General features: G+C 64.4%; 44 protein-coding genes and 2 pseudogenes (2 of these 46 only partly in view). 30 read left to right on the top strand and 16 right to left on the bottom strand.

Annotated elements, in window-relative coordinates; translation table 11 throughout:
- From NKJ58_RS21550 to NKJ58_RS21495, 12 genes are all read left to right on the top strand, one after another.
- Window positions 1-317, top strand: partial view of a hypothetical protein gene (locus tag NKJ58_RS21550; RefSeq protein ID WP_023709931.1) — the 3' end only. It extends 373 nt beyond the left edge of the window; 317 of the gene's 690 nt are visible here — the last part of the coding sequence; its start codon lies off the left edge, out of view; its stop codon occupies window positions 315-317.
- A complete protein-coding gene (locus NKJ58_RS21545) occupies window positions 314-637 on the top strand; it encodes a hypothetical protein (RefSeq protein ID WP_352853773.1) in 324 nt (107 codons plus the stop codon). Before NKJ58_RS21550 ends, NKJ58_RS21545 begins: the two co-directional genes overlap by 4 nt.
- A gap of 84 nt (window positions 638-721) precedes the next feature.
- On the top strand, window positions 722-1618 hold the full coding sequence (locus tag NKJ58_RS21540) for a class II glutamine amidotransferase (protein ID WP_352812395.1): 897 nt from the start codon (window positions 722-724) through the stop codon (window positions 1616-1618).
- Window positions 1619-1622: 4 nt separating this feature from the next.
- Window positions 1623-2351, top strand: coding sequence for a GltB/FmdC/FwdC-like GXGXG domain-containing protein (locus NKJ58_RS21535; RefSeq protein ID WP_352498397.1), 729 nt, complete (start codon window positions 1623-1625; stop codon window positions 2349-2351).
- 6 nt (window positions 2352-2357) lie between these two features.
- Window positions 2358-3686 (top strand): FMN-binding glutamate synthase family protein, encoded by a 1329-nt coding sequence (locus tag NKJ58_RS21530; RefSeq protein ID WP_352498396.1) that lies wholly within the window; start codon window positions 2358-2360, stop codon window positions 3684-3686.
- Between the two features lie 32 nt (window positions 3687-3718).
- Complete coding sequence (glnT, locus tag NKJ58_RS21525; RefSeq protein WP_023696631.1) at window positions 3719-5026, top strand: type III glutamate--ammonia ligase; 1308 nt, start codon at window positions 3719-3721, stop codon at window positions 5024-5026.
- Between the two features lie 36 nt (window positions 5027-5062).
- Window positions 5063-6316, top strand: coding sequence for a sarcosine oxidase subunit beta family protein (locus tag NKJ58_RS21520; protein ID WP_023732170.1), 1254 nt, complete (start codon window positions 5063-5065; stop codon window positions 6314-6316).
- A gap of 10 nt (window positions 6317-6326) precedes the next feature.
- Window positions 6327-6602 (top strand): sarcosine oxidase subunit delta, encoded by a 276-nt coding sequence (locus tag NKJ58_RS21515; RefSeq protein WP_023732171.1) that lies wholly within the window; start codon window positions 6327-6329, stop codon window positions 6600-6602.
- Between the two features lie 181 nt (window positions 6603-6783).
- Entirely contained in the window at window positions 6784-9777 is a 2994-nt protein-coding gene (locus tag NKJ58_RS21510) for a sarcosine oxidase subunit alpha (protein ID WP_352853770.1), read from the top strand.
- Window positions 9770-10396: a sarcosine oxidase subunit gamma gene (locus NKJ58_RS21505; RefSeq protein WP_023687059.1), complete on the top strand. Its 627-nt coding sequence runs from the start codon at window positions 9770-9772 to the stop codon at window positions 10394-10396. The genes NKJ58_RS21510 and NKJ58_RS21505 overlap by 8 nt, the downstream gene beginning before the upstream one ends.
- Before the next feature lie 255 nt (window positions 10397-10651).
- Window positions 10652-13021 (top strand): trimethylamine N-oxide demethylase, encoded by a 2370-nt coding sequence (locus NKJ58_RS21500; protein ID WP_352853768.1) that lies wholly within the window; start codon window positions 10652-10654, stop codon window positions 13019-13021.
- Between the two features lie 306 nt (window positions 13022-13327).
- Window positions 13328-15037, top strand: a complete 1710-nt coding sequence (locus NKJ58_RS21495) for a trimethylamine N-oxide permease (protein WP_023668560.1) — start codon at window positions 13328-13330, stop codon at window positions 15035-15037.
- 61 nt (window positions 15038-15098) lie between these two features.
- Here NKJ58_RS21495 and NKJ58_RS21490 read toward each other — a convergent pair whose 3' ends face one another.
- The 5 genes from NKJ58_RS21490 to NKJ58_RS21470 form a co-directional block, all read right to left on the bottom strand.
- Complete coding sequence (locus NKJ58_RS21490; protein WP_352500471.1) at window positions 15099-16454, bottom strand: LLM class flavin-dependent oxidoreductase; 1356 nt, start codon at window positions 16452-16454, stop codon at window positions 15099-15101.
- 275 nt (window positions 16455-16729) lie between these two features.
- Complete coding sequence (locus NKJ58_RS21485; RefSeq protein ID WP_352519196.1) at window positions 16730-19867, bottom strand: efflux RND transporter permease subunit; 3138 nt, start codon at window positions 19865-19867, stop codon at window positions 16730-16732.
- A 248-nt stretch (window positions 19868-20115) separates the two neighbouring features.
- A complete protein-coding gene (locus NKJ58_RS21480) occupies window positions 20116-21255 on the bottom strand; it encodes an efflux RND transporter periplasmic adaptor subunit (protein ID WP_023729264.1) in 1140 nt (379 codons plus the stop codon).
- A gap of 58 nt (window positions 21256-21313) precedes the next feature.
- Complete coding sequence (locus tag NKJ58_RS21475) at window positions 21314-21919, bottom strand: TetR/AcrR family transcriptional regulator (protein ID WP_023729263.1); 606 nt, start codon at window positions 21917-21919, stop codon at window positions 21314-21316.
- A gap of 153 nt (window positions 21920-22072) precedes the next feature.
- Window positions 22073-23713 carry an acyl-CoA synthetase gene (locus NKJ58_RS21470; protein ID WP_352519195.1) on the bottom strand — a complete coding sequence of 547 codons (1641 nt, stop codon included), beginning with the start codon at window positions 23711-23713 and terminating at the stop codon, window positions 22073-22075.
- A 190-nt stretch (window positions 23714-23903) separates the two neighbouring features.
- On the opposite strand from NKJ58_RS21470, the gene NKJ58_RS21465 reads away from it, so the two are divergent.
- The 5 genes and pseudogenes from NKJ58_RS21465 to NKJ58_RS21445 form a co-directional block, all read left to right on the top strand.
- Window positions 23904-24875 (top strand): sugar-binding transcriptional regulator, encoded by a 972-nt coding sequence (locus tag NKJ58_RS21465; RefSeq protein ID WP_023709943.1) that lies wholly within the window; start codon window positions 23904-23906, stop codon window positions 24873-24875.
- Between the two features lie 94 nt (window positions 24876-24969).
- Window positions 24970-27024: a bifunctional aldolase/short-chain dehydrogenase gene (locus NKJ58_RS21460; RefSeq protein ID WP_352519194.1), complete on the top strand. Its 2055-nt coding sequence runs from the start codon at window positions 24970-24972 to the stop codon at window positions 27022-27024.
- Between the two features lie 214 nt (window positions 27025-27238).
- Window positions 27239-27585, top strand: a pseudogene (locus tag NKJ58_RS21455) (D-alanine--D-alanine ligase A); the annotation flags it as partial.
- A gap of 88 nt (window positions 27586-27673) precedes the next feature.
- Entirely contained in the window at window positions 27674-27940 is a 267-nt protein-coding gene (locus NKJ58_RS21450) for a ribbon-helix-helix domain-containing protein (RefSeq protein WP_352519193.1), read from the top strand.
- Window positions 27927-28097: pseudogene (locus NKJ58_RS21445) on the top strand (type II toxin-antitoxin system RelE/ParE family toxin); the annotation flags it as partial. The gene NKJ58_RS21450 and the pseudogene NKJ58_RS21445, both read left to right, overlap by 14 nt.
- A 182-nt stretch (window positions 28098-28279) precedes the next feature.
- On the opposite strand, the gene NKJ58_RS21440 reads toward NKJ58_RS21445, so the two are convergent.
- The 3 genes from NKJ58_RS21440 to NKJ58_RS21430 all read right to left on the bottom strand — a co-directional run bounded on the left by NKJ58_RS21440 (window position 28280) and on the right by NKJ58_RS21430 (window position 31960).
- Complete coding sequence (locus NKJ58_RS21440; RefSeq protein WP_023692173.1) at window positions 28280-29332, bottom strand: substrate-binding domain-containing protein; 1053 nt, start codon at window positions 29330-29332, stop codon at window positions 28280-28282.
- A gap of 46 nt (window positions 29333-29378) precedes the next feature.
- The gene (locus NKJ58_RS21435; protein WP_023668572.1) at window positions 29379-30374 is read right to left on the bottom strand and encodes an ABC transporter permease; all 996 of its coding nucleotides are present in this window, start codon (window positions 30372-30374) and stop codon (window positions 29379-29381) included.
- A gap of 74 nt (window positions 30375-30448) precedes the next feature.
- Window positions 30449-31960 (bottom strand): sugar ABC transporter ATP-binding protein, encoded by a 1512-nt coding sequence (locus tag NKJ58_RS21430; RefSeq protein ID WP_023830342.1) that lies wholly within the window; start codon window positions 31958-31960, stop codon window positions 30449-30451.
- A gap of 137 nt (window positions 31961-32097) precedes the next feature.
- Between NKJ58_RS21430 and mtnK the strand changes: the two genes are divergently transcribed.
- From mtnK to fba, 3 genes are all read left to right on the top strand, one after another.
- Window positions 32098-33366, top strand: coding sequence for an S-methyl-5-thioribose kinase (gene mtnK, locus NKJ58_RS21425; RefSeq protein WP_023668574.1), 1269 nt, complete (start codon window positions 32098-32100; stop codon window positions 33364-33366).
- Window positions 33363-34457 carry an S-methyl-5-thioribose-1-phosphate isomerase gene (mtnA, locus tag NKJ58_RS21420; RefSeq protein WP_352853765.1) on the top strand — a complete coding sequence of 365 codons (1095 nt, stop codon included), beginning with the start codon at window positions 33363-33365 and terminating at the stop codon, window positions 34455-34457. Before mtnK ends, mtnA begins: the two co-directional genes overlap by 4 nt.
- A 329-nt stretch (window positions 34458-34786) precedes the next feature.
- Window positions 34787-35851: a class II fructose-bisphosphate aldolase gene (gene fba, locus NKJ58_RS21415; protein ID WP_023687044.1), complete on the top strand. Its 1065-nt coding sequence runs from the start codon at window positions 34787-34789 to the stop codon at window positions 35849-35851.
- A 161-nt stretch (window positions 35852-36012) separates the two neighbouring features.
- Here the strand turns inward: fba and NKJ58_RS21410 are convergent, their stop codons facing one another.
- The 5 genes from NKJ58_RS21410 to NKJ58_RS21390 all read right to left on the bottom strand — a co-directional run bounded on the left by NKJ58_RS21410 (window position 36013) and on the right by NKJ58_RS21390 (window position 40776).
- Window positions 36013-37119 carry an isopenicillin N synthase family dioxygenase gene (locus NKJ58_RS21410; RefSeq protein WP_245263121.1) on the bottom strand — a complete coding sequence of 369 codons (1107 nt, stop codon included), beginning with the start codon at window positions 37117-37119 and terminating at the stop codon, window positions 36013-36015.
- A gap of 137 nt (window positions 37120-37256) precedes the next feature.
- Entirely contained in the window at window positions 37257-37913 is a 657-nt protein-coding gene (locus NKJ58_RS21405; RefSeq protein WP_023668578.1) for a methionine ABC transporter permease, read from the bottom strand.
- Window positions 37894-38982 carry a methionine ABC transporter ATP-binding protein gene (locus NKJ58_RS21400; RefSeq protein WP_023687042.1) on the bottom strand — a complete coding sequence of 363 codons (1089 nt, stop codon included), beginning with the start codon at window positions 38980-38982 and terminating at the stop codon, window positions 37894-37896. The genes NKJ58_RS21405 and NKJ58_RS21400 overlap by 20 nt, the downstream gene beginning before the upstream one ends.
- Before the next feature lie 83 nt (window positions 38983-39065).
- A complete protein-coding gene (locus NKJ58_RS21395) occupies window positions 39066-39920 on the bottom strand; it encodes a MetQ/NlpA family lipoprotein (RefSeq protein WP_352561269.1) in 855 nt (284 codons plus the stop codon).
- A gap of 172 nt (window positions 39921-40092) precedes the next feature.
- Window positions 40093-40776: an SDR family NAD(P)-dependent oxidoreductase gene (locus NKJ58_RS21390; protein WP_023668581.1), complete on the bottom strand. Its 684-nt coding sequence runs from the start codon at window positions 40774-40776 to the stop codon at window positions 40093-40095.
- 213 nt (window positions 40777-40989) lie between these two features.
- On the opposite strand from NKJ58_RS21390, the gene NKJ58_RS21385 reads away from it, so the two are divergent.
- A complete protein-coding gene (locus tag NKJ58_RS21385; protein WP_023751856.1) occupies window positions 40990-42105 on the top strand; it encodes an anhydro-N-acetylmuramic acid kinase in 1116 nt (371 codons plus the stop codon).
- Here NKJ58_RS21385 and NKJ58_RS21380 read toward each other — a convergent pair.
- Complete coding sequence (locus tag NKJ58_RS21380) at window positions 42102-42521, bottom strand: GNAT family N-acetyltransferase (RefSeq protein ID WP_023701529.1); 420 nt, start codon at window positions 42519-42521, stop codon at window positions 42102-42104. The genes NKJ58_RS21385 and NKJ58_RS21380 overlap by 4 nt on opposite strands.
- Before the next feature lie 60 nt (window positions 42522-42581).
- The gene (locus tag NKJ58_RS21375) at window positions 42582-43760 is read right to left on the bottom strand and encodes an MFS transporter (RefSeq protein ID WP_023726345.1); all 1179 of its coding nucleotides are present in this window, start codon (window positions 43758-43760) and stop codon (window positions 42582-42584) included.
- Between the two features lie 48 nt (window positions 43761-43808).
- Between NKJ58_RS21375 and NKJ58_RS21370 the strand changes: the two genes are divergently transcribed.
- The 6 genes from NKJ58_RS21370 to NKJ58_RS21345 all read left to right on the top strand — a co-directional run bounded on the left by NKJ58_RS21370 (window position 43809) and on the right by NKJ58_RS21345 (window position 51874).
- Window positions 43809-44348 (top strand): Lrp/AsnC family transcriptional regulator, encoded by a 540-nt coding sequence (locus NKJ58_RS21370; RefSeq protein ID WP_023687041.1) that lies wholly within the window; start codon window positions 43809-43811, stop codon window positions 44346-44348.
- Window positions 44349-44446: 98 nt separating this feature from the next.
- Entirely contained in the window at window positions 44447-45850 is a 1404-nt protein-coding gene (locus NKJ58_RS21365) for an SWIM zinc finger family protein (RefSeq protein WP_023815195.1), read from the top strand.
- Entirely contained in the window at window positions 45847-47280 is a 1434-nt protein-coding gene (locus tag NKJ58_RS21360) for a DUF5691 domain-containing protein (RefSeq protein WP_023754032.1), read from the top strand. The genes NKJ58_RS21365 and NKJ58_RS21360 overlap by 4 nt, the downstream gene beginning before the upstream one ends.
- A gap of 19 nt (window positions 47281-47299) precedes the next feature.
- On the top strand, window positions 47300-48379 hold the full coding sequence (locus NKJ58_RS21355; RefSeq protein WP_023673899.1) for an ATP-binding protein: 1080 nt from the start codon (window positions 47300-47302) through the stop codon (window positions 48377-48379).
- Window positions 48380-48383: 4 nt separating this feature from the next.
- The gene (locus NKJ58_RS21350) at window positions 48384-50636 is read left to right on the top strand and encodes a DUF5682 family protein (RefSeq protein WP_352519187.1); all 2253 of its coding nucleotides are present in this window, start codon (window positions 48384-48386) and stop codon (window positions 50634-50636) included.
- 2 nt (window positions 50637-50638) lie between these two features.
- Window positions 50639-51874 carry a VWA domain-containing protein gene (locus NKJ58_RS21345; protein WP_023687036.1) on the top strand — a complete coding sequence of 412 codons (1236 nt, stop codon included), beginning with the start codon at window positions 50639-50641 and terminating at the stop codon, window positions 51872-51874.
- On the opposite strand, the gene tssH is transcribed toward NKJ58_RS21345, so the two are convergent.
- Window positions 51875-54649 carry a type VI secretion system ATPase TssH gene (gene tssH, locus NKJ58_RS21340; RefSeq protein ID WP_352519186.1) on the bottom strand — a complete coding sequence of 925 codons (2775 nt, stop codon included), beginning with the start codon at window positions 54647-54649 and terminating at the stop codon, window positions 51875-51877.
- 324 nt (window positions 54650-54973) lie between these two features.
- Between tssH and tssA the strand changes: the two genes are divergently transcribed.
- The 3 genes in view from tssA to tssC are tightly spaced (at most 6 nt apart) and all read left to right on the top strand, a layout consistent with a single transcriptional unit that may run on beyond the window.
- Window positions 54974-56152, top strand: coding sequence for a type VI secretion system protein TssA (gene tssA / locus NKJ58_RS21335; protein WP_352853763.1), 1179 nt, complete (start codon window positions 54974-54976; stop codon window positions 56150-56152).
- 6 nt (window positions 56153-56158) lie between these two features.
- The gene (gene tssB, locus NKJ58_RS21330) at window positions 56159-56695 is read left to right on the top strand and encodes a type VI secretion system contractile sheath small subunit (RefSeq protein WP_023673718.1); all 537 of its coding nucleotides are present in this window, start codon (window positions 56159-56161) and stop codon (window positions 56693-56695) included.
- Between the two features lie 3 nt (window positions 56696-56698).
- Window positions 56699-57671, top strand: partial view of a type VI secretion system contractile sheath large subunit gene (gene tssC / locus NKJ58_RS21325; RefSeq protein ID WP_023682611.1) — the 5' portion only. It continues 533 nt past the right edge of the window; only the first 973 of its 1506 coding nucleotides appear in the window; it begins with the start codon at window positions 56699-56701; its stop codon lies beyond the right edge, outside the window.

Here is a 57671-nt window from a genome sequence, read left to right as displayed (position 1 = left end):
ATACGCTGCCGAAGGCTCCGGGATTTCCGGCTGAAGCCGTGCTGCGAACCGACCTCAGGGCGGCGCGCTTTCCGCAGAACCTGATCGCCAGCCATCTCGACATCTTTGCCGAAGGCCGCGCCAAGGAACTCTTGATCACCCCGAACGGCGTGCGCATCGTCTGGCTGCTGGCCGAGGCCGAACGGGCGCGCTACGGCGTGTTCCGGCAGGCTGCATTCGGCGGCACAAGGCTGGATCCGGCGCTGGTCGAGAGGTTGCTCACCTCAGCCTCGGGGCTGCGCGACGCCATCAACAGACAGGAAAGGCAGGTGGCATGAACGCCCCCCTACCCCCACCGGCAAACCCCTATCTCGTGCTCGGCGCCGCAATCGTCTTGCCGGCCAGCGGCCACGTCATTCTGGGCGTGCCCGTGCGCGGCCTGCAGTTCCTGTTCTTCATGGTGATCCTCGCCTGGGTGACGGCCAAGATCGCGCCGGCCGATGCCAGCTTCGTCGGCCGCCACGCCGGCGGCTTCCTGATCTATGCGCTGTCGATCCTCGACGCCTACAGAATAGCCCGTATCCGCACCGCCACATGGATTCACAGCGCCCGCGACGGCGGCGATAGTGCACAAGGCCGCATCGAGCCGGATACGTAACTACAGGAATATTTTTTTCATATGATTGAATTCGCACGACGCATTCGATACATCATCGTCTAGTGGTAACGCCGGGAGGCTGACATGTGTGGAATCGTCGGACTTTTTCTGAAAGACAAGTCGCTTGAGCCGCAGCTCGGCTCGATGCTGTCGCAGATGCTGATATCGCTCAGCGATCGCGGCCCCGACAGCGCCGGCATTGCCATCTATGGCGCGCCTTCCAGGAATGAAGCCAAGATCACCATCCAGTCCGCGAAGCCCGAGCGCGATTTCCGCGGCCTCGACGCCGAACTCGCGAAGGCCATCGGCGCGCCGGTGAGCATAGCGGTGAAGTCCACCCATGCAGTGTTGAGAACCGCGCCCGACAAGGTCGATGCCGCGCGCGAAGCGCTGCAGTCAATCCGCCCCGACGTGCGCATCATGGGCGCCGGCGAAGCGGTGGAAATCTACAAGGAAGTCGGTCTGCCGAAAGCGGTCGTCGACCGTTTCGACGTCCGCTCGATGACCGGCACGCATGGCATCGGCCATACCCGCATGGCGACGGAATCGGCCGTCACCACTATGGGCGCGCATCCGTTCTCGACCGGCGCCGACCAGTGCCTGGTGCACAATGGCTCGCTGTCCAACCACAATAATGTGCGGCGTGAGCTGGTGCGGGAGGGCATGAAATTCGAGACCGAGAACGACACCGAGGTCGCCGCCGCCTATCTCTCGTCGCAGATGGCGCATGGCAAGAACCTCGGTGAGGCGCTGGAAGGCACGCTGTCCGACCTCGACGGCTTCTTCACCTTCGTCGTCGGCACCAAGAACGGTTTCGGCGTGGTGCGCGATCCGATCGCCTGCAAGCCCGCCGTCATGGCCGAGACCGACCAGTATGTCGCCTTCGGCTCGGAATATCGCGCGCTGACCAAACTGCCCGGCATAGACAATGCGAGGGTCTGGGAACCGGAACCCGCAACCGTCTATTTCTGGGAGCATTGAGCCCATGCCGGCAACCAAACTTTCGAAGGCGGCGCAAGACCAGGCGTCCCGGGTCTTCGATCTCGATGTGTCGTCGCTGCGTGAGCTCAACCAGGCGCTTCACAATCTGACGCCTGGTTCCAACGAGACGGCGTGGGAAGTGCTGCACCCGAAGGGCAGCCATTCGGTTGCCGTCGGCGTCGACCAGCCTGTCAGCATCGATGTGCGCGGCAGCGTCGGCTACTACTGCGCCGGGATGAATGACGGCGCTGCCATCACCGTGCACGGCTCGGCCGGACCTGGCGTCGGCGAAAACATGATGTCGGGCTCGGTCGTCATCAAGGGCGACGCCAGCCAGTATGCCGGCGCCACCGGCAAGGGCGGGCTGCTCGTCATCGAGGGCAACGCCTCGTCGCGCTGCGGCATCTCGATGAAGGGCATCGACATCGTCGTGCACGGCAATATCGGCCACATGTCGGCCTTCATGGCGCAGTCCGGCAATCTGGTGGTGCTGGGCGATGCCGGCGACGCACTTGGCGATTCCATCTACGAAGCGCGGCTGTTCGTGCGCGGCAAGGTCGAAAGCCTGGGCGCCGACTGCATCGCCAAGGAGATGCGGCCCGAGCATATCGAACTGCTGCAGGGACTGCTCGACCGCGCCGGCGTCACCGGCGTCAAGCCGTCGGAATTCAAGCGCTACGGCTCGGCGCGCACGCTCTACAATTTCAATATCGACAACGCCGACGCGTATTGAGGCAGCATGACCTACAAGAACCCGCCGACGACGCCGCGCAAATCCGCGACCTTCGACGACTACACGCTTTCCGAAATCCGCCGCGCCGCGGCGACCGGCATCTATGACATCAGGGGCGCCGGGGCCAAGCGCAAGCTGCCGCATTTCGATGACCTGCTGTTCCTCGGCGCGTCGATTTCGCGCTACCCGCTGGAAGGCTATCGCGAACGTTGCGACACCAGCGTCGTGCTCGGCTCGCGTTACGCCAGGAAGCCGATCGAGCTGAAGATCCCGATCACCGTTGCCGGCATGAGCTTCGGTTCGCTGTCCGGCCCGGCCAAGGAAGCGCTCGGCCGTGGCGCCACACTCTCAGGCACGTCGACCACCACCGGCGACGGCGGCATGACCGAGGAAGAGCGCGGCCATTCCAAGCAACTGGTCTACCAGTACCTGCCGTCGCGCTACGGCATGAACCCCAGGGATTTGCGCCGCGCCGACGCCATCGAAGTGGTCGTCGGCCAAGGCGCCAAGCCCGGCGGTGGCGGCATGCTGCTGGGACAAAAGATTTCCGACCGCGTCGCTGAGATGCGTACGCTGCCGAAGGGCATCGACCAGCGCTCGGCCTCGCGCCATCCCGACTGGACCGGGCCGGACGATCTCGAGATCAAGATCCTCGAACTGCGCGAGATCACCGACTGGGAAAAGCCGATCTACGTCAAGGTCGGCGGCGCCCGCCCCTATTATGACACAGCACTTGCGGTGAAGGCCGGCGCCGATGTCGTCGTGGTCGACGGCATGCAGGGCGGCACGGCGGCCACCCAGGAAGTATTCATCGAAAATGTCGGCCAGCCGACGCTTGCCTGCATCAGGCCGGCAGTGCAGGCGCTGCAGGATCTCGGCATGCACCGCAAGGTGCAGCTGATCGTCTCCGGAGGCATCCGCAACGGCGCCGACGTCGCCAAGGCGCTGGCGCTCGGCGTTGACGCGGTGTCGATCGGCACGGCAGCGTTGGTCGCACTCGGCGACAACGATCCGCGCTGGGAGGCGGAGTACAATGCGCTCGGCACCACCGCCGGCGCCTATGACGACTGGCACGAGGGTCGCGACCCCGCGGGCATCACCACGCAGGACCCGGAACTGATGAAGCGGGTCGATCCGATCGCCGCCGGACGGCGGCTGGCGAACTACCTCAAGGTGATGACGCTGGAGGCGCAGACCATTGCGCGTGCCTGCGGCAAGAACAGCCTGCACAATCTCGAGCCCGAGGATCTCGTAGCCCTCACCATCGAAGCCGCCGCCATGGCAGGCGTGCCGCTGGCCGGCACCAACTGGATACCGGGGAAAAACGGCTTCTAACAAAATCACATCAAAATAAGCGAGGAGCTATAATGGGGAACGATCTCGCCGCATTCGCCAAAGAGAACGGCGTCAAATATTTCATGATTTCCTACACCGACCTGTTCGGCGGCCAGCGCGCCAAGCTGGTGCCGGCGCAGGCGATCGCCGACATGCAGAAGGACGGCGCCGGCTTCGCCGGTTTCGCCACTTGGCTCGACCTGACGCCGGCGCATCCTGATATGCTGGCGGTGCCGGATCCGGATTCGGTGATCCAGCTGCCGTGGAAGCGCGATGTCGCGTGGGTCGCCGCCAACTGCATCATGGACGACAAGGAAGTCGAGCAGGCGCCACGCAACACGCTGCGCCGGCTGATTGCGGAAGCCGCCACTGACGGTATGCATGTCAAGACCGGCGTCGAGGCTGAGTTCTTCCTGATCTCGCCGGACGGCAGCGTCATCTCCGACAAATACGACACGGCTTCAAAACCCTGCTACGACCAGCAAGCAGTGATGCGCCGCTACGATGTCATCGCCGAGATCTGCGACCACATGCTGGCGCTGGGCTGGAGCCCCTACCAGAACGACCATGAGGACGCCAACGGCCAGTTCGAGATGAACTGGGCCTTCGACGATGTGCTGGCGACCGCCGACAAGCACTCGTTCTTCAAGTTCATGGTCAAGTCGGTGGCGGAAAAGCACGGCCTGCGCGCGACCTTCATGCCTAAGCCCTTCCAGGGCCTGACCGGCAATGGCTGCCACGCCCATATTTCGGTGTGGGACAAGGCCGGCAAGGTCAACGTCTTTGCCGACAATGCGATGGAGCTCGGCCTGTCGGCTAAGGGCAAGAATTTCCTTGGCGGCATCATGAAACATGCCTCGGCGCTGGCCGCCATCACCAACCCGACGGTGAACTCCTACAAACGCATCAACGCGCCGCGCACCATTTCGGGCGCCACCTGGGCTCCGAACACGGTGACCTGGACCGGAAACAACCGCACCCACATGGTGCGCGTGCCCGGCCCCGGCCGCTTCGAGCTGCGGTTGCCGGACGGCGCCGCAAACCCTTATCTGCTGCAGGCCGTCATCATTGCCGCCGGTCTCGACGGCATCCGCTCCAAGGCCGATCCCGGCAAGCGCTACGACATCGACATGTACCAGAACGGCCACACGGTGAAAGGCGCGCCGAAGCTGCCGCTCAATCTGCTCGACGCGCTTCGCGAATACGACAAGGACAAATCGCTCAAGGCGGCGCTGGGTGAGGAATTCTCGTCGGCTTATCTAAAGCTGAAGCACCAGGAATGGAATTCCTATGCTTCGCACTTCACGCAATGGGAGCGCGACCACACGCTGGACATATAATCGTCCCAGCTGTGCGAGCGACCTCGGAATGACCTGATGAAATATTCGATCTTCTCGCTCGCCCGTGCTGCCCTTTCCGGCCACAAGAACTGGCAGCGCACCTGGCGCGATGCGCCGCCCAAGGACCACTACGATGTGGTGATCATCGGCGGCGGCGGCCATGGGCTCGCCACCGCCTGGTTCCTCGCCTGCGAGTTCGGCATCAGAAACGTCGCCGTGCTGGAAAAGGGCTGGATCGGCTCCGGCAATGCCGGCCGCAACACCACCATCATCCGTTCCAATTACGGCCTGCCCGGCAATACCGGCTTCTACGAGCTTTCGATGAAGCTTTGGGAGCGGATGGAGCAGGACCTCAACTATAACGCCATGGTCAGCCAGCGCGGCGTCCTCAACCTCTATCATTCCGATGCGCAGCGCGACGCTTATGCGCGGCGCGGCAACACCATGCGCATCAATGGCATAGATGCCGAACTGCTCGACCAGGCGGCGCTGAAGAAGATGCTGCCGTTCCTGAATTTCGACCATGCGCGCTTTCCCGTGCAGGGCGGCCTCCTGCAGCGCCGCGGCGGTACGGCGCGCCACGACGCGGTGGTCTGGGGCTATGCCCATGCGGCGAGCGAACTCGGCGTCGACATTATCCAGAACTGCGAGGTCACCGGCTTTGTCCGGGATGGCAACGGCAAGGTGGCCGGTGTCGAGACCTCGCGCGGCAAGATCGGCGCCGGCAAGGTCGGCATGGCGGTTGCGGGTTCCTCCTCGCGCGTCGCCGCAATGGCTGGCCTGCGCCTCCCGATCGAAAGCCATGTGCTGCAAGCCTTCGTCTCGGAGGCGATCAAGCCGCTCATTCCCGGCGTCATGACCTTCGGCGCCGGCCATTTCTATGTCAGCCAGTCGGACAAGGGCGGGCTGGTCTTCGGCGGCGACATCGACGGCTACAATTCCTATGCCCAGCGCGGCAATCTGCCTGTCATGGAGGATGTCTGCGAGGGCGGCATGGCGCTGATCCCGATGATCGGTCGCGTGCGGCTGTTGCGCCAATGGGGCGGCATCATGGACATGTCGATGGACGGCTCGCCGATCATCGACAAGACGCCGGTCGACGGACTCTATCTCAATGCCGGCTGGTGCTATGGCGGCTTCAAGGCGACGCCGGGGTCGGGCTTGGTCTTTGCCCATCTGCTGGCGCGTGACGAAACGCACAAGGAGGCGGCTCGTTTCCGCCTCGACCGCTTCCGGACTGGCGCCATGATCGACGAAAAGGGCCAGGGCGCCCAACCGAACCTGCACTGAGGCTGGCGAGATGCGTATTGTCTGTCCCTTCTGCGGCGAACGCGAACTCGGCGAGTTCAGCTATCTCGGCGACGCCAAGCCTGTACGGCCGGCGGCGGATGCCGGCGAAGATGCCGTCTACGACTATGTCTATCTGCGCGACAACATCGCCGGCGTGATGGCAGAGAACTGGTATCACGGCGGTGGCTGCCGGGCCTGGCTGAAGGTCACCCGCAACACGCTGACGCACGAGATCTCGGCGGTGGAGCCGGCGGCGGGCGCCGGGGCGAGGCAGGTGGCGAAATGAGCTATCCTGTCGAAATCGTAGCCGTCGCGAAAAGCGCCAGCCCCCTACCTCCCCCTTGTGGGGAGGTCGGACCGCAGGTCCGGGTGGGGGTCGGTGCCGCACCCCCACCCCGCTGCTGCGCAGCGACCCTCCCCACAAGGGGGAGGGTAAGGGGCGGCGCCATCCTTCGCCATGACACCATATGGATCAGAGGCTGGACATCGTGACCTCTCATCGTCTCTCATCCGGCGGTCTCATCGACCGTTCCACCCCCCTCACCTTCCGCTTCGACGGCACGACATTTTCCGGCTTCCAGGGCGACACGCTGGCGTCGGCGCTGGTCGCCAATGGCGTCAAGCTGGTCGGCCGCTCGTTCAAATACCATCGTCCGCGCGGCATTCTGACTGCGGGCTCGGAAGAACCCAACGCGCTGGTCGAACTGCGCACCGGCGCACGGCGCGAGGCCAACACCAAGGCCACGACGGCCGAACTCTATGAAGGCCTCGAAGCGGCCAGCCAGAACCGCTGGCCGTCGCTGCGCCACGATGTGATGTCGGTGAACCAGCTGTTCGCACCGATCTTCGTCGCCGGCTTCTACTACAAAACCTTCATGTGGCCGGCAAAATTCTGGGAAATGGTCTACGAGCCGGCGATCCGACGCGCCGCGGGTCTGGGTCGCGCGGCGGTCACCCCCGATCCGGATCACTACGACAAGGCCTGGGCGCATTGCGATGTGGTGATCGCCGGCTCCGGTCCGGCCGGTCTCGCCGCCGCACTCGCTGCAGGCCGCAGCGGTGCGCGCGTCATCCTGTGCGAAGAAGATTTTGCGCCCGGCGGCCGTCTGTTGTCGGATGGCGGCACGATCGACGGTCTGCCGGCCGCGGAGTGGCTGTCGCGCACACTGGCCGAGCTCAGCTCGATGCCGGATGTCCGCATCATGACCCGCACGACCCTGTTCGGCGTCTATGACGGCGGTACCTATGGCGCGATCGAGCGGGTCAACGATCATCTGCCGGTGCCGCCCGAGCATCAGGTGCGCCAGCGCCTGTGGCGCATCGTGGCCAAGCGCTGCGTCGTCGCCGCCGGCGCGATTGAGCGTCCCATCGTCTTTGCCGGCAATGACACGCCCGGCGTGATGATGGCGTCCGCCATCCGCACCTACGTCACACGTTATGCGGCGACGCCGGCAAAGCGGATCGCGCTGTTCACCAACAATGAGGATGGCTGGCGCACGGTCGAGACGGCACTCGGCGCCGGGCTGCAGATCGCGGCGGTGATCGACGCGCGGCCTGACGTCTCGCCTGCCCATCGTTCTCTCGCTTCCAGGAACGGCTTCACCGTGCTGCATGGTTCGGTCAGCGGCGTCGACGGCGGCAAGGACGGCGTAAGAAAAATAGCGGTGTCGCTGACCGGCGGCGCGCGCGCCGAGGTCGAGGCCGACGGGCTTGCCGTTTCCGGCGGCTGGAATCCGGCGGTCGGGCTCACCTCTTACCATCGCGGCCGGCCGAAATGGCGAGACGACATCGCCGCCTTCGTGCCGGACGGCGCGCCGCCCGGTATGGTCGCCGCAGGTGCGGCTAATGGCGACTTCGGGCTAGGCGCCTGCCTGCGCGCAGGTTTCGAGGCCGGCGCCGCAGCGGCGCGGGACGCGGGACGCAATGGCAATCCGGGCTCTGCAGCTGTTGCCGGCGACGAGTCCTTCTCACTGACCCCGCTCTGGCACGTCGCCGGCAAAGGCAAGGCCTTTGTAGACCAGCAGCATGACGTCACCGCGTCCGACATCGAGCTGGCGCAGCGCGAGGGTTTTGAATCGGTCGAGCATCTGAAGCGCTACACCACGCTCGGCATGGCGACCGACCAGGGCAAGACGTCCAATGTCGCCGGCCTCGCCATCATGGCGGCGGTGTCGGGCAAATCCATTCCCGAGACCGGCACGACCATCTATCGCCCGCCGTACGTGCCGGTCGCCATCGGCGCCTTTGCCGGCCACCATCGCGACGAGACTTTCCATGCGACGCGGCTGACGCCGTCGCATCACTGGGCGGCCGAACAAGGCGCGATCTTTGTCGACACCGGCCTGTGGAAGCGCGCGCAATGGTACCCGCGCGCGGGCGAGAAGGACTGGCTGGAATCGGTCACCCGCGAGGTCAAGGCGGTGCGCTCGGGCGTCGGCTTCTGCGATGTCTCGACGCTGGGCAAGATCGATGTGCACGGCCCCGATGCCGGCGCCTTCCTCGACCGCGTCTACATCAACACCTTCTCAAACCTTGCCGTGGGAAAAGCCCGCTACGGGCTGATGCTGCGCGAGGACGGCCTCGTCTATGATGACGGCACGACCTCGCGGCTGGCCGAGGACCATTATTTCCTCACCACGACCACGGCGAAGGCCGGGCTGGTGATGCAGCATCTCGAATTCTGCCGGCAGGTGCTATTCCCCGAACTCGACGTGCAACTGACCTCGGTCTCCGACCAGTGGGCGCAGTTCTCGATTGCCGGGCCAAGGACGCGAGACCTGTTGAAGGAAATCGTCGACCCTGCCGAGGACCTTTCGAACGAAGGTTTTCCCTTCATGGGCGTGCGCGAAGTCGCTTTGCGCGGCGGCATCAAGGCGCGGCTGTTCCGCATCTCCTTCTCCGGCGAGATGGCGTTCGAGATTTCGGTGCCGGCGCGTTACGGTGAAGCGATGGCACGCAATTTGATGCTGGCGGGAAAACCGTTCGGCGTGACGCCGTATGGCACAGAAGCCCTCGGCGTCATGCGCGTTGAAAAGGGCCATGTCGCCGGACCGGAACTGAGCGGCATGACGACCGCCGCCGATCTCGGCCTCGGCAAGATGATGTCGACCAAGAAGGATTTCATCGGTCGCGTCATGGCCGGCCGCGAGGCGCTGGTGGCGCCGGACCGGCAGGTCGTGGTCGGCATCAAGCCGATCGACAAGGCGCGCCGCCTGCGCTCCGGCGCGCACATCATCCCGAAGGGCCAGACGCCCGGGCCTGATAACGACCAAGGCTACGTCACCTCGGTCTGCTTCTCGCCGACGCTCGACCAGTGGATCGGTCTCGGCCTTGTCGAGCGCGGCCGCGAACGCATCGGCGAGATCGTCCACGCGCATGATCCGCTGCGCGGTGAAGACTATGATGTCGAGCTCTGCAATCCCGTCTTCTACGATCCCGATGGAGGGCGCCAGCGTGGCTGATTTTTCCTGGGATGTTCGTAGCCCGCTCGAGCGGGCACTTGTTGTCGGGCCTTACGGCGCGAACGGCAATGTCGGCGTGTTGCTGACCGAAATCCGCAATTTCGACCTGATCCAGGTGATGGCGCGGCGCGGCAAGGCGGGAGATTTGGCCAACGCTGCGAAGGCAAGCTTCGGTGTTGCGGCTCCTGAGACACCCAAGGCGGTGCAGACTTCGGATGCGACGCTGATCTGGTCGGGACCGGACCAGTTCTTCGTGCTGTTGAAGGGCGGCAAGCATGGGACTGAAGCACTCGCCCAGACGTTCGCGTCTTCCGCTTCGCTATCGGACCAGTCGCATGCGCGAGTGCTGATCAGTATCTCCGGTACCAAGGCGCGGGCGATGCTGGGCAAGCTGTCGTCGATCGATCTGCATCCCGATGCATTTCTGGTTGGGGCGGCTGCCGCGACCTCGATGGATCACACCAGCGTCACGCTCTGGCGCGGGAATGACCGGCCGGATGGGCAGGCGGTGTTCAACGTGCTGATGTTTGCGACATTTGCTGAAAGTCTGTGGCACACGATGCTGGATTCGGCGGCGGAGTATGGTGTCGAGATCGGGCATTCCGAGGATTTGGCGTAGCGCTTGTGCGCTTCTTCCTTCTCCCCTTGTGGGAGAAGGAAGATCGGCGCGTTAGTGTCGAGACGGATGAGGGGTGTTCCAGGGTACGCCAACGTCTCACCGCTGGAACACCCCTCATCCGTCGCCTGCGGCGACACCTTCTCCCACAGAGGGAGAAGGGGGAGCCAGCCTTGCCAAACGCAACTGCGCTGCTATTCTTGCAGCTAAAGTAATTTTACACACAGGCAAACTTGTTTCTCGAACCGCAAGGCTGAGATGAGCCAGTCGCCCTACCCTTCAGTGACAGCCGGGCCGCCCCGGCCAAGCCTCATCCTGCGGCCCGGCCAGATCGCGCTGCCGCCGGGCATGGAGCGGTATGCGGCCCCCGGTAACGGCGCGGTGCTGATCGATATCGAGGCCGGCGATACATTTGCCATCCGCAATGTCGAGGGCGGCCAGGCCTGCGAGCTTTTGGCCTGGGACAAGTCAGGCGCCACCGACCCCGCCATCTTCGGCGAAAAGTCCAATAGCAATGCCGCCGGGATCAAGGCGCTATTGGCCGAGGGCGACGATAGCCTCGCTTCCGTGCGCCGCGGACTCGAGCGCCGCCAGGTGCAGCTTGACCAGGCCAAGGCGGTGCGCGTCTTCGGCGGCGCCACGCCGGCAGGCACCGAGCAGGCCTTCACCGTCGCGCGCGATGGCGGCTTGCTGATTGCAGCGCCTAGCGGGCCGATGCTGGTCGACGGCCACGACACGGCAACGCCGCTCACCGTCATCGTCCGCCGTGCCACGGTGCGCCTGAAATCGAAATCGCAGCTCGCCGATCCGCTCGCCGATCCGGTGCTCGATTTGCGCGTCCATTCGGCAACCGCCGAATCCTATTTCGTCAAGGCCGGCGACTATCTGCAGATCATCGACGTCGATGGTCGCCAGTGCACCGACTTCCAGTGCTTTTCTGCGCGCAAGCTGGACAAGGGTCTCGACCACCCGCTCGACGTGACGACGACGCGCACTCTGATGGGATCGAGCTATCCGATGCCCGGCCTGCATTCGAAATATTACGACCAGGACATGGAGCCGCTGGTTGAGGTGGTGCAGGACACATGCGGCCGGCATGACGCGTTCGCGCTGGCGTGTGCCGCCAAATATTACGACGACATCGGCTATCCCGGCCACACCAACTGCTCGGAGAATTTCAACCGCGCGCTGGCCGACAAGGGTGTCACCCCACGTGCCGGCTGGATGGCGATCAACTTCTTCTTCAACACGGCGATCGACGCCCATGGCGTCATGGTGTCGGATGAGCCGTGGTCGCGCGCCGGCGACTATGTCCTGCTCAGGGCGCTCACCGACATCGTCTGCGTGTCCTCCGCCTGTCCCGACGACACGACACCGGCCAATGGCTGGAACCCGACCGACATCCATGTGCGAACCTATTCCGGCCAACACAAATTCTCGCGAGCGATCGCCAGACGCATGACGCCCGATTCGGAACCGAAAATGACCCGCGAGACAGCCTTTCATTCATCCTTCGCCAAGCACACCCGCAACTTCGTGGAATACCGGGGTTATTGGCTGGCCAATTCTTTCGCCAAAGAGGGGCCGATCGCCGAGTACTGGGCCTGCCGGCAGGACGCGGTGATCATGGACCTGTCGCCGCTGCGCAAGTTCGAGGTCACCGGTCCCGATTCCGAAGCGCTGCTGCAATACACGCTGACCCGCGACGTCAAGAAGCTCGGCGTCGGCCAGGTCGTCTATTCCGCCATGTGCTACGAGCATGGCGGCATGATCGACGACGGCACGCTGCTGCGGCTCGGCAAGGACAATTTCCGCTGGGTCGGCGGCGATGACCTGTCCGGCGAATGGCTGCGCGAGACGGCAAAGAAGCTTGGCCTCAACGTGCTGGTGCGCTCGTCCACCGACCAGATGCACAATGTCGCCGTGCAGGGACCGAAGAGCCGCGATATTTTGAGAGAGGTGGTCTGGACCTCGCCGCTGCAACCGTCGATCGACGAACTCGAATGGTTCCGCTTCGCTGTCGCGCGCATCGGCGGCGGCAATGGCATTCCGGTCGTGGTGTCGCGCACCGGTTATACCGGCGAGCTCGGCTACGAGATCTGGTGCCATCCGCGCGACGCCGAAAAAGTGTTCGATGCCATCTGGGAGGCCGGCCAGCCGCATGGGTTGAAGCCGATGGGCCTGCAGGCACTCGACATGGTGCGCATCGAAGCCGGGCTGATCTTCGCCGGTTACGAATTTTCCGACCAGACCGACCCGTTCGAGGCGGGCATTGGTTTCACCGTGCCGTTGAAGACCAAGACCGACGATTTCATAGGCCGCGAGGCGCTGATAAGGCGCAAGGAACATCCGCAGCACAAGCTCGTCGGCCTCGACATCGACAGCAATGTCGCGGTCGGCCATGGCGACTGTGTCCATATCGGCCGCGCCCAGACCGGCGTCGTCACCTCGGGCATGCGCTCGCCGGTGCTGAACAAGAACATCGCTCTGGCGAGGCTTGACGTCACCCATGCGGCCACCGGCACAGAGGTCGAGATCGGCAAACTCGACGGGCAGGCCAAGCGGCTGCCGGCGCGCGTCGTGGCCTTCGCCCACTACGATCCGCAAAAGACCAGGCCGCGATCCTGAGGGTTGCACCCCCGGCCCTTCGCAGGCTCAGGGCGTTCGAAGCTCGAAAGCAATTGGCTTTCCGTCCGCTACCGCGGACCGCTTCTCACCCCACAAGGGGAGAAGGACAAAGCGAGCGTTTCGCAACCGTGATGTGCACGACGCCACAAATCACTTGACGTGAAAGCGCGCCGGATCAATCTTCACTGTTAAGAAAAAAATACGACTGAGTGGAAACACTGGAGTCGTGCGGTCATGTACCGGGGAACAAGCTTCGCGAAGCCGAGGCATCACCGGCCGGGAACACAAAATGGGGAATTCAGACAGATGAGCACGATTACCACTGCCCTGGAGCAGCCCGCTGAAGGCAAGCTGCTCCGCAACATCGACTGGCGCGGCGCCTTCTGGGTGGCGAGCGGCGTTCCTGCCCTTGTCCTGTTTTCGATCGGCGGCATTGCCGGAACGACGGGAACGCTGGCCTTCGGGATCTGGATCGCTTCCATGATCATGGGCTTCCTGCAATCCTTCACCTATGCCGAGATCGCCGGCCTGTTCCCGAACAAGTCGGGCGGCGCCTCGATCTACGGCGCCACCGCCTGGCTGCGTTATTCCAAGTTCATCGCGCCGCTGTCGGTGTGGTGCAACTGGTTCGCCTGGTCGCCGGTGCTGTCGCTGGGCTGCTCGATCGCCGCCGCCTATATTCTCAACGCGCTGGCGCCGGTGCCGCTGTTCACCGAGGCGTCGCCGGACGTCGTCGCCTATATCGCGGCGCATGCCGGAACGGTGCCTGCCGACGCCATCGCCGCGGTGACCGCGGCGGCCACGCCGGCGATCCGCAACTGGACGCTGTTCAGCCACACGCTGGGTCCTGTCTCCTTCACCCTCAATGCCACTTTCTTCATCGGCGCGGTGCTGATGCTGATCATCTTCTCGATCCAGCATCGCGGCATTCTCGGCACCGCCAATGTGCAGAAGTATATCGGCCTGCTGGTCATTATCCCGATGCTGATCGTCGGTGTCGTGCCGATCGTCACCGGCCAGATCAACTGGGCAAACTTTTCGCCGCTGGTGCCGCTGGCGGCGGCTTACGCGCCGGAGCCCGGCTCGTGGAACATTGCCGGCTGGACGCTGGTGCTGGGCGGCATGTTCATCGCCGCATGGTCGACCTATGGTTTCGAGACCGCCGTCTGCTACACATCGGAGTTCAAGAACCCGGGCACCGACACGTTCAAGGCGATTTTCTATTCCGGCCTGCTCTGCATGCTTCTGTTCATCCTGGTGCCCTTCACCTTCCAGGGCGTGCTGGGCCTCAACGGCATGCTGGCGACGCCGATCGTCGACGGCTCGGGTGTCGCCGATGCACTGGCCGGCATGGTCGGCGGTGGCGCATTGATCCACAGCCTCTTGGTGATGCTGATGATCCTGGCGCTGGTGCTGTGCATCATGACGGCAATGGCCGGCTCGTCGCGCACGCTCTACCAGGGCTCTGTCGATGGCTGGTTGCCGCGCTATCTCAGCCATGTCAACGAGCATGGCGCACCGACGCGCGCCATGTGGACCGATCTCGTCTTCAACCTGATCGTGCTGGCCATCGCCTCGGCCGACGCGACGAGCTTCTTCTTCATCCTCGCCGTGTCGAACTGCGGCTACATCATCTTCAACTTCCTCAACCTCAATGCCGGCTGGATCCACCGCATCGACAACGGCCACATCAACCGGCCTTGGAAGGCGCCGAGCTGGCTGCTCGGCCTCGGCGCCATCTTCGCCTATGTAAACGCCATCTTCATGGGCGCCGGCGCCAAGGTGTGGAACCCGATGGCGCTCTGGGCCGGCCTGATCACAGCCGCCTTGATCATCCCGGTGTTCTGCTACCGGCACTACGTCCAAGACAAGGGCAAGTTCCCCGACCACATGCTGGCCGACCTCGGCATGGCGGGCGCAGACCTCTCGGTCAAAAAGGCAGGCATGCTGCCCTACCTGACGCTGGTCGCCGGCCTGGTGGTGATGTTGCTCGCCAACTGGTACTTCGTCATCTGAAAGTGATGGCTTGAAAAGAATGGGCGCGCTTCGGCGCGCCCGTTTCTTTTTGTGGCAGACGTCAGCCGGCCTTGCGGATGACCGCTTCGGAGCCTTCGAAGAACCGGTTCGGCGGACGCTTCAGGCCGAGATTCTCGCGCAAGGTGGTGCCCTCATACTCGCGCCGGAAGAGCTTTCGCCGCTGCAGCTCGGGCACCACCTTCTCGGCGAAGTCGTCGAGCCCGGCTGGCAGATAGGGGAACATGACGTTGAAGCCGTCTGACCCTTCGGCAAACAGCCATTCCTCCATCGAATCGGCGATGGTTTTCGGCGTGCCGACGAAAGCAAGGCCGGAATAGCCGCCGAGCCGCTGCGCCAGCTGGCGGACGGTCAAAGTCTCCCGGCGCGCCAGCTCGATGACGCGCTCACGGCCGCTCTTGGAGGCATTGGTCTCAGGGATTTCGGGCAAGGGCGCGTCGGGATCGAAGCCGGATGCGTCGTGCCCCAGCGCGATCGACAGCGAGGCAATGCCGCTCTCGTAATAGACCAGGCTGTCGAGCTTGGCGCGTTTGGCCTGTGCTTCCTCGACGCTGTCGCCGACGATGACGAAGGCGCCGGGCAGGATCTTGATGTCGTCGCGCGAACGGCCGAGCTTCTCGGCCCGGCTTTTGACATCGGCAAAGAAGCGCTGCCCAGCCGCCAGATCGGAATGGGCGGCGAAGATCACCTCCGCCGTTTCGGCTGCCAGCTGCCGCCCGGCCTCAGATGCGCCGGCCTGGACGATGACCGGCCAGCCCTGCACCGGCCGCGCAATGTTGAGCGGGCCGCGCACCGAGAGATGCTCGCCCTTATGGTCGAGCACATGCAGCTTCGCGGGATCGAAATAGAGCCCGCTCTCGGCGTCGCGGATGAAGGCGTCGTCGGCAAAGCTGTCCCAGAGGCCGGTCACCACATCGTAGAATTCCCGCGCATTGTGATAGCGCTCGTCGTGCTCGACATGCTCGTCGAGGCCGAAGTTCAGCGCGGCGTCGGGATTGGATGTGGTGACGATGTTCCAGCCGGCGCGGCCGCCGCTGATATGGTCGAGCGAGGCGAAGCGACGGGCAATGTGATAGGGCGCGTCGAAGGTCGTCGATGCGGTGGCGACAAGGCCGATATGATCAGTGACGGCGGCGAGCGCCGACAGCAGCGTGAACGGCTCGAACGAGGTCACCGTGTGGCTGCGCCGTAGCGCCTCGATCGGCATGTTGAGAACGGCCAGATGGTCGGCCATGAAGAAGGCGTCGAACTTCGCCGCCTCAAGCGTCTGCGCAAAGCGCTTCAGATGGGCGAAGTTGAAGTTGGCATCGGGATATGAGCCGGGATAGCGCCAGGCCCCGGTGTGAAGACTGACCGGACGCATGAAGGCGCCGAGCCGCAATTGCTTATTGTCTACCATGGGATGATCACCTGATGCGAACGAGCGTTGCCGCTCCGATATGTAAGCAGGATCGGACGGCTTTGCCGTCCTGGGAAGGAATTCTGTTTTGCAAAACCGGCGCCGCGAAGCATTTTCATACAGGTGGCCGTTCAACCTATTTTGATGAACCCGCCTGGTGTTGAGATACTTGCCTGGGTGCTCGGTGCCACCGGCAAGGAGAAAGCCAGAACGCCGCACGTCAAGCGTACGGCGTTCCAGCATTTTCCAAGGAAGATCCTGTGCCCCAGCAGCGCCTACTCGGCGGCCAGCGCCAGTGGCGGCCTGTCATTGTCCTGCACCGCCTCATCAGCTGGCTTCTTGCCTTGCTTCGGCTCGCGGCCGAAGAACAGCGCGTAGCCTGCCGGCAGCACCAGGATGGTGAGTACGGTGGCGACGAGGATGCCGCCCATCATGGCGTAGGCGAGCGGTCCCCAGAACACCGCACGCGAGATCGGGATCAGCGCCAGCACCGCCGTCATCGCCGTCAGCACGATCGGCCGGAAACGGCGCACGGCCGAGCCGATGATGGCCTCCGATCGGTCCATCCCCCTGGCGATGTCCTGATCGATCTGGTCGACCAGGATGATCGAGTTGCGCATGATGATTCCGAGCAGCGCGATGACACCAAGGATGGCGACGAAGCCGAACGGCGCGCCGCTGATCAACAGAGCCGCCGCCGCACCGATGATGCCGAGCGGACCGGTGGCCAGCACGAGCATCGCCTTGCCGAAATGCTGCAGCTGGATCATCAGGAGCACGACGATGACGGCCAGCATGATCGGCGCCTTGGCGGCAATCGAGGCCTGGCTTTCGGCGGAATCTTCCGCACCGCCCTGGATCTCGATCTTGTAGCCGGGCGCCAGGCCGGCGCGCATGCCCTGCATGTCATTGTAGAGCTTGGTGACGACGTCGTTCGACTGCACGCCATCCGGCAGCGTGGCGCGCACCGAGATGGTCGGCAGGCGGTCGCGCCGCCATTCGACGCCCTGCTCGAGCACCGGCACCACCTTGGCCACCTGCGACAGCGGCACGAAGCCGCCGAAATCGGTCGGGATATAGACCGAGTCGACCGAGGACAGCAGGCTGCGGCTGGCGTCCGGTTCGCGGGCGACGATGGAAACCGTCTCCTCGCCATCACGGAAGTCATCGAGCGGCGCGCCGGACATCGCTGCCTGCAGCATCTGGCGGATGCGCTGCGAGGTGACGCCAAGCGCACGGGCGCGGTCCTGGTCGATGACCAGCTTCATCGCCGGTACCGGCTCCAGCCAGTCGTCATGGACGGCGCCGAGGAGCGGATTTTCGGCGAATTTCGCCTTCACCTGGTCAGCTATGCGGCGCACCTCCTGGCGGTCCGGACCCATGATGCGCATCTGCACCGGCCAGCCGGTCGGCGGGCCGAGGAACAGACGGTCGACCTTGGAGCGGATCGAAGGGAAATCCTGCGCCAGGACTGAGCGCAGCTTGAGGATCAGCCGCTCACGTGCCGGCTCGTCATTGGCCATCACCAGAAGCTGCGCATAGTTCGGATTGCGCAATTGCTGGTCGAGCGGCAGGAAGAAGCGCGGCGCGCCTTCGCCGATATAGGTGGCGATGAAGCGCTTGTCCTTGTCGTCCATCATCCGGGCTTCCAGCGCTTTGGCCTGCGTCTCGACCTCCTTGATCGAGGTTCCCTCAGGCAACCAGAGATCGACGAGGATTTCCGGCCGCGAGGATTGCGGGAAGAAGTTTTGTGGGATGAACTGGAACGCCCACAGGCTGGTGGCGAAGGTGACCAGCGTCATCACCAGAACGATGATGCGGTGGCGCACCGCCCAGCCGACCGTGGCGCGCAGCCGCCGGTAGAAGCCGGTGTCGAAGGCGTCATGATGGTTGCCGGCGTGTTTGCGCTGCTTGAGGATCATGTAGCCCAGCCACGGCGTGAAATAGACGGCGACGAACCACGACACGACCAGCGCGATGCCGACCACATAGAACAGCGTGCGCACATATTCGCCTGCGGTCGAGGCGGCGAAGCCGACCGGGATGAAGCCGGCTATGGTGATCAGCGTGCCGCTCAGCATCGGGAAGGCGGTCGAGGAATAGGCGAAGCTCGCCGCCTCGATCTTGACCAGCCCCTCCTCCAGCTTGCGCTCCATCATCTCGACGACGATCATGGCGTCGTCGACCAACAGCCCGAGCGCGATGATCAGGGCGCCGAGCGAAATGCGCTGCAGATCGATGCCGAGCTCGTACATGATGGCGAAGGTGGCGGCCAGCACCAGCGGAATGGCAATGGCGATGACCAGGCCGGAACGCCAGCCGATCGACAGCAGCGAGACAGCAAGCACGATCAGCAGCGCCTCGCCGAGCGCCTCCATGAACTCGTTGACGGCGTCCTTGACAACCTCGGGCTGGTTGGAGATCTGGTCAACCGCAACGCCGTAGGGCAGCGCTTCCTCAAAGCGCTTGTAGGTCGCCTCGACATCCGTGCCGACGTCCCTGACGTTAAAACCCTTGGCCATGACGACGCCGACCTGGACGCTTTCGTGGCCGTTGAAGCGGTACTTGCGCTGATAGGGATCTTCGAGACCGGAACTCACGGTGGCGATGTCGCCAAGACGTGTCACCTGACCACCGGCGCGCAGGCGCAATTCCCTGATGTCGGCAGCCCTGGTGACATCGCCCTCGACCGAGATGCGCACCGAGCGCAGGCCGGTGTCGACGGAGCCCGCCGGATCGACATTGTTCTGGCCCTTGATGGCGTTCTGCAGGTCGGTCAGCGTCAGGCCGCGTTCGGCCAGGGCCTTGGACGAGACGTCGATATAAAGCTTCTCCGGCTGGTCGCCGATGATGACGGCCTTCTCGACGCCCGGCGTCGTCAGCAGCATGTCGCGAGCCTGGGTGGCGAATTTCTTCAGCTCCGGATAGCTGTAGCCGTCGCCGCCGATCGAGTGCAGGGTGATGAAGGTGTCGCCGAACTCGTCGTTGAAATAGGGCCCGAGCAGGCCTTGCGGCAGGTCGCCGGAGATGTCGGCAACCTTCTTGCGCACCTGGTAGAAGGCGTCCTTCACCTCCTCTGCATTGGTGTCGCCCTTGATCTGGACGGTGATGATGGCGCTGCCGGCGCGGGTGTAGGAACGGACGAAGTCGAGGTGCGGCGTTTCCTGCAGCTTGCGCTCGATCTTGTTGACGACCTGGTCTTCCATCTCCTGGATCGAGGAGCCCGGCCAGATCGCCTGGACGACCATGACGCGGAAAGTGAAATCGGGGTCTTCCTTCTGGCCCATGCGCATCAGGCCGAGCGCGCCGGCAATGATGATCAGACCGAACAGGAAGCGCGCGATCGAGGGATGGCCGATGGCCCAGCGCGAAAGATTGAAAGGCTGCTTTTCAGTGCTGTCGGTGGTGGTCATCGGCGTCAGTCCAATTCGTTGATCGTGCGCGCATGCGCTTTGCATGCAGCTAAAATATTCCGATGCTGGCTTCCGGGCGGCGAGGCTTTCCGAGCGGAGAGACACTCATCGCGGTGGGACGCGCGGATCGATGCGGGGGAACTCGATCTTGGCGTCTCGACCATCGGGCGCTCGCCGCCCGGAAACCCTGAATTCGCTTGCCCAGCCCTTTCGCCGAAGCGACGATCAAGCCGGCTTCATGCCTGCGGTCAGCGCAGGGCCTTTGCGGCATCGCCTTCCGCAGAGGCGGCCTGGACCGCATCGCCGGTCAGCTTGACCTTGAGATTCTCGGTCATGAACTGGGTGCCGGCGGCAACGACGACATCCCCCGGCTTGAGCCCGTCGGCGACGCTGACGCCGTCGGAGGTGAACTCCGCAACCTTGACCAGGCGCTCGTGCACCGTCTCGCCGGCGCGGTCGACGGTCCAGACAATCTTGCGACCATCCTTTTCCGCAAGCGCGCTGAGCGGGATCGACACCATCTCCTGCTTCTTGGCCACCGAGGCCTCGATCTTGGCGGTCATGCCAAGCAGCACGCGCGGGTCGTCGGGCAGCGAGACGCGGACGGCAAAGGTGCGCGACTGCTGGTCGGCGCTGCCGGCGACTTCACGCACTTTGCCGGAGAGCGCCAGCGCGTCATCGGACCAGAAGCTGGCCTTGACGTCCTTTCCCGGCTTGAAGGCGGCGATGTCCATTTCGGGAACCGCGATCAGCACTTCCTTTTCGCCGTCGACGGCAACGGTCATCACAGGCGTTCCGGCGCCGACCACCTGGCCGACATCGGCCGAGACCGCCGTGACGATGCCGTTCTCGCTCGCCTTGAGATCGGTGTAGACGACCTGGTTCTGCGCCTGGGCAAGTGTAGAGCGGGCGGCATCGCGCGTCGCTACCGCCTGGTTGTAGCTCAGCGTCGCCTGTTCGAGCTGCGACTTGGAGGTGAAGTTCTTGGCAAAAAGCTGTTCGGCGCGCTTGCGGGACAGATCGACCGTCTCGACCTGCCGCTCGGCGGCGTCGAGGCTAGCCTTGGCGCTCTTGACCGACAACTCATAGTCCGTGGGATCGATACGGGCTAGCACATCGCCTGTCGTCACATGCTGGCCGATGTCGACCAGGCGCTCAGTGACCTTGCCCGAGATGCGAAAGCCGAGGTTCATTTCGGTACGGGCTCGCACCGAGCCGGAATAGGTGAGTTCGCGACTCTTTTCGGCCTGGCCGATCTCGACCACCTTGACCGGACGGATGATGTCCTGGACCTCGGTCTTCTCCTGGCTGCAGGCGGCGAGCCCGAGCGTGGCGACGATCAGGCCGGCGACCGGCAGCTTGCGGATGATGGAACTGGACAAAGACACTTTCGTACTCCCGACTGGAGATGAACGGTCGACACCGGCGCCCGGCGGGCGGCGGCTATTACTTCAGAGCCTTGATCGCGTAATCGATGAGATCGTCGGGCATCGCCCGATTGGTCTTGGCAAGGCACTGCGCCACCATTTGCGGGTGGCACAGAATGACGGTGGCGGCGCCGAAGCAGCGCGATGCGGTGACCGGATCCTGGTCGGCAAACTCGCCGGCCTCGATGCCCTCGCGGATGACCTCGGCAAACAGGTCGTGAATGCTGTCGATATGCTTGTCGATGACGCCCCAGTCGCGCTCGAGCGCGACGATGACCATTTCGTGGACCTTCTGGTCGTCGAGCATGACTTCCAGCGTCATCTTGTACTGCGCATGCACGTAGCGGCGCAGCCGCTCCTCGGCGCTGATCGGCAACCGGGAAATCTCGTAGGCCATGTTGTAGCTGGCGAGGAGCATGCGGCCGCAGACGGCCTGGTGGATTTCGACCTTGGAGGCGAAGAAACGGTAGATATTGGCCGGCGACATGCCGAGTTCGCGGGCGATGTCGGCGACATTGGTCTTGCCGTAACCATAGTGCCGGAACAGGCGTTCGGCACAGTCGAGAATGCGGGTGACATTCTCCTGGCGGGTGGAGTCGGCCATTATGCTGGCGGCTTCGGACATGGCTCTCTGTCGATTTATGAGTGACGAATTTCAACTTTCGTCAGTCGTAAATCGAAAAGAGGGAAGTGTCAATGCGAATTCGACGTACGCGTATAATTTGGTGACAGAGGGTGTGCGCGAACTCGACCTTGCGCGTGCCGTTGCGCTCTGGAACTAAGATCCCTTCGCCATTTCCCGCAGCTGAAACTTCTGGATCTTCCCCGTCGATGTCTTCGGGATCTCGGCAAAAATCACCGCCTTCGGCACCTTGAAGCGGGCGAGCAGCGCGCGGCAGTGTTCGATGATCTCGGCCTCGCTTGCCACCTTGCCGGGCTTCAGCTCGACATAGGCGACCGGCACCTCGCCCCATTTGTCGTCTGCCTTGGCGACGACGCCGCAGGACGCCACGGACGGGTGTTTGTAGAGGGCTTCCTCGACCTCGATCGATGAAATGTTCTCGCCGCCGGAGATGATGATGTCCTTGGAGCGGTCCTTGAGCTGGATGTAGCCGTCGGGATGCATGACGCCGAGGTCGCCGGAGTGGAACCAGCCGCCGGCGAAAGCCTCGTCGGTCGCCTTCCTGTTCTTCAGATAGCCCTTCATGACAATGTTGCCGCGGAACATGACCTCGCCGATGGTCTCGCCGTCGGCCGGCGTCTTCTGCATCGTCTCCGCGTCCATCACCGTCAGGCCTTCGAGTGCGGCATAGCGCACGCCCTGCCTGGCCTTTCTGGCGCTGCGTTCGCCCTTGTCGAGACCGTCCCAGGCGGTGTGCCATTCGTTGACGACCGCCGGGCCATAGGTCTCGGTCAGGCCGTAGAGATGGGTGACGGCAAAGCCGGCATCGGCCATGCCTGACAGCACGGCTTCCGGCGGCGGCGCGGCAGCGGTGTTGAAGGTAACGGTCTGCGGGAAGTGGCGCTTGTCCTCATCGCTGGCGTTGATGAGCACCGACATGACGACCGGCGCACCGCAAAGATGTGTGACGCCGTGGTCGGCGATGGCATCGTAGATCGGCTTCGGCCGCACCCAGCGCAGGCAGACATGGGTGCCGGCCTGGACGGCCATTGTCCATGGGAAGCACCAACCATTGCAGTGGAACATCGGCAGCGTCCACAGATAGACGGCGTGCTTGGCCATGCCGGCATGGATGGTGTTGGTGTAAGCCATCAGGGCAGCGCCGCGATGGTGGTAGACGACGCCCTTCGGATTGCCTGTCGTGCCGGAGGTGTAGCTGAGCGAGATGGCGTCCCATTCGTCGTCGGGCATCGACCAAGCGTAGCCCTGGTCACCGCCGGCGACGAACGCCTCATAGTCGATCGCGCCGATGCGCTCGCCCTTGGGATAGGGTGCATCGGCGGCATAGTCGGGATCGTCATAGTCGATGACCAGCGGCTTCACCTTGGCCAGTGCCAGTGCCTGTTTGACGACAGCAGCGAATTCGCGGTCGACGATGAGCACCTTGGTCTCGGCATGGTCGAGCTGGAACGCGATGACGGCGGCATCGAGCCTTGTGTTGAGCGAATGCAGCACCGCTTTGGCCATCGGCACGCCGAAATGCGCCTCCAGCATGGGGGGCGTGTTGGACAGCATGACGGTCACCGTATCACCCTTGCCGATGCCGCGCTTCGACAGCGCCGAGGCCAGCTTCAGCGAGCGCCGCCAGAAGGTGCGATAGGTGATGCGCTGGCTGCCATGGATGATGGCGACATGATCGGGATAGGTGCTTGCCGCCCGCTCCAGATAAGTGAGCGGCGTCAGCGGCTGATGGTTGGCGGCGTTCTTGCCGAGATCCTGCTCGTAGGGACTGCCCATCCCGTGCTCCCCGAATTTTCATTGTTGAGAACTTCTAACCACAGGTTCCCGCCACGTCACCATCGGCGATTCCCGACCGGGCACATTTGGCGCAATGATCGTCCAGATTCGATGGGCAAAGAGGTATCGTGTACCCACGCCAGTTTGACTTTTGTCGAGAGCCGTGAATAATGTCAGCCGAGGAGACGGCATGGCGATCCGACCGGCAGAACAGCTTATCCACAAGGCCGCATGGCTCTATTATGCCCATGGTCTGCGCCAGGACCAGGTCGCCAGCCAGCTTAACATTTCCCGCGCCTCGGTCGCCATGTATTTGCGCAAGGCGCGCGAGACCGGCATCGTCAACATCTCGACCTCGACGCAGCTGTTCACCGACGACGTGCTTGCGCGCCAGCTCGAGGACGCGCTCAAGCTTGATGCGGTGTGGATCGCGCCGGAGAATGCCTATGTCGTCGACCCTTCGACGGACGTTGCGGTGCTGGCGGCGGGCGTCTTTCTCGAACTGGTCAAGAAGGGCGACCGGATCGGCGTCGCCTGGGGCCGCACCGTCTACACTATCGCCGACGTCATGTCCTATGCCGACCTGCAGGACGTCACCGTTGTGCAGCTCTGCGGCAATCTCGGCGCGCCCTACTCCTACCGTCCCGACCAGTGCACGATGGAGATCGCCCGGCGGCTCAACGCCAAGGGCCTCAATTTCTACGCGCCGCTGGTGCTGACGACGGAATTGCTGGCGCATGGGCTGCGCGCCGAACCGGTGATCCGCGAACAACTGGCCGATATTGCCAACTGCGATCTGGCGCTCTATTCGGTCGGCACGGTCGATGGCGACAGCCATGTCGTCAAATGCGGCGCGCTCAGCCCCGGCGAGATGGGGCTGTTGCGCGAAGCGGGCGCCGCCGGAGTCGTTGCCGGCCAGATCATCGATGCCACCGGCAAGGCGCTCGACTGCAGCTACAACCGCCGCGTCATCTCGGCCTCGCTGTCGTCACTGCGCCAGATCGAAAAGCGGCTGATGGTGGTCCAGGAAGACAGCAAGTTCGAACCGCTGCTCGCAGCACTCGCCGGCGGACTCTGCACGCATCTGGTCGTCGGCGCCGGCATGGCGCGGCGGCTGCTCGAATATGCCGGAGCCAGCGCGGGGGCAAAAAAGGCTTCCTGACAAACGAAATCCTTGCAGCCGGCGCATTGTCATCAAGGCGTCGCGGCACTCCTGTTCACAGCAACATCAAAGACAGCAAAGCGGACATAGCGACATGAAGAACCTTTGGAATGACGACGACGCGGAAAGACTGGTGGGCGATTATGCGAAAAAGGGCGTGGCCCGCGACCTCGCGTTGCGCGTCTACACCACCCGGCTGCTCGGCGGCGAGCCGCGGCTGGTGCTGCATGGCGGCGGCAACACTTCCTGCAAGACCAAGGCCATAGACCTCGTCGGCGACGAATGGGACGTGCTGTGCGTCAAGGGCAGCGGCTGGGACATGGGTGTGATCGAGCCGCAAGGCCTGCCGGCGGTCAAGCTCGGCGCGCTGCTGAAGGCGCGTGCGCTGGCCAGCCTCGCCGACGAGGACATGGTGGCGCTGCAGCGGGCGAACCTCATCGACCCCGCCTCCCCCAATCCATCGGTCGAGACGCTGCTGCACGCCTTCCTGCCGCATAAATTCGTCGACCACACGCATTCGACCGCGATCCTCGCCATCGTCGACCAGCCGGACAGCAAGCCGCTGATCAAGACCGTGTTCGGCGACAAGATGGGGTACGTGCCCTACATCAAGCCGGGCTTCGACCTCGCCAAGGTGGCCGCCGATGTCTACGACGCCGACCCCAGCGTCGAAGGCCTGATCCTCGACAAGCATGGCATCTTCACCTTCGGCGACGATGCGAAGCAGGCCTATGACCGCATGATCCATTATGTGAACGTGGCCGAAGACTATGTGGCGAAGAACGGCAAGCCGAAGACAGCGAAAGCCGCACTGCCGGCCAAGCTCGCAACGCCGGCAGCGATCGCGCCGATGCTGCGTGGCGCGGTCGCGGTGGCGCGTGGCGAAGGCCGCTTCGACCGCATGATCAGCGATTTCCGCACTTCGGACGCCATCGTCGATTTCATCAACTCGGCCGGCATTGCAGACTATGCCGGACGCGGCGTGTCGACGCCCGATCTGTCGATCCGCATCAAGACCGGACCGATGGCGGTTCCGGCGCCAGACGCCGACAAGGCCGGCGACTACAAGGCCGTCATCAAGAGCCATGTCGACGCCTTCGCCAACGACTACCGCGCCTATTTCGAAACCAATGACGCGCTGGACGACGTCGAGCGCACCATGCTCGACCCGATGCCACGGCTGACGCTGGTGCCGGGCCTCGGCATGTTCGGCCATGGCCGCACGCTGAAGGATGCGAAGATCGCATCTGATGTCGGCGAGATGTGGATCGAGGCGGTGCGCGGCGCCGAGGCCGCCGGCAGTTTCCATCCTCTATCGAAGGCCGATCTCTTCCCGCTGGAGTACTGGTCGCTTGAGCAGGCCAAGCTCGCCTCCAACAAGCCGAAGCCGCTGACCGGCCAGGTGGTGCTGATCACTGGCGGCGCCGGCGCGATCGGTGCTGCGACGGCAAAACTGTTCGCCGCCAATGGCGCGCATGCCGTCGTCGTCGATCTCGATGCGGCCAGGGCGGCCGAGGCGGCAAAGGCAGCCGGCAACAATTCGATCGGCGTCGGCGCCGACATCACCAACCCGGCCGAGCTGCGCGCCGCCTTCGACAAAGCTGTCGCTGTCTATGGCGGCGTCGACATTCTGGTCTCCAACGCCGGTGCCGCCTGGGAAGGCCGCATCGGCGAGCTCGACGATGCCCTGCTGCGCAAGAGTTTCGAGCTCAACTTCTTCGCCCACCAGTCGGCGGCGCAGAACGCGGTGCGCATCATGCTGGAACAGGGCACCGGCGGTGTGTTGTTGTTCAACACCTCCAAGCAGGCGGTCAACCCGGGTCCGAAATTCGGCGCCTATGGTGTGCCGAAGGCGGCGACGCTATTCCTGTCCCGGCAATATGCGCTCGACTACGGCGCGCACGGCATCCGCTCCAATGCGGTCAACGCCGACCGCATCCGCTCCGGCCTGTTGACCGACGCCATGATCGCCAGCCGTTCCGGCGCGCGCGGCGTGTCGGAGAAGGAATACATGTCGGGCAATCTGCTCGGACAGGAGGTGACGGCAGAAGACGTGGCGCAGGCCTTCCTGCACCAAGCATTGGCCGAACGCACCACCGCCGATGTGACGACGGTCGACGGTGGCAACATCGCCGCAGCGCTGCGCTAGACATAGACCTGGAGCGGTTCATCGTTCACCAAAACGACGAACCGCTCTCCCACCTGAAGGACTCCAGGCGGAGAACTGCTTTTGCAGGTCGTGCTGAAAAACTGCTCGAACTGGTCAAAATCCACTCCAATCCTTGGCCTATTGCTCGACCACTTTAGGGCGCGCCTTGTGTTTCGCATGCGAGCTCCGACCCTGATCCTTGGTGGAGTTGTCGATGGCTGCGAAGAGACTTCGTGTCGGCTTGCTGTTCGGCGGGCGCTCCGCCGAGCATGAGGTGTCGCTGCTTTCGGCAACCAATGTCATAGCCGCGCTGGACCCGGCGAAATACGACGCCGTTCCCATCTTCGTCACCCGCGAAGGCCAATGGCTGCTGAGCAATTTCAAGGACGGCGCGCTGGCGACACCGTCTGATGGGACGCAGCTTTGCCTGGCGCCGGGCGGGCATGGGCGGATGCTGGCGATCCCCGCCAAGGGTGCGCCGCACGACCTGCCTGCCATCGAATATGGTGTTCCGGTACTGCACGCCTGCATGGCGAGGACGGCGCGGTGGCAGGTGCGAGTCGGGCGGTCATGATGCAGGGGCAGATTCCTAACAGATATTGTTAGACCTTGTTGGATGCATTATAATGTGGGTATGAAAAACGAACCTATGCGCACCCTCACCATATCCCTCACCGCGCAGCAGATAGCTCGCCTGCAAAGCGCTATCGAAGGTGGCGGTTATGCTTCCAACAGCGAGATTGTCCGCGACGCCCTGCGCTTATGGGAGCAGCGCGAGGAATTGCGCACGCTCGAACTCCAGCACTTGAAGCGGGCCTATGCCGACGGAATGGGCAGCGGCAAGCCAGTGGCTGTCGACCCCACCGAGTTCATCGGCAGCCTGAAGGCAGAACGCCGCGCCCGTGGCCAGCTATAGGCTCACACCGCGCGCTTCGCAGGATTTGCGAGACATCTGGCACACCATCGCCGCCGACAATGAAAAGGCAGCAGACAGACTGTTGATGCGCATTTTCGAAAGACTGGAGCTGGCGGCGCAGCACCCCAAGATGGGCAGCGCACGGCCCGAGTTAAGCGCAACGGCCCGCGTGCTCGTCGAAGGCCGTTATATCATCATCTACGAGCCGCAGCCCGATGGTGTCTGTGGCGATTGTCCACGGGATGCGCGATCCAGACCATTGGTTGTAGGCCGGCAGGCTTACGATCAATATGAAAAGAGCGGCCCATGCCGCCCTTCGCATCTATCAGACGACCGATCCTACTTCGCGTTCGGGTTCGGCATCCAGGCCGGCATGGCGACATCGGCATGGGCGAATTGCGGCAGCTTGGCCGACAGGTCCTCCATGTTCTTGATGTCCTTGTCGATCAGGTCCTTCTGGGTGATCAGCGTCGGCGGCACGATGACGTTGTGGCCGGGATCTTCACCGGCGAGCAGCTGCGCCAGCGCGCGCACCGAGACCTGGCCGACGACGGCAGGGTTGGTGGCGGCGGTGGCGGCCCAGGCGCTGTCGGTCTCGCGCATGGCCGCGATGTCCGAGGTAGAGATGTCGGCGGAGTAGATCTTGATCTTCTTGTTCAGCCCCGCCTCGTCGACGGCGATCTTCACACCCTTGGCGAACTCGTCATAGGGCGCGAACATCACATTGATGTCGGGATGCGCCTGCAGCACCGACCGCGCCTGGTTGGCGACCGAGTTGGCGATCGGGTTGTCGAGCGTGCCGAACATCGCGACTTCCTTGATGCCGGCATGTTTCTTCTTCACGTCGACCCAGGTCTCGTTGCGGCGGTCGAGCGGCGCGATGCCAGCGACATAGACATAGCCGGCGTTCCAGCTCTCGCCATTGTCCTTGACCGCCTGCTCGAGCGCCAGGCGCGCAAGGTCCTTGTCGGACTGTTCGATCTGCGGGATCTTGGGGTTTTCGACATTGACGTCGAAGGCGACGACCTTGATGCCGGCATCGACCGCGCGCTGGGCGGCGTCCTTCATCGATTCCGTCAGCCCGTGCTGGATGATGATGCCCTGCACGCCGAGTGCGATGGCCTGGTCGACCATGTCGGATTGAAGGGCGGCGTCCTGGCGGCTGTCGAGCACGCGCAGATCGATGCCGAGCGCCTTGGACTGGGACTCGACGCCCGAGAGATAGGCCTGGAAGAAATCGCCGGTCGAGAGATAGCGCACCAGCGCGATCTTGACGCCGGGCTTGTCGAACGGCGCCGGCTTGTCGGCGGCAAAGGCCGGGACCTGCATCAGCATTGTTGCGCCGGCCAATCCGAGCGCGACCTTCCCCAAAAGTCGTCTTGTGATGTTCACGTTCTTTCCTCCGTTTGTTGAACCCAAAACTGTCCCGGCAGCCATTCTATCTCCTGCCCCGGCCGGAAAGGGCGAAGGTAAAGACAAGGGCGACGACGAGAACCACGCCCTTGACGAAATCCTGCGTGTAGTAAGGCGCGTTCATCATCGTCAGGCCTTGCAGCAGGATGCCGACGAACAGCGCGCCGATGGCGGTGCCGAAGGCGTTCGGCTTGGCGGCGCCGAGCACCGCGTAGCCGATCAGCGCCGCGGCAACCGCATCGAGCAGCAGATTATTACCCGACGCGATGTCACCGCGTCCAAGCCGTGCGGCCAGCAAAATCCCGCCGATCGAGGCAAAAACTCCTGAAATGACGTAGGCCCAGATTTTGTATGCCTTGACAGGCGCGCCGGCGAGTTCGGCGGCCCGTTCATTGCTGCCCACCGCATACATCATGCGGCCGAAGCGTGTGTATTCGAGGAAGAACCAGATCAGCACGGCGAGCACGATCAGCACGACCACCGAGACCGGAATGAGGTTCGGGATGAAGAAGTCGAAGCGGTGGCGGCCGAGCGCCAGGAAGGCGTCGGAGAATTTGCCGTTGGCGACCGAGCCGTCCGGCATTGTCATACCGGTGGCGATGGAGCGTCCTTCAGTCGGGATGCGCTGGAGGCCGACGAGCAGGAACATCATGCCGAGCGTCGCCAGCAGATCGGGCACGCGCATATAGACGATCAGCCAGCCATTGATGAGGCCGACAAGGGCGCCGATGAGCAGGCAGATGAGGACAGCGACGACAACGTTCTGCTCCAGCACCACCATGACATAGGCAGCCGCCATCATGGCCGATGTGGCAACCGAGCCGATCGAGAGATCGAAGCCGCCGACAACCAGTGTGGCGGTGACGCCCAGCGCCAGCACGCCGGTGATGGCGACCGACTGGAAAATGAAGACGGCACTTTGCGGCGAGACGAACCCGTCGGCGGCGATGGCGAAATACGCGATCAGCCCGAACAGAAGCACGATGAACCCATAGCGGATGGCGTAATCGCGCAGCGTCATTCAGCGCCCGCCGTCAATACCCAACTCAAACCCGTGCACTCCATTCCAACCCTCAGTTCTTCAATCATCGTGGCTCAGGCCGCACTGTGCAACGGCCCGCCCGCGACTTCGGCCAGCAGACGGTCGAGATCGACGTCGGCGTTGCGGTGTTCGCCGACGATGGTCTGCTCGGACATCACCAATATGCGATCGGCCGTCTCCAGTGCCTCGTCGAGTTCGGTGACGAACAGCAGCGTGGCGCGGCCATTGGCGCTGGCCCTCAGCTTGGCGGCGATGTCGCGCCTGGCGGAGATATCGACGCCCTGGAACGGTTCGTCGAGAATGAACAATCGGGCGTCCTGCGCCATCCAGCGGGCCACCATCACCTTCTGCTGGTTGCCGCCCGAGAGAGTGGTCATCTCGTCCTTCTCCGAGCGGCAGACGATGCCGAGATCCTCGATCTGCCGGCGGGCAATAGTGCGTTCAAGGCCGCGTTTGAGAACTGAAAAGCGCGACATGCGCTTGTGGAAGGGCAGACTGATGTTTTCCTGGATGTTGAAGCCGCCGACGATGCCGTTTTCGGCACGGTCCTTGGCGACCAGAAACACGCCGGCGGCGATGGCTTCGCCCGTCGACCCAGGCGCATAGGGCTTGCCATATAAAGTCATCGTGCCGGACAGCGGCTTGCGCAGGCCGAACAGCGTCTCGGCGAGCGCTGTCTTGCCGACGCCGACGAGGCCGGTGATGGCAACGACCTCGCCGTCGCCGAGCGTCAGCGAGAATGGCCGGGCACCAGGGGCGATGCGCAAGGAATCGACGGTCAGGATCGGCTTGGCAGAACTCCTGGCTTCGATGCGGTCAAGATGGATCTTGCGGCCGAGCATGGCGTTAACGGCACCCTCATAGTCGAGAGGCTTGCTGTCGAAGACGCCTGAGATGACGCCATCGCGCATCGAGACGATGCGGTCGGCCAGCCGCCTGATATCCGACATGCGATGCGAGATGTAGAGGATGGCGACGCCCTGCTCGCGCAAGCGGTCGAGCAGCGCAAACAGCCGGTCGGCCTCGGCGCTGGACAGCGACGAGGTCGGCTCGTCGAGGATCAGCACTTTCGGCTGGTGCGCCATGGCGCGCGCGATGGCCACCATCTGGCGATCGGCCAGCGACAGGTCGCTGATGCGGGCCTTGAGGTCGATGGCGAGCCCCATGCGGTCGGCCACCGCTTTGGCTTCGCGGCGCACCCGGCCGGGGTTGAACAGCAGCGGCGCGCCCTTGCCGCTCAGCCGGTCGAGCGTCAGATTGGTGGCGACATCGAGATCGGCGACGACGCCGTCATTGATGTTTTGGTGCACGGTAACGACACCGGCGCGGATCGCCTCTGCCGGCGTGTTCGGCGCAAAGTTGCCGCCAGCGAGGTGCATGATGCCGCCGTCATGGTCGTAGACGCCGCTGATGATTTTGACGAGGGTGGACTTGCCGGCGCCGTTGGCGCCCATCAGCACAGTGATCTCACCGGCATGCAATTCGAGCGAGACGCCGCCAAGCACCTCGATATGGCCGAAGGATTTCCTCAGCCCGTCCACGCGGAACACGGCATCATTGCCCATTCGTTCCTCCCTGACGATGACGCTATGGGCTACGTGATCAATTGTCAACTCGATTGACAATTGCCAGTCAGCTTCCTAGCTTGGCCTCACCGCCATCGCTCCACTATGATTGGAGCGAGCAAGCGGGAGGGTGAGGAATGACTGCGAAATTGCCGTTTGAAGCACTGTCGGTGGAGACGCTTGCAACGCGCCTCGGTACGAACGAAGCGCTGTGCGCCAAAATCGGCAAGGGCCCTTGGAAGGTGCGCGAGGTCGGCGACGGCAATCTGAACCTCGTCTTCATCGTCGAAGGCGGCTCGGGTGCGGCCGTGGTCAAGCAGGCCCTGCCCTATGTTCGCCTCGTCGGCGACAGCTGGCCGTTGCCGCTCAAACGCTCCTTCTTCGAGTATCACGCGCTGACGCGGCAAGAGGCGCGCGCGCCGGGCTCGGTGCCGGCGATCCTCCATTTCGACGAAGCCCAGGCGCTGATCATCATGGAATATCTGGCGCCGCCGCACATCATCCTGCGCCGTGCCCTGATCGACGGCCGCGAGTTGCCAAATATCGCCCGCGACATCGGCCTGTTCATGGCCCGCACTTTGTTCCGCGGCTCTGATCTCTCCATGCCCACCAAGGACCGCAAGGCCGACCTGGCGCTGTTTGCCGACAATGTCGAGCTCTGCGGCATCACCGAAGACCTGGTGTTTTCCGACCCATATTTCGATGCCAAGCTGAACCGGCATACGTCGCCGCAACTGGACGGCCTGGTTGCCGAACTGCGTGCCGACCGCGACCTCAAGGTCGAAGCGCAGCGGCTGAAGCATATCTTCGCCGCCAATGCCGAGACGCTGCTGCATGGCGACCTGCATTCGGGCTCGATCATGGTCACCGACACCGAGACGCGGATGATCGATCCGGAATTCGCCTTCTACGGTCCGATGGCCTTCGACGTCGGCATGCTGCTCGCCAATTTCTGGATGTCCTACTTCTCGCAGCGCGGCCATGAACAGAAGGGCAAGCGTGACGCCATGCGTGCCTATCTGCTCGGGGTGACCAACGACACCTGGACGGTGTTCCGCGCCGAGTTCTCGCATCTATGGCGCACCGAGCGCACCGGCATGCTTTACCAGAAGAGCCTGTTCGAGGATCAGGGCGACATTCTCGCCTCGGAGCAGGCGCTCGACCATGTGCTGCACCAGATCTGGACCGACCTCTTGGGCTTTGCCGGCATCGAGGTGCACCGGCGCATCCTCGGCCTCGCCCACAATGCCGATTTCGAGACCATCGAGGACGAGGATCTGCGGGCCTCCTGCGAGGCCAAGGCGCTGAAATTCGGCCGTCACATCGCCGTCAACCGGCGCCAGATTCACGGCATGGACGAGGTTAATAATCTGGCCGCTTTGATCGAACGGGAGAGCAGGATTTGAACGTCGGCGAGCGCCACTACCGCACCATCTGGCTGAGCGACGACCAGCGTTCGGTCGAGATCATCGACCAGCGCTGGCTGCCGCACGAGTTCCGCGTCGAAAGGATCGGCACAGTCGACGGCATCGCCACCGCGATCCGTGACATGTGGGTTCGTGGCGCGCCGCTGATCGGCGTCACCGCGGCCTACGGCGTCGCCATCCAGATGGCGGACGATCCGTCTGACGAAGCGCTCGACGCGGCCTGGGAGACGCTGCACAAGACGCGGCCGACTGCGATCAATCTACGCTGGGCACTGGACGAGATGCGGCGGTTCCTCAGGCCGATCGTATTGGGACAGCGCGCGGAGGCGGCCTATAAGCGCGCCGCGGAAATCGCCGACGAGGATGTCGATCTCAATCGCGCCATCGGCGAGAACGGGCTTGCCATCATCAAGGAGATCGCGGCACGCAAGAAGCCGGGCGAGCCGGTCAACATCCTCACCCATTGCAACGCGGGTTGGCTGGCGACGGTCGATTACGGCACCGCCACGTCGCCGATCTATCTCGCCGTCGAGGCCGGCATTCCGGTCCATGTCTATGTCGACGAGACGCGCCCGCGCAACCAGGGCGCCCAGCTGACCGCCTGGGAGATGGCCGGCCACGGCGTGCCGCACACGCTGATCGTCGACAATGCCGGCGGCCATCTGATGCAGCGTGGCGCGGTCGACATGGTGATCGTGGGCACCGACCGCACCACGGCCAATGGCGACGTCTGCAACAAGATCGGCACCTATCTCAAGGCGCTCGCCGCCTCCGATAATGAGGTGCCCTTCTACGTCGCTCTGCCCTCGCCGACCATCGACTGGACGGTGGGTGATGGGCTGACCGAAATCCCGATCGAGGAACGCTCCGGTGACGAGGTGTCGCTGGTCTGGGGCAAGACGGCGGACGGCAAGATTGCGCAGGTGCGGGTTTCGCCCGAAGCGACGCCGGCGGCCAATCCGGCGTTCGATGTGACGCCGGCACGGCTCGTGACAGGGCTGATCACCGAGCGCGGTGTGGCCAAGGCTTCGCGCGAAGGGTTGAAGGCGATGTTCCCCGAACGCGGATAATCTCCCCCCCTTTGAGGGTCCCTTGAGGGGGAGATGTCGCCAAAGGCGACAGAGGGGGCCGGCGCGTCCTGACGCGACCTCCCAGCAGCGACAGATGATGCTAGCGCTCCAGTCGAACCGACCCCCTCTGGCCTGCCGGCCATCTCCCCCTCAATGGGGGAGATTAGCGCCTCACCGGCTGGCTACCGGATTTCAGCCCTGCAACAAGAATTGCGGCCTCGATGGCCGCTGACGGTTGCGGTTCTGGCGAAATCCGGCCAGAAGCATCTAGGCCGGCAATCGGCCGGCCCGCGACGTTGCGCTTGAAACCAGATACGGGAGACTATTGGGTGGCTCGCATAACACTGAGACAATTGCTCGATCACGCCGCCGAGTACGGCTACGGCGTACCCGCTTTCAACATGAACAATATGGAACAGGGCCTCGCCATCATGGAGGCGGCCGAGGAGACCAAGTCGCCGGTCATCCTGCAGGCAAGCCGCGGCGCCCGCGCCTACGCCAATGATGTGGTGCTGGCCAAGCTGATCGACGCGCTGGTCGAAATCCACCCCGACATCCCGGTCTGCATGCATCTCGACCATGGCAACAACGAAGCCACCTGCGTCACCGCCATCCAGTACGGCTTCACCTCGGTGATGATGGACGGCTCGCTGAAAGAGGACGGCAAGACGCCGGCCGACTATGCCTACAATTCCGGCATCACCCGGCGCGTCGTCGACATGGCGCATTGGGGCGGCGTGTCGGTGGAAGGCGAGATCGGTGTGCTCGGTTCGCTTGAGAGCGGCGGCGGGGAGCAGGAAGACGGCCACGGCGTCGAAGGCGCCATCAGCCACGACCAGCTCTTGACCGATCCGGAACAGGCGGTCGAGTTCGTCAAGGACACCCATGTCGATGCGCTGGCTGTCGCCATGGGCACCAGCCACGGCGCCTACAAATTCTCACGCAAGCCGGACGGCGCGGTGCTGGCGATGAACGTCATCGAGGAAATCCACCGCCGCCTGCCCAACATGCATCTGGTCATGCACGGCTCGTCCTCGGTGCCCGAGGACCTGCAGGAAATCATCAATAGATATGGCGGCCAGATGAAGCCGACCTGGGGCGTGCCGGTGGAAGAGATCCAGCGCGGCATCAAGCACGGCGTGCGCAAGATCAACATCGACACCGACAACCGCATGGCGCTGACCGGCGCCATCCGCAAGGTGCTGACCGAAAACCCGAGCGAGTTCGATCCGCGCAAATATCTGACGCCGGCGATGGCGGCGATGCGCAAGCTGTGCAAGGAGCGCTTCGAGCAGTTCGGCACCGCCGGCAATGCCCAGAAGATCAAGCCGCTGCCGGTAGCTGAGATGGCCAAGCGCTACAAGTCGGGCAGCCTTGATCCGAAGTTTGGGTGAAGTCCCCTGGCGCCTCTTCCTTCTCCCCTTGTGGGGAAGAAAGAAGAGCTATTGACATAAAAAAGGCCGGGCGCGAAAGCGGCCCGGCCAAAAGAAGGTCAAGAACCTTCAGAGGGGAACACCGTTCGGTGGAATGGGAGGAAACCGCCGAACGATAATTCCTATATGCGCGCATTCGCTGCGGTTGGCGACGAACGGCTTTCTAAAACAATGCGGGATGCGGAAATTTCGTTCTTGTCTTCCAAGATTTCAGCCGGCTGAGCGCCGGTTTCCAGGAGATCGGCGTAGTGCCGGCGCGCCACGTCGGGATGCGAGCGCAGGCGGCTCTTCAGCACATTGGTACCGACATTGCGAAACAGCGGATTGTCGGGATCGCTGGCCGGACCCCGCGCCTCGGCCGCCAGTTCCTCGGGCAGGTCGAGCAGCGGAATCGTGGCGTCGAGCCGGGCGCTGAAGAAGAACGGGACCGAGACGCGCTCGACGCCGGCTGGCGGTGTCACCACACGGTGGACTGTCGCCCGGAGATAGCCGTTCGACGCCAGTTCGAGCAGTTCGCCGATGTTGACCACCAGCGTGTCGGGCAGCGGATCGACGTCGACCCAGGCACCGTCATATTCGACCTGCAGGCCCTTGCTCTCGTCCTGCAGCAGAAGCGTCAGGAAACCGCCATCCTTGTGCGCGCCGACGCCCTGGTTGTCGCCGGTGGCGTCGCGGCCGGGGTAGCGCACGATCTTCATGCGATGGTTGGGCTCGGCCCGGTAGACGGGATCGAAGGCGTCCTCGGCCTGATCGAGCGACAAAGCGAAGGCCCGGAGCAGCCGGATCGCCACCGCCGTCGCCTTGGCCTGCCATGCGAGCAGCGCCGGCTTCAGCTCGGGCAGCGTGGCCGGCCACTGGTTGGGCCCTTGCAGCCGCGTCCAGGCGGGCACGCCGGGGCCTTGTTCGATGGCCGGGCGTTCGACGCCGATGTCGAGCTGTTCGCGCCAGTCGGCCTTGCCTTTGGTCAGCTCGCCGCCGGCGCGCGTGTAGCCGCGGAACTGCGAGGACTTGACCATTTCAATTGCCAGTTTGTCGGCTTCCGGCAGGGCAAAGAAGCGGCGCGACGCGTCGAGCACTTCTGCGGTATCCGCAGCCGATATGCCGTGGCCGGTCAAATAGAAGAAGCCGACATCGCGCGCGGCCGTGCGCAGGTCGAAGAGAAACGTTCGCCGTTCCGAAGCGCCCTGCTCGAGGCGGCCGAGATCAAGCACGGGTACGATCCTGGGCATGGTCAAGCTCCTTGTTCCGCTGTCACGGTGGCACGCAGGCCGGTCCGATCAAAGCAACGCGCAACCCAATCTCGGCGCCGATAGAGAAAGCCGGCGCTGCGTTTGGCAGCCTGCCGGCAAATAACGTTCGTGGCCGCTCATCCGCGCCGGTCCAGCCTGGCGACCAGCCGGTCGCCGACCCACTGGATGCCGCAAACGAGAATGATCAGCACAATGACCACGGCGACCATGACGCTGGTCTCAAAACGCTGGTAGCCATAGCGGATGGCGAGATCGCCGAGCCCGCCGGCACCGATGGCGCCGGCCATGGCCGAAGCGCCGATCAGCGTTACCAGCGTCACGGTGAAACCAGCAACGATGCCGGGCAAAGCTTCGGGCACCAGCACCTCGCGGATGATCGTCCAGCGATTGCCGCCCATGGCGCGTGCCGCCTCGATCAGGCCGCGATCGACCTCGCGCAGCGACACTTCGGCGATGCGGGCATAGTAGGGCGTCGCCGCAATCGACAACGGCACGATCGCCGCCCAGGTGCCGATCGAGGTGCCGACGATCAGCCGCGTCACCGGGATCAGCGCCACCAGAAGGATGATGAAAGGCACCGAGCGGAAGCCGTTGATGACGGCGCCGAGCGCGCGGTTCACCCACAGGCTTTCGGCAATGCCGCCGCGCTCGGTGGCAATCAATGCCAGGCCGAGCGGCAGCCCGAAGACGAGCGAGATGAGGCCCGATGCCGCCGTCATCAGGACCGTCTCCCAGATCGAGCGCAGCAGAAGTTCAAACAGAACCGGCGACATGGCCAAGCACCTCCACCCGTGCGTCGCGGGCCTTCAGGAATGCGATTACTTTGGACAGATGTTTCGGATCGTTGCCCGCGACCGCAAGGAACAGCGTGCCGACCGGCTGCTGCTGGACATGGTCGATGCCACCATGGACGAGGCGGAACCGTCCCGGCACGGCCACCGCAAGATCGGACAGCAGCGGACCGCGCGCGGCCTCACCTGCAACGTCGACCCTGAGGATGAGCTCGGCGCCGCCTCCGGGAGCAAGCCGGCCGGCAATCTCGGCCGGCAGTTGCGGGCGGATGCCGCCGAGCAGGCTCCTGGTGATTTCGGAACGCGGCTCGGCAAAGACCGACCACACCGGGCCTTGTTCGACGATGCGCCCGGCATCGATCACCGCGACGCGGTCGGCGATCGAGCGGATCACCTCCATCTCGTGGGTGATGAGCAGGATGGTCAGGCCGAGCTGCCGGTTGATGTCTTTCAGCAAGGCCAGGATGGAGCGCGTCGTCTCCGGATCGAGCGCTGAGGTCGCCTCGTCGGACAGCAGCAGCGCCGGCCGCGCGGCCAGCGCCCTGGCGATGCCGACGCGCTGCTTCTGGCCGCCCGACAGCGAGGACGGATAGGCCTTCGCCTTCTCCGACAGGCCGACGAGGTCGAGCAATTCGGCGGCGCGCGCCAGCCGTTCGGCCTTTGGGCGGCCCTCGATCTTCAGCGGCAGCGCGACATTGTCCTCCACGGTCTTGGCCGACAGCAGATTGAAGTGCTGGAAGATCATGCCGATGCGACGCCGCAGCGGCTGCAATTCACGCTCGCCGAGCCGGCCGATCTCGCGGCCCTCGATGAAGACGTCGCCGGAGTCCGGCCGCTCCAGCCCGTTGAGGCAGCGGATCAGCGTCGACTTGCCGGCGCCGCTGCGGCCGATGATGCCGAGGATCTCGCCCTTGCGCACCGTCAGCGAGACGCCGTCGAGCGCAGGCGTCGCGCCGAAGCGGCGCTTGAGGTCGACCAGGCGTACGACATCTTCCTGCCCGGCCGATATATTGACCGGACCGGATGCTTCGGCCGTGACGTGCTGGTTCATCTCACTGTCCGTTTCGATGCTCGACAAATGCGACGGCGGCCCGCTCAACAGCGGGCCGCCTGCTCCTGACAACCAGGCGCCGATCAATAGGCGCTGATCCCGGTGCCCTTGTAGACCTTGTCGAACTCGGCCTTGACCGCCTCGTTCTGGTAGGACGCGACCAGCGTCTTCACCCACGCCTCGTTCTCGTTGCCGGATTTCACGGCGATGAAGTTGCGGTAGGGGTTGTCGGCCACCGGCTCCTGGGCGATGCGGTTGTCCGGGCCGAGACCGCTCTTCAGCGCCCAGTCGGTGTTGACGACAGCCGCGTCGAGATCCTCGACCGAGCGGCCGACAATGCCGGCGTCCAGTTCCTTGATGACGACCTTCTTAGGGTTCTCGGCAATGTCGGCGGTGGTCGCCAGGATGCCGGTGCCGTCCTTCAGCTTGATCACGCCTTCGTTCTGCAGAACGCGCAACGCGCGGCCCTCATTCGAGGGGTCGTTGGGCAAGCCGATGACGGCGCCTTCGGGCAGGTCGGCAACCTTGGTGTATTTCTTGGAGTAGAGGCCGATCGGCCAGACGCCGGTGTAGCCGACGCGCACGATGTGGTACCCTTGGGTCTTGATCTGGTTGTCGAGATAGGGCTGGTGCTGGAAGGCATTGGCGTCGATCTCGCCGCGCTCGAGCGCCTCGTTGGGCTGGGTGTAGTCGTTGAACACCACGGTCTCGACGGTCAGGCCTTTTTCGGCGGCCTGGGCGACGACGACGCGCCAAACATCCTCATCCTCGCCGCTGATGATGCCGACCTTGATAGACTTCTTGTCCTCGGCGAAGGACGGCGTCGGCTGAGCCAGACCGACAAGCGTGACGGCCGAGGCAAAAAGTGCCGCAAGGGCAGCTCGCCGGCTGATGGCTAAAAAAAGAAGAGAGCTGGAAGCGTTTCCACGTTCGGACATTGTCGATCCCTCGTAATCCTGAAGTCATTGCGGCGAGGTGGAATACCAAGCCTTGACGACATCATCGGCAATGCTGCTTGCCGGATCAAAGAACCGCATTTCTTCTCAAACACGAAGCCGGGAATATTCTCTCAAAGATTTCGCAATTGCGAGAACGGCCACGCCGGACCGGTCAGAATGTCTCGACAAAGGGCCGCAGCTCGACCTCGAAGCTCCAGGCGCTGCGATGCTGGCGATGGGTCGCGAGATAGGTCTGCGCGATCGCATCGGGCGACAGCTGGCTGTCCGGTCGCTCGGGCTTCGTCCCGACCGGCTCGATCTGGCCGTCGATAATGAAATGGGCGACATGGATGTTCTTCGGGAAGAGTTCGCGCGCCATCGACTGAGCCAGACCGCGCAGGCCGAATTTCGGCATGGCAAAGCCGGCGGAGTTGGGAAAGCCCTTGATGCTGGCGGAAGCGCCGGTGAAAAGAATCGAACCGGAGCCGCGCGCAAGCAGCCGCCGCGCCGCTTGCTGGCCGACCAGGAAGCCGCCATAGGCGCCGACAAGCAAGGCTTGTTTGACCGCATCGGGATCGACCTCGGCGATCGGGCCGCGCGTGCGGCCGCTGGCATTGAAGACGGCAAGGGCCAGCGGGCCTTGCTTGTCGGCGGCGTCGAACAGGCCGGCGACGGAGGCCGGATCGGCGACGTCGGTTTCGACGGCCAGCGCGCCGGTTTCCCCGACCAGCGCCGCGAGTTTGGCCGTGTTGCGGGCGGCCAGCACCACACGATAGCCTTCCGTGGTGAGAAGGCGTGCCAAAGAGGCGCTCAGGCCCGCACCCGCGCCGGCGATCACTGCGACTTCGGATGCCATGTCGTTTCTCCTTGGCGATGACGTGTTCGTCTCATAGCTGGCGTCTTGAGCGGCGAGACGCAAGAACGGCGTTGCTCGATTTTCGCTGTTCGGTGAAAAACTCTGCCGGCAGGTTCGGAGCAATCGACCGCGGCCAGGGTCTTGCCTGGCGAGACAATCCGTCCGACAGGTGATTGCGTTGGAATCGCAAACGGTGTCGCAAGGGAGTCGACCGTGGAACCAATCTGGGCCGTCGGCCTGATGACCGGCACCGTGCTTGACGGCAATATCGACGTGGCGCTGATCAAGACCGATGGCGAGCGGATCGCCGATTTCGGCACCTATACGCTGGCCCCCTACCCCGCAGCGATCCGTGCCTTGCTGGAGGAGACGCTGCGTCAGGCCCGGGTGTGGAATTTCGACGGGCCGGAGCCGGCGATCTTTGCCGAAGCCGAGGAGGCGCTGACGCGGGCGCAGTCGGCGGCGGTGAAGGACCTTGTCGAAAGCTACGGCCTGACCATGGGCGATATCGGCGTGGTCGGCTTTCACGGCCAAACCGTGCTGCATCGTGCCCCGCAACCCGGGCGGCGCGGCGATACGCGCCAGTTGGGCGATGGCGCGCTGATGCATTCCATTTTGGGCGCCAAGGTCGCCTATGATTTCCGCTCGGACGATGTGCGCGCCGGCGGCCAGGGCGCACCACTGGCGGCTGCCTACCACGCGGCGCTTTTGAGGGAAGCCGACGCCAGCGGGGACACCGCTGTGCTCAATCTCGGCGGTGTCGGCAACGTCACTTGGTGGGACGGCAAGGACAACATCGTCGCCTTCGACACTGGCCCGGCCAACGCGCCGCTCAACGATTTCATCAAGGCAAACGGCCTCGGCGAGATGGACCGCGACGGCGCACTGGGCGCGGCCGGCACCGTCGATGAAGTGCGGCTGGCCAAATTGCTCCAGCATCCGTATCTGACCAAGCCCTATCCGAAATCGCTCGACCGTTTCGACTTCGGCGCCGCCATGGCCGACGGCCTCGGCGCAGAGGATGGGGCGGCGACGCTGACGGCCTTCACCGTCTCGGCCGTCGGCAAGGCGCTCGATTTGTTGCCGCGCCGGCCGAAGCGCCTGGCGGTCAGTGGCGGCGGCCGCCGCAACCCGACGATGATGGCGATGCTGGCGAGGCGCGCCAACGTCGAGGTGGTGCAGGCCGAGACACTGGGCTGGAAAGGCGATGCGGTGGAGGCCGAATGCTTTGCCTTCCTTGCCGTGCGCGTGATGCGCGGCCTGCCGATCAGCTTTCCCAGCACCACCGGCGTGCCGCGGCCGATGCAAGGCGGGCGGCTGGCAGGTTAGAGCTTCTTCTGCAGGAAGATGCGGCTGCGGCCGATGGGAAAGTCAGGCAGCTCGCCGAAACGCCGGTAGCCTTGCCGCTCATAGACTTTGGCCGCTGTCGGATTGAACGTGTCGATCCAGGCGTTCTGGCAGCCCCGGGCGACTGCTTCGCGCTCGGCAGCGTCCAGCATGTCGCCGGCCATATGCCGGCCGCGCAGGCGTTCGTCGACCCACAGCCATTGCACATAGAGCCAGCCCCAGGCGGTGTATCCCGAAATGCCGGCGACGACAGCGCCGTGCTCGTCACGAACGAAGACCGCGATCGGCTTGCGGCCGGAGGGGCCGACATCGCCGTCATTGAACGCCGTCAGCCGCTCGGCCAGGAAGGCGAGGTCGTCTGACGAGGGGTCGGCAGTGGTTTCAAGCGTCGTCTTCATCCGGGCGGGGCTCGCATGGCAAGCCAAGCTCTAGCGAAGGACGGGATGAGGACGCAAGCTTTACGGCTTGATGGGCGGAGGCGACCGCCATGACCCCGCTGCTGCCGCAACCAGCATCAGCACGGCGGCGACGATCGCGCAGATGGCAAAGCCGAACGATGAATAAAGCGGCCCGAAGCTGGTGGTGCCGATGAAGACGGCGAGGTAGGTGACCGAACTGTTCAGGCCCATGATGGTGCCACGGCGCGACGGATCGAGCGCGGTAAGGCGCATCACCAGCACGTTCAGGCCGAAATGATTGGCAAGGCCCCATATGGCGATCATAGCCAGGATCAGCACGAAATTGCTGCTTGCGAGCGCGATGGCGACATAGACGACGGCGACCAGCAGATAGGCGAAGGGCATGACGCGCCGCGCGCCGATGCGGTCGATGACGCCGTCGAGGAAGGCCGCGGCGCCGAAGCCGGCGCCATAGGCGAGCGCGGCCAGCGCATTGGCGCTGACGGGCTCGCCCAGATCCTGGTGCAGATGATCGCCGAGATAGCCGTAGACGCCGTAAAAAGCGGTCATGAAGGCGGTGCAGGCGATGAGCAGCGGCACGATCCCCGGAATGGCCAGCGCAACGAACGGCGACGGCGCCGGGCCGCTCTTCCTGACGTCGCTGAGCGAGGTCATCGACAAGGCAGCAAGCGCAATGGCGGAAAGCACCGCGACGGCGGCGAAGACGGCGCGCCAGTGCACGAGATCGGCAAGCACGGCCGACAGCGACACGCCGGCCACCATGGAGACCGTCCAGCCGGTCAGCACGACGCCGATCGTGCCGCTTTCGCGGCCGGGCGGCGCAATTGCCGCTGCACTGGCATAGATGGCCGGCATGGCGACGCCGGCGGCGATGCCGGCGACGGCCTGGGCCGCGACCAGCATGATCACCGTCGGCGCCAGCGCGCTGGCGAGAAGCCCGACCGCCAGCAACAGCAGAGCGCCCTGCAGCATGCGGCGGGCGCCGACGCCGTCGATATAGCGGGCGAGGAACAACGCGCTGGCCGAAGTGCCGAGGCCGAAGGCGGCCGACGCGGCCATCACCGCCGGCACGCTGGTGCCGAAGGATGCGGCGACTGCCGGAGCAATTGGACCCAGGACCAGCGAGTTCGAGCCGATGACGGCGATGCAGCCGGTCAGGAGATAGGCCAGCGCCGGGATCGGCTGATGGAGCGTTGCAGCTTGATGCGCGTTCGTCATCGGGTCATAATGGCCGAACTGAATTCCGCGACAACAAGGAATTTCGATATGGACGAAGAAACAGATGGGGTTCTGCAGAACAAGGTAGCTCCCCGAGAGCTCGACGCAATCGACCGAAAAATATTAGGCGTGCTGGTCGAGGATGCGACGATCAGCTACGCCGAACTTGGCGAACGCGTCTGCCTGTCGCCGCCGGCGGCGCATGAGCGGGTCAAGCGCCTGCGGCGCAGCGGCGCCATCCGCGGCACGGCTGTGATCATCGACCCGAAGGCGGTGAAGAAGCCGCTGCTCACCTTCGTGCATATCGATACCAAGGGCTGGGGCAAGACACCGGAGCTGATGGCCGTCTCCCAATATCCTGAGGTCGAGGAAATCCATTCGGTGGCCGGCGACACCTGCATGCTTCTCAAGGTCCGCACCGAGGACACCAGGGCGCTCGAAGGCCTGCTGGCGCGTCTCTACGAAACGCCCGGCGTCACCTCGACGCGAAGCTATGTCGTGCTGTCGACCTATCTCGAGCGCCCGGTGCAGCCCGAGATCACGGCGCAATGGCCGACGCCCCGGCATATGGCCACGCCGCTGTACTGATCTGCGCTATCTTCGTCTTGCCGGGGCCACAACAATCCTTCACAAAAGGCACCCTATATTGATGCCAGGCATTGATTTGGGGTGACGAGAGGCGCGGCTTGGAATTCGAACTGAAAACCATCGAGGCGCTGGCCCCCGATCAGGCGTCGCTAAGCGCCGCCTCGAAGCTCACCAAGCGCTCGAACTGGCCGCGGCTGGAGAAGAACGAGCAGCAGGCGCTGATCTGGGGCGAATGCCAGGGCTCGGGATCCAACCCCTATCGCACCGTCGTCGACACCGGCGACCACGGCTACAAATGCACCTGCCCGTCGCGAAAATTTCCCTGCAAGCACACGCTGGCGCTGATGTGGATCGCCGCCACGGCGCCGGCCAGCTTCACATCAGCCGAAACAACGCCGGAATGGGTCAATGACTGGCTTGGCCGGCGCTGGAAGAGTGCGCCCCCGCCGGTCGACGCAAAGGCTGGCAGGGGCGCGTCTGGCAAGAGCATTGGCGAGGCCTCGCAGGCAGAGGAAAGCACCGTCGATGACGCCGCCGCGACGGAGCGCCGCGAGACGGCGCAGCGCAAGCGGGCGGAAGATACGCGCACCGCGGTGGCAGGCGCGCTGGACGAACTCGACCAGTGGATTGCCGACCAGCTGCGGCTCGGCCTTTCCGCCTTTGCCGACGCCAGCAGCGAGCGCTGCCGCCGCATTGCCGCCAGGCTGGTCGACATGAAAGCAACGGCGCTTGCGGGACGCATCGACGAAATCCCGGCCCGGCTAATGGCGCTGCGCAGCGAGGAACGGCCGGACGCGGCGATCCGCGAACTCGGCAAGCTGGTTTTGCTGGCCAAGGCCTGGCGCTCGGCGCCAGACGATCCCGAATTGAAGCGGCTGGTGTCGGCATCCGAAACCCGCGACCAGGTGCTGGCCAATCCCGATGCAAGACAGGTCGACAGCCAGTGGGAAGTCATCGGCGAGAAGATCGAGACCCGCCGCGACGGCCTTGTCAGCCATTCTACCTGGCTGCTCGACCTGAAAAGCCCGACGCCGCAATTTGCGCTGCTACTCGATTTCTTTCCGGCCTCGGCCGGCCGCCGCTCTGCCGCGTTCACACCTGGCGACCGGTTCGATGCAAGGCTGGTGTTCTATCCGTCACGCCAACGGCTGCGGGCGCTGGTAGCGGAGCGCAAGGGCGATGTCGTGTCGGGCGCCTGGCCGGATTTCGGCCTCGGCATTGTCAAGGATCCGCTGGCGGCGCATGCGGCGCACCAGGACGCAGCACCCTGGTCGACCGATAGCCCGCTGATGCTGCCTGCCGGCGCGATCCTGCTCGATGAGCGCGGCACCGCCTGGTGGCAAGCGGCGCACGACCCGCAAGGGATCGCCCTGCCTGTCGCCGGAACCGTCGATCAAACCGTGCTCGGTCTCGACCTTTCGGCAACGGCAGCCCTGTGGAACGGCGCGCGGCTCGATCTGCTCGCCGCGCAAAGCGGCTTCGGGAGGCTCGATCTGTCATGAACGAGCTCGAGCAAACCGGCCTGGCGACGATGCGCGACTGCTGGATCACCGGCGGAACTGCGTTCGATCTGGCGCCAGCCGCGTGGAAGGAAATCGCCGGCGGCGCAAGCCCGGACGAACGGGAGCGGCTGTTGCTGGCCATCGCCGCGCAGGCGCTCGATGTGGGCTTAAGGCCAGCCGCGCCGAAGTCGCTGAAGCGGCGCCCGCCGCTGCCGAGGCTTGGCCTGCCGCTGCTGCCGGAGCGGTTGCGGCCGCTGTTGCGGGCTGCCTTGAAGAACACCGTCGATGCGCGGCGCAAGGCGCGCGTGGCGACGCTCGTCGCCGGCCGTGGCTACGTGCTGCATCCGATGGACTGGATGCCGTCGGCATCAGACCAGAACAGCCCTGACATCTATGCGCCGTGGATCGACTGGCAGGCCAGCGTCGAGGGGCTGAAGATTGCGCCGCAGGAGCAACTGACGGTGCAGAACTGGGATGACTTTTACCCCGCCGCGCGCCGTATCGCGTTGACCGAGATGCGCCGTCGCGATCCGGCCACGGCCCGCAGCCTGATGGAAGCGAAGGCGCCCGGCGAGCCGGCGGAAGTCCGGCTGGCACTGATCGAACTCATGCATTTCGGCCTGACGCCTGAGGACGCGCCGTTCCTGAAAAGCCTGGCCACTGACCGCTCCGGCAAGGTGCAGGAACTGGCGAGCCGGCTGCTGGCGAGGTTGGGCGAGCACGGTCGTGTTGGTGGCGGTGCCGACGATCCCGTTGCCGAACTTGCCGCCTTCATCGCAGAAGGCAAATCCGGCTTTATCCGCCGCCGCACCACCTACACGCCGGCAAAGCTCAAATCGCCGGCGCAGGAAAAGCGCCGCGCCGAACTGTTCGAGACCTGCAATCTGGTCGACCTTGCTTCCCGATTTGGGGTCAGCGAACCCGATTTCATTGCAGCCTGGCAGTTCGGTGCCGACAACAATGCGGACATCCAGATCTCACGAATGGTCGCAGCGTCGGGCAGCGACGCTGCAGTAACGCAGATGGCCGACACGCTGATCGCCGAGGGTGGCAAGCCGGCACTGTTCGTGCTGCACCTGACACCGCGCCTGGATAGCCGCAGGAAGCGTGTCCTGGTCAGACTGATCCTGAAAGATACGCCGCAGTATGTTAGCACGCTCACCCTTGCCGAGGGCTTCGAAGCCAACTGGCTGGATTGGCCCGACCTGACGAACGGCCAGAGCTTGGCGGTGTTGCGTTCGGCTGTCGCCGGCAATGATGACGCGATGAAGCGAACCGTCGACGACCTGTTGGAAACTTTGGGCTTTCTGGCCACTGCGGCGACAGCGGAAAAATTGATCGAGCATGTCGTTGCGGCCGGCATGCCGCCGGCGGCAGCCTCGCTCGCTTTCCTGCGCCTCAACGCGGCCCTGACGGGAACCAACCCATGACAATCCGGAGAACAGCACCATGAACGCAGCCATCCGCCTCCCCGTCGAGCAGGCCTATGCCGCTGAACTGCAGGCGCTGGCGCGCAATGACGACAAGCAAAAACCTGCGGGATGGAGCCTGTCGCCAAAGGCCGTTCTGACCTACCTGCTCGGCGGCAAGGCAAGCGACGGCACCGTGATATCGCCAAAATATGTCGGCCGCCGCCGGCTGATGGAAACGGCGGTGGCGACACTCGCCACGGACCGCGCGCTGCTGCTGCTCGGTGTTCCCGGCACCGCAAAATCCTGGGTGTCGGAACATCTCGCCGCCGCCATCATGGGCAATTCCACGCTGATCGTGCAGTGCACGGCCGGTACCGACGAGAACCAGGTCCGCTACGGCTGGAACTATGCGCAGCTTTTGGCCAAAGGGCCGAGCCAGGAGGCGCTGGTGCCGACGCCGCTCTACCGCGCCATGGAGAGCGGCAAGCTATGCCGCCTGGAAGAGTTGACGCGCATGGGCTCCGATGTACAGGATACGCTGATCACCGTGCTGTCGGAAAAGATGATGCCGATCCCGGAACTCAACACGTCGCTCTATGCCCAGCGCGGCTTCAACATCATCGCCACCGCAAACAACCGCGACAAGGGCGTCAACGAGCTGTCCTCGGCGCTGAAACGCCGCTTCAATGTGGTGGTGCTGCCGCTGCCCGAGGACATGGCGGAAGAGGTGGCGATCGTCTCCAAGCGGGTCGACGAGATGGCCGGCGGGCTCGACCTGCCGGTGCCGAAAAATGTCGGCGAGGAGATCGCTCGAGTGTTGACCATTTTCCGCGAGCTGCGCTCGGGCGCAACCGCCGACGGCAAGGTGACGCTGAAGACGCCTTCGGGTTCGCTCTCGACCGCCGAGGCGATCGCCACCATGGTCGGCGGCCTCAGCCAGGCGGCGTGGTTCGACAGCGGCAAGCTCGGCGCCGAAGGCCTCGCCGCCAGCCTTGTCGGCGCCATCGTCAAGGACCCGGTGCAGGACAAGGTGGTGCTGGAGGAATATCTCGAAACGGTGCTCAAGAAGCGGCCGGACTATGCCGGCTATTACGCGGCGCTGAACGCAGCGATCTGAGGTCATGAGCGACGTCGCCTATTTCGGCATCCGCCATCACGGGCCGGGCTCCGCCGACAGCCTGGTGCAGGCGCTGCGGGACTTGCAGCCGGTCGCGGTGCTGATCGAAGGGCCGAGCGACGCGTCCGCCCTGCTGCCATTGCTGGCGCGCCCGCAGATGCAGCCGCCGGTGGCGCTGCTCTGCTACCCCGAGGACGATCCGGCCGCGACAAGTTTCTGGCCGTTCGCCGAGTTCTCGCCGGAATACCAGGCGGCGGTGTGGGCGGTGGCGAACAAGGCGGCATTGCGGTTCATCGACCTGCCGTCATCGGCACGGTTCGCGGCACCGGCAACCGACGACCCCGACAAAACGGCTGACGCCGACAAGCCCGAACCCAAGGACGAAACCGGTGAGGATGGCGAGCCCGCATCGCATCGCGACCCGATCGGCACGCTGGCTGCGGCCGCCGGCTATGAAGATGGCGAAAGCTGGTGGGCCGACATTATCGAGCAGAATCCGCAGCCGGGTCCAATCTTCGCTGCCATCACCGATGCGATGACGACGCTGCGCGACGGCGAAGGTGCGATCGCGCCGTTCGAGGCCAAGCGTGAAGCGCATATGCGATTGGAAATCGCCGCCGCGCGCAAGGAATTCGCCGGACCGATCGCCGTCGTCTGCGGCGCATGGCATGTGCCGGCCCTGCAGGCCGCGCACACGCAGAAGAACGACCAGGCGCTGATCAAGGGAATTGCCCGGCGCAAAAGCATCATGACATGGGCGCCATGGACCGGGCCGCGTCTTGCGCTGGGCTATGGTTATGGCGCTGGCGTCGTCGCGCCCGGCTGGTGCAAGCATCTGTGGCGCACACGAGGGCGGCGCGACGCCGCGACGCTGTGGCTGGCGACGATCGCGGCGGTGCTGCGGGCGAAGGGCCATCTGGTGTCGACCGCGTCGCTGATCGAGGCCGAGCGGCTTGCGCGCACACTGGCTGCCATTCGCGAGCGGCCGAAGCCCGGCTTCGAGGAATTGCGCGATGCCGCGATCGCGGCGCTGTTCAACGGCGAAGCGGTGCTGTGGGCGCTGGTCGAGGCCGAGCTGCTTTTGGGCGCGGATGTCGGCGAGATTCCGCCCGACACGCCGCTGGCGCCGCTGATCGAGGACCTGCAGCGCAACCAGAAGGCGGCGCGGCTGAAGCCGGAGGCGCTGGAACGCGAGCTGTCGGTCGATCTGCGCAGCGAAAGCGGACTGTTTCGTTCGACATTGCTGCACCGGCTGAACGTGCTTGGCGTGCAATGGGGCAGGCTGGCCGACGCCGGCCGCAGCCGCGGCACCTTTCGCGAAAAATGGGCGCTGGCCTGGGAGCCGGAATATGCCGTGCGCCTGGTCGAGAACCTGATCTACGGCCCGACTATCGAAAAGGCCGCCAATGGCCGCCTGATCCAGATGCTCGGTGCGGCCGCGAGCCTCGACACGCTTGCCGCCCTTGTCCAGAGCGCCATTACCGCGGATCTGTCGGAGGCCGCGAGCGCCGGCCTTGTAGCGTTGGAGGCGCGCGCAGCGCACAGCAGCGAATGCCTGGAGATGCTGGCCTCGGTGCCGCCGCTTGCCGACATCATCCGTTACGGCGAGGCGCGCAAGACCGAAACTAACCGGCTGTCCGGTTTGTTGGAACGGTTGATCGTCGAAGGCGCGATCGCGCTGCCCTATGCGGTGCGCGACCTGGACGAGCAGGCCGCCACCACGCTGGTCGGTGCTGTGCGCAAGGCCGACACGGCCATCCGGCTGGTCGAGCCCGGCGAAGGCGTGCTCGATGCATGGCGCAACGGCCTGACCGGCGTGCTGGAAGGTCCGGGCTCGACGGCGCTGCTCGCCGGCTGCGCCGCGCATCTGCTCTATGAAGCCGGCCAACTGTCGGCAGAGGACGCCGCCGGGCTGCTCGGACGCAGGCTGTCGCCGGGGACGCCGGTCGCCCAGGCAGCGGGGTTCTTCGAAGGTTTCTTCAGCACTGCCGGCCAGCGGCTGATCTACGACGAGGGCCTGCGCGGCGCCGTCGATGGGTGGCTGAAATCGCTCGACGAGGACGCTTTCATCGCGCATCTGCCATTGCTGCGCCGCGTCTTCTCCAATCTGGACTCGATGGAGCGGCGGCGGTTGATCGAGGCCGTGCTCGGCCGCACCGCAAGGTTGCCGGCCGGCCTGACGCCGGCGCCGGATGGCGGCGAGGGCTGGCGCCGTCACCTGGAGCGGCTTGGGCCATTGCTGGCGGGCGGAGTGTGACAATGGATGACGAAGCCGAAGTGCCCGAACCCGGCCCAGCATCCTCCGATAGCGGGCGCGAGCGCCGCTGGCGGCTGGCGATCGGCGCCGATGACGAGGCTTCCTCCGCCCTTTCCAGTGATGACAAAAAACTGTCTTCGGCGCTCGATGCGCTTTACGGCGACGGCGCCAATGCCGATGCCGACCCGCGCAAGCGGCGCGGCGGGCTCGGCCGCTCGGCGCCACGCGTGGCGCAATGGATGGGCGATATCCGCTCCTTCTTTCCCGCCCAGGTGGTCCAGATCGTCCAGAAGGATGCCTTTGAGCGGCTGAACCTGAAGCAGATGCTGATGGAGCCGGAATTCCTCAAGGCGATCGAGGCCGACGTCAACCTCGTCGCCGACCTGATCTCGCTGCGTTCGGTGATGCCGGCCAAGACCAAGGACATCGCCCGCACCATCATCGCCGACATCGTTGCCAAGCTGATGCAGCGGCTGGAGCAGAAGACCGCCGAGGCGATCCGTGGCGCGCTCGACAAGTCGCGACGCACCAACCGGCCGCGCCAACGCGACATCGACTGGCCGCGCACCATCTCGGCCAATCTTCGCCACTACCAGCCTGAGCACAAAACCGTCGTGCCGGAAAAACTGGTCGGCTTCATGCGCAAGCAACGCCGGCTGGTCGATCTCGACGAAGTGGTGCTGTGCGTCGACCAGTCCGGCTCGATGGCGAGCTCGGTGATCTACGCCTCGATTTTCGCCGCGGTGATGGCGTCGCTGCCGGTCGTGCGCACCAAGCTGGTCTGTTTCGACACGGCCATCGTCGACCTGACCGAAGAGCTCAGCGACCCGGTCGAGGTGCTGTTTGGCGTGCAGCTCGGCGGCGGCACCGACATCAACCAGGCGGTCGCCTATTGCGCCGACCGCATCGAGCGGCCGACCAAATCCCACTTCGTGCTGATCACCGACCTCTATGAGGGCGGCAACGGCCAGGACTTGCTGCGGCGGCTTGCGGCGCTGGTCCGGTCCGGCGTCAATGTCATCGTGCTGCTGGCGCTGACCGATCAGGGCCGGCCGGGCTATGATCCGGCGATGTCGGCTTCGGTCGCGGCACTTGGCATACCGGTCTTCGCCTGCACGCCGGACCTGTTTCCCGACATGATGGCGGCGGCGTTGCGGCGCGAGGATATCGGCGCCTGGGCAGCCGGCGCCGACATCAAGCTGATCCGCGCCGAGACGGAGCCGAGCAGTCAGGCCTGACTATTCGAACGAATAGGCAAACCCGTCAGTGGAAGCGCTGACGGTCACCTTGGTCATCTTCTCGCCGTCGAGCGACCGGTTCAGCACGCCGCGGCTGAGTTCCGGCAACAGCGTGTTGGTGAGGATGGCGTCGATCATGCGGCCACCGGACTCGATTTCGGTGCAGCGCGCCTTGACCAGCGCCATGACGCCGTCGCCGATCACCAGTTCGGCGTCGTGGCTGGCGCGCAGCCGCCGCGCGATCTTGCCGAACTGATGGCGGGTGATGGCCTCGATCATCGAATCCGAGAGCGGATAGTAAGGGATGGTCACGACGCGGCCGAGGAAGGCCGCTGGAAACACCTTCAGCAGTGGAGCGCGCAGTGCAGCATCGAGGCCGTCGAGCCCTGCCCTCACCGTGCCGTTGCCGGTCCGCTCCATGATGACTTCGGAGCCGACATTGGACGTCAGCAGGATCAGCGTGTTCTTGAAGTCGATGCGCCTTCCCTCGCTGTCATCCATCATGCCCTTGTCGAAGACCTGGAAAAAGATCTCGTGGACGTCGGGATGCGCCTTCTCGACCTCGTCGAGCAGGATCACCGAATAGGGTTTTCGGCGCACGGCCTCGGTGAGAATGCCACCCTTGCCGTAGCCGACATAGCCGGGCGGTGCGCCCTTGAGCGTCGAGACGGTGTGCGCCTCCTGGAATTCGGACATGTTGATCGAGATCAGGTTCTGTTCGCCGCCATAGAGCGTCTCGGCCAACGCCAGGGCCGTCTCGGTCTTGCCGACTCCCGAGGGGCCGCAGAGCAGGAACACGCCGACCGGCTTTTCCGGCGCTCCGAGCCCGGCGCGGCTGGTCTGCACGCGCTTGGCAATCATCTCCATGGCGTGATCCTGGCCGACGACACGTTCGGACAGCGTGGTGGCCAGCTTGAGCGCCTTTTCGGTCTGGCTGGACAGCATCCGTCCCGTCGGGATGCCGGTCCAGTCCTGGACCACGGCAGCTACCGCATTGCGGTCGACCGACGGCAGGATCAGCGGCGTCTCGCCTTGCGCGGTGGCAAGCTCGGCCATGAGTTCACGCAGCCGCGCCAGATCGGCGACAGGATCTGACGGCGCAGCCTCGGCAGCCGGCGCTTCGGTCTCGGACGCTTCGGCCTTGGGCGTCTCGGCCTTGGGCACCTTGGTCTTTTCTTCGTCCGGCGCTGCCGGTTCGGCATCGGCCTCAGCTGTCGCCACCGCATCGAGCGGGACGCCGTCGCCGCGCAGCCGCGCGCGCAGTTCGAGGATCTCGGCAACCAGCGCCTTTTCGCGCTCCCAGCGCTCCTCGGCGGCGGCGAGCATGGTCCCCGTCTCAGTGAGCCCGGCCTCGACCCGCGCCTGCCGGTCAGTTACTTCGATGCCGATCGCTGCCTCGCGGCCGATGATGCCGCTTTCGACCTCGAGCGCCTGGCGGCGCCGCAAAATGTCCTCGACCTCGGCCGGCGTCGCATGCTGCGAGATCGCCACCCTGGCGCAAGCGGTGTCGAGCAGGCTGACCGCCTTGTCGGGCAATTGCCGCGCCGGGATGTAACGATGCGACAGGCCGACCGCCGCCTCGATCGCCTCGTCCAGGATCTGCACTTCGTGATGCTGTTCGAGCACGCCGGCTACACCGCGCAGCATGAGCACAGCGACCGCTTCCGACGGCTCATCGATCTTGACCACCTGGAAACGGCGGGTCAGCGCCGGGTCCTTTTCGATGTGCTGCTTGTACTCGGCCCAGGTGGTTGCGGCGATGGTGCGCAATTCGCCGCGCGCCAGCGCCGGCTTCAAGAGATTGGCGGCATCGCCGGTTCCGGCGGCACCACCGGCGCCGATCAGCGTGTGCGCCTCGTCGATGAACAGGATGACCGGCGTCTCGGATGACTGAACTTCGTCGATCACCGCCTTCAGGCGCTTCTCGAACTCGCCCTTGACGCTGGCGCCGGCCTGCATCAGGCCAACGTCGAGCATACGCACGCTGATGCCCTGCAGGGGCGGCGGCACGTCGCCCTGGGCGATGCGCAGGGCAAACCCCTCGACCACCGCGGTCTTGCCGACACCGGCCTCGCCGGTCAGGATCGGGTTGTTCTGCCGGCGCCGCATCAGGATATCGATGATCTGCCGGATCTCCGGGTCTCGGCCGACGACCGGGTCGATCTTGCCGTCATGGGCGCGCTGGGTGAGGTCTGTGGCGTATTTGGCCAGCGCGGAGTCCCCGCCCGGAGCTCGCCGCGGCGCCTCCGCGGTGGGAGCCACTGCTGCCGTGGCGCCGGCTTCGAGCGAACCGTCCACCACCTCGGCAAAGCGGGCGATGACCCCGTCGGCGTCGATCTTGTCGAATTCGCCGCTGATCTTCGCCACCAGGCCTTCCAGCACCGGCGTCTTCAGGCAGGCGAGCACGACATGGGCGCTGCGGACCTCCTCCATGCCGAATTCCAGCGTCGCCAGGTTCCAGGCCTCCTGGATGGCGTGAAAGATGTGGTCGGAAAATTCCTCGATCGAGGTGGCGCCGTAGGGCAGCTTGTCGACGGCGCGGGTCATTTCGCTGGTAAGCCGGCTGGCATCGACGCCGGCATCGGCAATGATCATCTGCACATCCGAACGCTCGGACAGCACCAGTTGTTCTATGAAATGGACGAGTTCGACGTAAGGATTGCCGCGCAGCTTGGCGCTGTCGGCGGCGGCCTTGAAGGCGCGCAGGCAGACCGGATTGAGCTTGCCAACCAGTTCCTTGCGTTTGAACCCCTGCGACGACCGGCGCTGTTCCATCGAACGTGCTCCTGCAATCTGCCCGTCGACAGCCTGCCACATAAGCAGCCGCTTGACAAAGCGCTTGATGCAGCCGGCCTTTTCCCTTTGTGGAGAGTCCCGCGCCGCCAAATGCAGACAACCACGATTTTTTCTAATCCTATGCGATGCGCTTCACATACGAGGTTGGCCAAGCACGCCATGAATTGCGCCATCCGAGACGCAGTTGCACCGACATTCATTAGCGCTCGTTAACTTTTGAGCGGATGGCGAATTGTGGGAATATGCAACCGTGTGCTAACGTTGGGTCACGTACGGTTTTAGAGCCGGTCGCCGGGGGTATCTGTGATCGATCTCGCACTCTGGCTTGCTCCGCTGGACGGTGAAAATCCGTCAGGCGAAGACTTGCGCAACGATCCGGCTTTTCATGAGCTGGAGCGGGTCACGGAGCCGCAGGTCAAGGTCGTCCATGACGGGCGCAACAAGCCAGCCGCGCAATCGACCATTCCGGTCGACTGGCCTGCCGTGCTCGGCAAGGCCGAGGAGTTGCGTTCGCATGGCCGCGACCTGCGCCTGCTCGTCATTGTCGCCCGGGCGCTGGCCAATGAAGAGGGATTGGCCGGACTGGCACAGGGCCTGACCCTGATTGCAAGGACCTTCGAGACGCATTGGGAGACGATGCACCCGGCGCTGCGGGCCAGCCCCCAACCACGCGAGGCCGCCTTGCGCCGCCTCAACGCGCTGGCCGACCTGCAGAACGGCCAGGAAGGCCTGCTGGCGAACCTCAGGCAGATGGTCTTCTTCGCGCCGCGTCCCATCGGGCCGATCAGCGGACGCGATCTCGAACAGGGTGCGCTCGACGATCGCGTCATGCTTCAGGAAGCGGCGTCGGGATTGAATGCCACGGAGAAGGCAGCACTGGTCAGCGCGCACGGACAGCTCCTGAACCGGGTGGGCAGCGGTTGTGCCGCCCATCAGGACCAGGCCGGTGAACAGATGACGGCGCTCATCGCCGGGGCGCACGCAGCGATCGAGGCGCTCGACGCGGTCGATGCGGCGCTGAATGCCCGCCTTGACAGCAACGGGGCCGCCGTCCCGGACCTGAAACGATTTTTGCAGCGCGTGCTGACGACGCTGGAACGCAATACGGCGGTCGAGACCACGGAAGAGGCAGCGACGAAGGGGGCGGCCAGCCCGGCTGCTCCCCCGGCAAGCCCGGCCGCGCCGGTCAGAAACGGTCATGGAGCCGAGACGATGGCAAGCTACGCGGAGACCGGTGCGGGGCTCCCGGACAGGATTTCCTCGCGCGACGATGTGGTGAAGTGCCTCGACCTTGTGGTCGCGTTCTACGACCGCACCGAGCCGTCGAGCCCGATCCCGCATCTCGCCCGCCGGGTGCGCAGGATGGTGCACATGGATTTCGTTGAACTGATGGAAGACCTCGCCCCGTCGGGGCTCAAGGAATTCCGGCTGCTCGCCGGCGTTCCCGACGCCAAGAAGACTGCCCAGAAGGATGAAAGGTAGCAACACATGCCAGCCGAAAGCAAAGCGAAGGTCATCGAGCGAAATCGCGCCCCGCGCGTGCAGATCGCCTACGATGTCGAAACCTACGGCAGCCCGACGACGATCGAACTGCCGTTCGTCATGGGCGTGATGGCCGACCTGTCGGGCGCATCGCAGACCAGGGAAGCGTCCAAGACGGTGCTCGACCGTTCCTTTGTCGAGACCGATGCCAACCGCTTCCCCAAATTCATGGAAGCGCTGGGACCCAGGGTCAAGGCGCGGGTGAAGAACACGCTGCCGCAGGCCGAGGGACAGGAGCGCGACGAAGAACTGGCGCTCGACCTGACCTTCACCAAGATGGGCGATTTCGCCCCCGACAAGATCGCCGAACAGGTCCCGCAACTGGCCGAAATCCTCAAGATGCGGCGCCAGCTCGAGGAGCTGCTCGGCTTCATGGACGGCCGCGTCGATGCCGAAAAGCGCATCGCCCAATTGCTGAACAACCAGCCGCTGCTTGGCCAGATCGCCGCCCAGGCGCTGTCCGACGACAAGGGTGAGGAATAGATCATGGCCGAACAGCAAAAGACCGCAGCATCCGTCGCCGAGGCCGAGGCCGTCGATCTCGGCGAATTCAGCCAGCTCTTGGAGAAGGACTTCAAGGTCAAGAAGGACGACAGCGAGAAGCTGCAGCAGCTGGTTCGCAACCTGGCTCTGGCGGCGCAGTCGCGCTCCGAGACGACGACGATTTCGTCCAACTCGATCAAGTCGATCAAGTCGTTGATCGCCGGCATCGACAAGATGCTGACGACCCAGGTCAACGAAATCCTGCACGCGCCGGAAGTGCGGCAGATGGAAGGCACCTGGCGCGGCCTCTGGTACCTCATCAACAACACCGAGACGGATCAGAAGCTGAAGATCCGGGTGATGAACATTTCCAAGGAGCAGCTGGCCGATACGCTCGAAGACTATGAAGGCCAGATGTGGGACCAGAGCCCGATCTTCAAGAAGGTCTACACCGACGAGTATTCGATGCTCGGCGGCGAACCGATCGGCTGCGTCATCGGCGCCTACGAGTTCTCCAACCACCCGCGCGACGTCGGCCTGTTGCGCAACATCTCCGGCATCTGCGCCTCGGCGCACACGCCGTTCATCGCCGCCGCATCGCCACGGCTGTTCCGCATGGACAGCTGGCAGGAACTGCCCAACCCGCAGGACCTGCAGCAGATCGTCTCCAACCCGGCCTACGCCTCGTGGCAATCGCTGCGCGAGAGCGAGGATGCGCGCTATATCGGGCTGACCATGCCGCGCGTGCTGGCGCGGCTGCCCTACGGCTCGGAGACAGTCCCGGTCAAGGGCTTCTCCTTCGAGGAGGAAGTGCAGGGCGATCACAACAAATATGTCTGGATGAACGCTGCCTTCCCGATGGGCGTCAACATCAACCGCAGCCACAAGCTCTATGGCTGGGGCACCCAGATCCGCGGCGTCGAAAATGGCGGCACTGTGCTTAACCTGCCGGTGCACTCCTTCCCGACCGATGACG

Source organism: Mesorhizobium sp. M0139 (assembly GCF_040322455.1).
GTDB lineage: Bacteria > Pseudomonadota > Alphaproteobacteria > Rhizobiales > Rhizobiaceae > Mesorhizobium.
Note: the sequence above shows the minus strand (reverse complement) of the source record. Positions and strands in the feature narration are given on the sequence as shown.

Coding starts and splice junctions, on each gene's coding strand:
- NKJ58_RS21545 (WP_352853773.1), top strand. CDS start 314: ATGAACGCCCCCCTACCCCCACCGGCAAACCCCTATCTCGTGCTCGGC.
- NKJ58_RS21540 (WP_352812395.1), top strand. CDS start 722: ATGTGTGGAATCGTCGGACTTTTTCTGAAAGACAAGTCGCTTGAGCCG.
- NKJ58_RS21535 (WP_352498397.1), top strand. CDS start 1,623: ATGCCGGCAACCAAACTTTCGAAGGCGGCGCAAGACCAGGCGTCCCGG.
- NKJ58_RS21530 (WP_352498396.1), top strand. CDS start 2,358: ATGACCTACAAGAACCCGCCGACGACGCCGCGCAAATCCGCGACCTTC.
- glnT (WP_023696631.1), top strand. CDS start 3,719: ATGGGGAACGATCTCGCCGCATTCGCCAAAGAGAACGGCGTCAAATAT.
- NKJ58_RS21520 (WP_023732170.1), top strand. CDS start 5,063: ATGAAATATTCGATCTTCTCGCTCGCCCGTGCTGCCCTTTCCGGCCAC.
- NKJ58_RS21515 (WP_023732171.1), top strand. CDS start 6,327: ATGCGTATTGTCTGTCCCTTCTGCGGCGAACGCGAACTCGGCGAGTTC.
- NKJ58_RS21510 (WP_352853770.1), top strand. CDS start 6,784: ATGGATCAGAGGCTGGACATCGTGACCTCTCATCGTCTCTCATCCGGC.
- NKJ58_RS21500 (WP_352853768.1), top strand. CDS start 10,652: ATGAGCCAGTCGCCCTACCCTTCAGTGACAGCCGGGCCGCCCCGGCCA.
- NKJ58_RS21495 (WP_023668560.1), top strand. CDS start 13,328: ATGAGCACGATTACCACTGCCCTGGAGCAGCCCGCTGAAGGCAAGCTG.
- NKJ58_RS21490 (WP_352500471.1), bottom strand. CDS start 16,454: ATGGTAGACAATAAGCAATTGCGGCTCGGCGCCTTCATGCGTCCGGTC.
- NKJ58_RS21485 (WP_352519196.1), bottom strand. CDS start 19,867: ATGACCACCACCGACAGCACTGAAAAGCAGCCTTTCAATCTTTCGCGC.
- NKJ58_RS21475 (WP_023729263.1), bottom strand. CDS start 21,919: ATGTCCGAAGCCGCCAGCATAATGGCCGACTCCACCCGCCAGGAGAAT.
- NKJ58_RS21470 (WP_352519195.1), bottom strand. CDS start 23,713: ATGGGCAGTCCCTACGAGCAGGATCTCGGCAAGAACGCCGCCAACCAT.
- NKJ58_RS21465 (WP_023709943.1), top strand. CDS start 23,904: ATGGCGATCCGACCGGCAGAACAGCTTATCCACAAGGCCGCATGGCTC.
- NKJ58_RS21460 (WP_352519194.1), top strand. CDS start 24,970: ATGAAGAACCTTTGGAATGACGACGACGCGGAAAGACTGGTGGGCGAT.
- NKJ58_RS21450 (WP_352519193.1), top strand. CDS start 27,674: ATGCGCACCCTCACCATATCCCTCACCGCGCAGCAGATAGCTCGCCTG.
- NKJ58_RS21435 (WP_023668572.1), bottom strand. CDS start 30,374: ATGACGCTGCGCGATTACGCCATCCGCTATGGGTTCATCGTGCTTCTG.
- NKJ58_RS21430 (WP_023830342.1), bottom strand. CDS start 31,960: ATGGGCAATGATGCCGTGTTCCGCGTGGACGGGCTGAGGAAATCCTTC.
- mtnK (WP_023668574.1), top strand. CDS start 32,098: ATGACTGCGAAATTGCCGTTTGAAGCACTGTCGGTGGAGACGCTTGCA.
- NKJ58_RS21410 (WP_245263121.1), bottom strand. CDS start 37,119: ATGCCCAGGATCGTACCCGTGCTTGATCTCGGCCGCCTCGAGCAGGGC.
- NKJ58_RS21405 (WP_023668578.1), bottom strand. CDS start 37,913: ATGTCGCCGGTTCTGTTTGAACTTCTGCTGCGCTCGATCTGGGAGACG.
- NKJ58_RS21400 (WP_023687042.1), bottom strand. CDS start 38,982: ATGAACCAGCACGTCACGGCCGAAGCATCCGGTCCGGTCAATATATCG.
- NKJ58_RS21395 (WP_352561269.1), bottom strand. CDS start 39,920: ATGTCCGAACGTGGAAACGCTTCCAGCTCTCTTCTTTTTTTAGCCATC.
- NKJ58_RS21390 (WP_023668581.1), bottom strand. CDS start 40,776: ATGGCATCCGAAGTCGCAGTGATCGCCGGCGCGGGTGCGGGCCTGAGC.
- NKJ58_RS21380 (WP_023701529.1), bottom strand. CDS start 42,521: ATGAAGACGACGCTTGAAACCACTGCCGACCCCTCGTCAGACGACCTC.
- NKJ58_RS21375 (WP_023726345.1), bottom strand. CDS start 43,760: ATGACGAACGCGCATCAAGCTGCAACGCTCCATCAGCCGATCCCGGCG.
- NKJ58_RS21370 (WP_023687041.1), top strand. CDS start 43,809: ATGGACGAAGAAACAGATGGGGTTCTGCAGAACAAGGTAGCTCCCCGA.
- NKJ58_RS21360 (WP_023754032.1), top strand. CDS start 45,847: ATGAACGAGCTCGAGCAAACCGGCCTGGCGACGATGCGCGACTGCTGG.
- NKJ58_RS21355 (WP_023673899.1), top strand. CDS start 47,300: ATGAACGCAGCCATCCGCCTCCCCGTCGAGCAGGCCTATGCCGCTGAA.
- NKJ58_RS21350 (WP_352519187.1), top strand. CDS start 48,384: ATGAGCGACGTCGCCTATTTCGGCATCCGCCATCACGGGCCGGGCTCC.
- NKJ58_RS21345 (WP_023687036.1), top strand. CDS start 50,639: ATGGATGACGAAGCCGAAGTGCCCGAACCCGGCCCAGCATCCTCCGAT.
- tssH (WP_352519186.1), bottom strand. CDS start 54,649: ATGGAACAGCGCCGGTCGTCGCAGGGGTTCAAACGCAAGGAACTGGTT.
- tssB (WP_023673718.1), top strand. CDS start 56,159: ATGCCAGCCGAAAGCAAAGCGAAGGTCATCGAGCGAAATCGCGCCCCG.